The following is a 56,216-nucleotide window of genomic DNA, read 5'->3' as shown; positions in this document are numbered from 1 at the left end:
GGGGTAATGGATGCGGCGTTCAATGATGATGTGCTCAATCGTGACAACGTCGAGCAGGGATATAACAGTGAGGTAATCGAGCTCGACGATCAGCGGCGTATGGTGCTGAGAGTCAGTGATTATCGTCCTGCCACTACGTTGCCTCTAGAGCAAGTCCGCGATCAGGTTCGCCGTGCGCTGGAAACAGAGAAACTTCAGCAGGCGTTGACTGAGCGTGCAGATGACATTGTGGCCTCACTGCGTCAAGGTGAAGATGTAGCTCTTGAGTGGAAAAAGGCCCAGGCGGTTACGCGTAATGAACACCCTGATGTTGATCAGGGCATTATTGATGCGGCTTATCGTCTACCGCGTCCGGACAAGGGCAGCACATATGGCCATACCGGAGTAGAGGGGCGCGAGGTGGTGATCGCGCTTGATCGCGTTGGGCAAAAAGAGGATAGCGATGCTGCTTCTTTTATCGCATCCATGGCCGAGCGACTTCAGGCGCAGACGGCAGTTCGTGGGCTTTCTGAGTCTCTGCGCAAGAATGCAGATATTGATCGAAACTGATCGAAGGTAGTGTTTACTACTCAAGGCGCGACTACGGTCGCGCCTTTTTTTATTACATGTAAAAGCGTCAGCTGGCAGGAGCTTAAGCGACTGATGTTCTAACCTTTCGAAAGCCAGATGTCATTTGCATCGTGGCAGGTTTCACATGGTGCATTACATCCATACATCTATGGATTAACGGATACCGAGAGGAGATCATCCTGCATGACCAATTCACGTTTTTTTGTGATCAATGAACACCCTGAGGGCGTGCCGTCACCCTCGTTATTTAAATTACGTGAGCAGAGCTTATCCGAGCTCGGAGAAGGCGAGGTCCGTATCAAGAATAGCTGGTTGTCCGTCGATCCTTATATGCGGGGCCGCATGAGCGGCAAGCGCACCTACACGGAGCCTTATGAACTTAACGCACCGCTGACCGGCGCTGCTATCGGTGAAGTGGTTGAATCGAGCCATGAAAAGTTCAAGCCGGGCGATAAAGTACGCCATATGGGCGGCTGGCGTGATGTTGCTCAGTTGCCGGGTAATGAAGTGGAAATACTGCCGAATTTTGATGTGCCAGAGCAGGCTTATTTAGGTGTGCTGGGCATGCCGGGTATGACTGCCTGGACCGGACTCAACGTCATTGCTGGCCTTAAGTCGGGCGAGCGTGTATTGGTATCTGCTGCAAGTGGTGCGGTAGGTTCGTTAGCCGTACAGCTTGCTAGATTAAAGGATTGCCAGGTTATCGGCAGTGCTGGAAGTCAGCAGAAACGTGACTGGCTAGAACACCACGATGTCACAGGTATTGATCATCATCAGGATCTCGACGAGCTGAAGGCTAGCCTTCATGATGCTGCGCCGCAGGGTATTGATGTCTATTACGAAAACGTAGGCGGGGACATGTTCGAGGCAGCGCTTGATGTCATGAACCCATTCGGACGTATTGCCGTCTGCGGCTGGATTTCCGGCTACAACGCTAAGGATGCCGCGCCAGGGCCTGCCAACATTGCTCAGATTTTGATGAAACGTTTACGCATCCAGGGCTTTATTGTTGGCGAGCATTGGGAACACTACCGCCGATTCCTTAGCGAAGTGGGACCCCAAGTAGAAGCCGGAAACATCGATTATCAGGAAACGGTTGAAGAGGGATTGGAAAATACGCCTAAGGCATTTCTACGACTCTTCGAAGGTAGCAACCACGGCAAAATGCTGGTCAAGCTTTGACATGAGTAGGTGCGAACGTCAGTGGTATAGAGCGAGCTTTGACCATGTTACAGTGGGGGAAATGTAACATCATAACATTTCATTGGAGAGGCCATGGTCACCTTTCTCGCCGGTGTTCCCACACACATCGTCACTGGCTTTCTTGGCACAGGCAAGACGACATTTATCCGCCAGCTCATCGCTCAGAAACCTGCTCATGAGCGCTGGGCATTGCTCGTCAATGAATTCGGGCGTATCGGTATTGATCAGGCGCTGTTCGAGTCGCGTGATGATGTCGTCGTCAAGGGGCTACCAGGGGGATGCTTGTGTTGTCAGCTCGCTATACCGCTTCAGGCCGGCCTGGTAAATCTGCTGCATCGTGCCCGGCCTGATCGGCTGTTGATCGAGCCTTCAGGGCTTGGCCATCCGGCTGGACTGCTCGACGTACTAAGAGGCGAGGCCTTTCGTGATGTACTTGATATAAGGGACATCATCACGTTAGTTGACGCACGTGCGATCGATGATATTCGTAGCCGTGAACATGGAACCTTTCGTGATCAGCTTGCTATGGCAGATGCAGTGGTCATCAATAAGGCTGATTTGGCCAGTAAAGAGCAGCTGTTGCGTATGCATACACATCTCGATGCGCTGTGGCCGGTCAAACGCTGGATTGTAGAAACCCGGCAAGGTGAGTTGCCTCTAGAGCGATTGTTAAATGGGAAGCCCACCAGTAATCATGGTGTTACAACACGCTCTGAGTTACATGCTCGGCGGGTTGGTGAGCAGACCGCTATTCACGAACGGCGACCCACACCTGGGTGTCCTGTGCGAGAACAAACCCAGGCGCTTGGGCATGACACAGTTGGCTGGTGTTGGCATGTCACGACACGTTTTGATGCCGACCGGTTAACATACTGGTTAGAGAGCGTGCCTGAAGGGATACGCGTCAAAGGCGTGTTTCATACCACGGCGGGCTGGTACGCTTATAATCGCGTGACACGAAGCTGTGAATGGAAATCTACGAGTTGGCGCAAGGATTCCCGGCTTGAACTGATATACACGGAGCCGGCCAATCTCGACGTATTGGAGCATTCTTTGCGCGAGTGTCTGGTATGAAGGAAGAAAGTCAGGTAACCGATTCGAGCCAGACGAGGTTGGCTATTGCATCGTCACGCGTCTGACCGCAAATATCATGGTCGTAATCGAAACGCAGACAGACAGCAGGACGCTTCGGGTCGCCAAACAGTCGACACAAATTGTTTCCATCAAGCTGAATACAGCGCATACCCGCCGGCTTGCCTTCAGGCATGCCTGGAATAGGGGAACTGATGGATGGTGCGATGCAGCAGGCACCGCACCCTGCGCGACAGCCTACCTCAACGGTGATAATAGCGGACATCAGGTTGAGGCCTGTTCAGATGCCTGATTTGAGAGCGGATCTATGCCATGTTGTGTGCTGGCCACCTGTTCAGGCGAAGTGGGCATCTCCGTGGTCTCGGCGCGCAGACGGGGCAGCGCTTCAGGGTAGTGTTGGTTGATGAACATAATCATCTTTTCTCGAATTTCACAGCGCAAATCGAACGTTCGAGGTGCGCTACTGGCACTGGCCAGGATGCGAACCTGCATGGTGCGCTCGGTAAAATCGGTGAGCTGAACGACCCGAACCTGTCTATCCCAGAGTTCCGAGGCATCGGTAATACGTTCGAGTTCTTCTCTGAGCGGGTCCAAGGGCACATGATAATCCATATAAATATAGACCGTTCCCAGTAGTTCGGACTGATTGCGTGTCCAGTTCTGAAAGGGCTTTTCAACGAAATAGGTGATGGGCAGCACCAGACGACGCCAGTCCCATATTCTGACCACGACATAGGTCAGCGTGATTTCTTCGACCTGCCCCCATTCACCTTCGACGATCACGGCATCATCGATGCGAATGGGCTGCGTGATCGCAATCTGTATACCCGCGATCAGGTTGCCGAGTACTTTCTGGGCAGCGAAGCCGAGCGCTACGCCGATAATACCGGCCGATGCGAGAATACTCGCCCCGAGCTGGCGAACCTTATCGAACACCATCAACATTGACGCTAACGCCAGAACAGTGATGATAAATACGATTAGCTTACGTAGCACCGAGACCTGAGTTTTGACTTGTCGGGCACGTAGATTATTTTCTACATCGATACGAAAGCGGTCGGCAAGTAAGTGTTCACCGATATTTGTGCCATGGATTAATACACCGGCCACACCGGCAATCAGCAACAGACTGGCAAGGTTATGGATAGCACTTTCCAGACGTGCCGAGGTCAGCATGGGCAAAACAGCAAAGAGTAAAAACACCGGAATCAGCACCGCAATGCAGCGCGCCAGAAAGGGCACGAGATAACGATCCAGTTTGCTATTACGCGTAAGCGCCCAGCGATCCAGGTAGGCAATCAGCCGCTTGGCAACACGAATCGACATCCAGACGGCCAGTACAGCCCCAAGTATGTTCATGCCTAGCAGCAGCGAGCTACGTAGATTCCCAGCCGCGTCCGGTATGAGTAGATAAAGTGTTGTGCCTAGCCCATAGACCCATAGCAGTGCCAGTAAGGGCAAGTGTATGGCTAATGCCAGGATCCTAATCGGGCGGAGCAGGGTGGTGGATGATTTCATCACATGAATGTGAATAAGGCGTAGTAAGAAGGCCAGCACGATCATCGTGCCAAAGACCCCGATACTGATTATCCATGAAGGAACATCCCATTCCATGATTCTGTCGAGCCATTCCATGTGTTTCGCCGCTCTCCTTTACTGCTGCCACCTTCAGGGCTACTTGATTCGGACGTGATCGAGGCTCGCCTGTAACCACTACTCATCACAGGCAAGCACTTGTATTAAACCATAGAAGAGAGTCGCGAAACGGTTGGCACGATTACAAACGAGGGTTACATACCATAAGCCTCGGCAATGGCTCCTTTGTTGATCCCCTCAAAAGCTTGCACGCGAATGCGTCCACCATGCGCCAAGGCAATTTCCTTGGCTAGCCAGTCGGCTATGTGCTCGACGGTAGTGGCATAGGGCAGGATGGCGACTCGCTCGGAGGGTAACTTGATTCGAAAACGTCCCTGCGCCGATTCATAGGCAAAACGTTGATAGTCGTCATCAGCACCGATCTGGTCTGCCTTGTCGGCGAGATAGATGTCGGCAAGGCGTCCAGCCCATTGCTGTGCTATTGCTTCATCTAGCTGGCCATTACGCCATACATATAGCCTTGAGCGGTGACCATGCGCGATGCGCTGACAATTGCCGACGTGACGTTTAAGACCGTGTGTATAGGTATAGGAAGCACCTTCGATTGATTCATCAGCTAGGCGTAAGCGAATATTGCTTACACGTATCGGAGGCCGTTTCATCAATTGCTCCGAAAGCCAGTTACCCAGCCGTTCAAGCGTAATCGATTGCCAAGGCAAAAGCGTAAAGGCTTGGCGTGGCGCGCGTACTTCCAGCGGCCAGGGAAAGGTGGTCCTGACACAAAGCCCCTCGGGACACTCCGCGACACTAACGCCCGCAGCTTTTGTCGGCACGATAAGGGTATGGTCTGGGCCATCGTCGATCTGGTGCTTAACCCAAGGTTTGACCTCACCGAAATCGAAGAGCATACCGTCTTCGCCAAGCTCACCGTCGAGTTCCAGATCGACATGCCAGCTTGCACCGACCAGCCCACGCTCTGCGCACCAGTACGAGGCGTCCAGTGCACTCAAGGAGTTGACAAAAAGCGTCATCAATCGATCCCCGCAATTTTATGAGTCTGAAGAGAAAGGTGCCACTGCGGATGGTGCAGGCAGTAGGTCACGGTCTCTTTTATCGTATTGCCTGGCAGTCCGTGCGGGGCGAGATCCATCGGTTGAAGGAAGAAGTGCTCGAAGTTGAGCGCTGCAAAACGCTCGGGAAGAGCATCGTCTTGCGGATAGACGAGCTTTAACTCATTGCCACGGGTAAGCTTGAGCTCGCTTGTTCCTTTGGGGCTGACGCAGATCCAGTCGATCCCGGGCGGCGGTTCAAGCGTGCCGTTGGTTTCCACCGCAGTTTCAAATCCACGGGCATGCATGGCCTCGATGAGCGCCGTATCGAGCTGGAGTAACGGTTCTCCACCGGTAAAGACAACATAAGGCTTGCCCCCGGAGACTAGCGCGGGCCAGAGGGAAAGTACGTGATCAGCCAAGCTGTCGGCGTCGGTAAAACGACCGCCATTTTGTCCATCGGTTCCGATGAAATCGGTATCGCAGAATTGGCAGATACTCTTGGCACGATCCTTCTCCCGCCCCGACCAAAGATTGCAGCCGGTGAAGCGGCAAAATACCGAGGCGCGGCCCGCTCGGGCACCTTCGCCCTGTAACGAATAAAATGCTTCCTTGATGGCGTACATACTCAGACACCAGATTGAGAATGAGGTGTGCGATGTACATAGCTCAGCGGATCTTCAACGCCGTGTTCAGCAAACGCGTTGAGACGCTCACGGCAGCTACCGCATTCACCGCAGGCTTTTTCACCGCCTAGGTAGCAGGTCCAGGTCTGAGCGTAATCGAGCCCCATTGCCAATCCTTCAGCGAGGATATCGGCCTTGCTGGCATAGAGATACGGAGCTCGGATCTCGACGGGCGTGTAGTTGGCGATTGCGGCAACCGCATTCATGCGATCGACAAACTCAGGGCGACAATCGGGGTAGATAGCATGATCGCCGCCATGTGCACCGTAATAGCAGATACTGGATTCCATGTTGACGGCATGCCCGATGGCTAAAGACAGCAGAATCATGTTGCGGTTGGGGACAACAGTCGCTTTCATGTTGTCCTCCGCATAATCTGCGCGCGGCATCGCCTGAGTATCGTCGGTTAGCGCTGAGGCACCGATCAGCGAATGAATTGCACGGATATCAACGACTTGGTGAGCAATATTCAGCGTTTGACAGACGTGACGTGCGATGTCGAGCTCGCGTGCATGGCGCTGGCCGTAATGAAAGGACAGGGCATGAACGTCAAAACCTTCACGCAGCGCTTTGTGCAGGACAGTATAGGAATCCATCCCGCCGGAATAGATAACAACAGCTTTTTCAGACATAGCGGAGAATTTCTTTTTCCGATGATGGTTGATCGGAAATCCGGGATCCGGTCCGGACTTCATGGATAACGTGGGGACGCGATTGTAACGCGCTAGAGCAAAGACAACCAGTCTTCCCATAAAGAGTCACCGGGATGCTGCCTCTGGCACATTCATATCCCACCATTCTGTCGAGTTTACGATGAAATACAAGAACATGCGCATGGGATATTCCCTTCCTTCCAAATCTATTTGACTAATTCTTATTGTTGCCTTGGCATGACGTGTAATTGGTCTGTCGAGTCGGGCATTTAGTCTTATCGAGACCAAAGTCGTCTGCCTTCTGGCTCCAAAATGGGGATGCTACTAGCGAAGCGCTTAATTGAAGCGTGACGTGATGTCGCTCATCGTTTTGGAGGTCATGATGCACGAAGAAGCCTATCGGCAGATAGAACGTAACCCTCGTTTCCAGGAATTGGTGAGCAAACGCGGGAAGTTCGCTTGGACATTGGCGCTCCTCATGCTCGGTTTGTATATCGCTTTCATCTTGCTAATTGCCTTCGTACCTCATTGGCTGGGCACGCCTATTACCGCCTCGACGGTTATCACTTGGGGAATACCATTGGGTATTGGATTGATCGTAGCCGCCATCGCATTGACCGGTATTTATGTTCGGCGCGCCAATGGCGAGTTTGATCGCCTCACGAAAGCCATTCTTGATGAGGTGAAATTATGAAGCTTCGTATTCCAACGCTGCTTGCCCTGGCGGGCGTCACGCCGTGTATTTATGCGGCTGATGCGATTACTGGCGAGGTGGAGCAACAGGCGATCAATATTCCCGCTATCGTGATGTTTGTGTTGTTTGTCGGGGCAACCTTGTACATCACTTACTGGGCTTCCAAACGTACGTCTTCGACCTCTGACTATTATTCTGCTGGCGGAAAGATTACCGGCTTTCAGAATGGGCTGGCTATTGCTGGTGACTTCATGTCTGCAGCCTCTTTTTTGGGTATCTCTGCGCTGGTATTTACTTCCGGCTACGATGGTTTGATCTATTCCATCGGCTTTCTGGTGGGCTGGCCTATCATTCTCTTCTTGATGGCTGAGCGGCTGCGTAACCTGGGGCGATATACCTTTGCCGATGTGGCCTCCTACCGTTTGGGGAAGCGGCAGGTTAGAACGCTTTCTGCGTGTGGCTCGCTGACCGTGGTAGCGCTCTATCTGATTGCGCAGATGGTAGGCGCAGGCAAGCTGATTCAGCTGCTATTCGGGCTCAACTATTATGTTGCAGTGGTGCTGGTCGGTATCTTGATGGTGCTCTATGTGCTGTTCGGCGGTATGTTGGCCACAACTTGGGTGCAGATGACCAAGGCCGTGTTATTACTTTTCGGTGCGAGTTTCATGGCGTGCATGGTGTTGTGGCATGTCGGCTTCAATGTCGAGACACTATTCTCCGACGCAGTGAGCGTGCATGCAAAAGGGTTGGCTATCATGAGTCCGGGAGGCCTGGTTACTGATCCGATTTCTGCAATTTCGTTGGGATTGGCGTTGATGTTCGGAACTGCCGGTCTGCCGCATATCCTGATGCGCTTCTTTACCGTGGGCGATGCCAAGGAAGCACGCAAGAGCGTCTTCGTAGCGACGGGCTTCATCGGATACTTCTATATCCTAACCTTTATTATCGGCTTCGGCGCGATCTTGTTGGTAAGTACCAATCCAGCCTTTTATGACGCAAGCGGTGCGCTGGTTGGGGGGGCTAACATGGTTGCCATCCATCTCGCCAATGCCGTGGGCGGCAGCATATTCCTTGGCTTCATATCGGCGGTTGCTTTCGCCACGATCCTGGCGGTTGTCGCGGGGTTAACGCTGGCGGGGGCGTCAGCGGTATCTCATGATCTTTATGCGGGGGTTATCAAGAAAGATAACGCGAACGAGCGTGACGAGCTGCGTGTATCGAAGATTACGACGCTAGTGCTTGGCATCGTGGCGATCGGTCTTGGGATTTTGTTTGAGCGTCAGAACATTGCGTTTATGGTGGGCTTGGCATTCTCCATTGCGGCTAGCTGTAACTTCCCTATATTGTTTTTATCCATGTACTGGAAGAAGCTGACTACGCGCGGGGCAATGGTAGGGGGTTGGCTTGGTTTGCTGACAGCGATAGCGCTAATGATTCTGGGGCCAACGGTATGGGTTCAGGTGTTAGGGCATGACTCGCCTGTTTTCCCATATGAGTACCCGGCGTTATTTTCCATGCTTGTGGCATTCATCGGGATTTGGTTCTTCTCGATTACCGATAACTCGGTTGCAGCCAAACATGAGCGAGGCTTGTTCCTCTCGCAGTTCGTACGCTCACAAACAGGCCTGGGAGCCAGTGGCAGCGTTTCGCACTGACGTCATCGCAAATAGAAAAGGCGGCCTTAATGGCCGCCTTTTTATTATTATGGGTCTTTTTATACCGTTAAGTTGTAAGTGCTTATTAGCATACGGGACTGCGCTCACCTACCACAGACATCAGGAAACGCTGTCGTTGCCAATCACTATCCCTATCTTGAGCCAAGAGATGGACAAGCTTGGTAAATACAGCTTCAGGCGTCATATCGTCTCCTGGCAATACATTGATATCACGAAGTATTTGCCCAGTGGCATACGTTCCCATATCGATGCTGCCATGTGGGCATTGGCTGATAGCAACGATATGCTTGCCTGAATTAATTGCTTCAGCAAGTGTCCCCAGCAGGGCGTTATCACCTGGAATATTGCCACTTCCCCATGTTTCGAGAAGAACGGCACGGACACCCTCCGCTTGGATCAGACGCTCCACCGTGGAAGCATTGATACCTGGCCAGAGCGGTAGACGCACCACCGCGCCATCTCTGACGCTACTGTAACTGACCAGCTCAAAAGCCGGTGCACTTTGCGAAAGCCACAGGCGAGAAGGGTAAAGCACTGGGAAATCCTCAATCCACTGCCCGAGTACGCCCCAGTTAGGACTCGAGAAGCCCTGCTCAGAATGAGTATCCCATTTGCGCGTACGACACCCGCGCAAAAGGCAGCCTCCAAAGGCAACAGCAACTTCCTTAAGCATCGGTAGCGCTGCAAATCGAACTGCTTGTTCAAGATTGGCAAGGCCGTCACTGTCTGTCGCCTCAAGGGGACGCTGAGCACCGGTCACGACCACGGCTTTACCTAATCCAACAAGCTGGAATGCGAGACTTGAAGCCGTCCAGGCAAGGGTATCCGTTCCGTGCAGAACAACGAAGCCGTCATATTGGTCATATAATCGGACAATATCTTCAGCGATAGCTTGCCAATGATGAGGGCGGGCATTACTTGAATCGATAGGGACTTCATATTCGATGAAGTCAAGTTCAGGCAGTTGACGTCGCCGATGCACAGGTAACGTGTCGAGCGCTTGGTGCGCGCGATTAGCAAAATCGGTACCGGGGACTAAGCCCTGCGCGCTGGGCAGCATGCCGATAGTGCCGCCGGTGTAAAGCACGGCAATGCGGGTAAACGTCTTCATCGTATAATGTCTACTCAAAGTGTTGCTGCGGTACGGGCCGCTTGATCATATAGGCCTGAGAATGGCTGCCGAAGTCTTCCAACGTGCCATCCAGCAATTAAATGCATGGCTGGCCCCGGTAAAGCCAAATTCAAATTCTGAAAGCACTTCAACAAGATATGCCTGCACTCTGCTAGGACGCAGAAATAGGGGAAAAGAATAACATTGCTCAAAAGCAAAAAGAAAAGCAGCCATGAGTTGATAATGCCAAGGAGAAAAGGCTAACAATGAGGGCTTGCACTAGGAGTGAACGGCAAAAATGAGGCTATTAAGGGTCAATAGCAACCGGTGAATCACTTATTGTGAATGAGGGCATGCGGATAACTTCCGGTTCTGTTATCCGCATATTCATAGATCAAGAATTATTTTGTGCAAACGGGGCGCTCCCGTTATAAATCACCACCGAGTACGACTGAGCGAATGGCAGAAAAGCTGTGCGCTTCCGGCGGATGATCAAGATCAATTCCAAGTGCACGGCTCACATCCGCAGCTGAAATAACGCCTCGAATACGAGATTCTTCTCCTGGTTGCCCTTCGGTAATTAATATATGGCGATCACCGGAGCTGCGTAATGTCTGCACCAAATCGCCAAGCGTGGCGCGTTGCAGCCGATCGTAGGCAAGCGCATGCAGATCGTCGCGTTTGACTTGAATCATATTGACGGTGACATCATCACGATCGACGTTATAGTGCTGCATGGCCACTGTAATGGCACGGCCACCAAACAATAGCCTTGCACTGACGATACCGGTGAAATGACCTTGATCATTAATGACAAGCAGCATATGGACTTGGCTGTTTTTCATAACGGCAAGTGCTTGGCTGGCGGGTGCATTGTTGGGGATTGTTTGGGGACGGAGCTTGGTGAAATCAGCCAGCAGAGTTATAGCTGGGCTATCCATGTCAAGTGATGCAACAGCTGCTCTCAATTCTGGACGGCTAATGGCAGTAACACCTGTCAAATCTTGAAGAGGCAACGTGCTGTAGGCGGTAGAAGAGTAGTCCATGGCTTATTCCTGTAGTTTCCTGAACAGACAACGAATAGCCGTGCTGAGCAATACTACCGTTGCCTGAAAGGTGAGTGGCTGAAATCTGGCCATATTCAGCTATTAAAATGATTCTTGATACTCATTTGGTGACTCAGCAAGGCCGATACGATTTACCGACCCTTACTGTCTCTTTATTCTTGGATAGCAACAGGAACCAAAAGTTTCGAAAGCACGCACTTTATTTAGGTTAACTGAGTGCCTTTAAAGATAAGGCTTGAGGTCGCCGCGAACGCTGTCGAGGAAAGTGATGAAATGAGTTTCGCCTTGTTTGTCTTGGCGATCTGCTCGGCATCGCATCAACATGCCGCGCTGGGTAAGAATTTCATCATAAATTTCAAGAGTGATGGCTTCCGCCGGGCGTTTACCCAGGGTGACGAAGCCTTCTTCAAGATTAAACGTTTCTACCATTGTTGCGCGTATACGTGTTGTGCCGCCTTCGGCTAGTACTCGGCGAATGAATAGCCAGCCTTCACAAGCCAATGCGTGATTGTCTTCTAGCTGCCGTCTGAAAAGTGTTCGGTAGCATGCCCCTTCTGATGCGCCTCGCGAGGCCATGCTGCGGTAGGCTTCGGTCATGCGAGAAGCTATCGCACCAGATTCTGCCAGCTTGCGTAACGCAGCGTCATGCTCGCGATCAAGGCTATCTTGACGTTGAAAGCGTCGCCATTTTTGATAATCGTTCAGTAGAGATGAAACGCTCATTACATAATCCTAGTTTGGTTAATCCACTGACTATCTTCTCTTATCCTCCCCAACGAGAGCTAGTATTGATTGGTTATTCAGCGATCTGCGATCCAGCGCTATGAAAACAGTGTTACTTATCTTGTGCAGAGGCTATAAATTCATATAGATAAAGCGTTTGCTGAGGCCCATAGCTACAGTTAAGGTATTAAGCACTTTATAGGAGTACGCATAAATAGCTGTAATAAAAAGTAAAAATGCGGGTAAGATGATTTTCAAAAAGTCCTTGACCTTCTCGTTTAATTCGCTAGAGTCTTATACATAGGCTGTACATGATCTGAAGGAATCAGATCTTTATGCTGGGTAATATGAAAACGACATTATGCTAAGGAGAGCTAAATGTTAGATATGACATGTCATCGTTGTGGTAGTTATCGCCTTTCTGTTCCTGCAGAAGCCAAGGAGTGGGACGAGGTAACTTGTATGGATTGCGGGGAATTCATTGCTACATATGATGCTGCTTTGTTGGGTAATCAGCCTCTTCCTCTTGTAGATGCTTGCATAAAGACTCAACAAATGGCGCAATCAATGGGAATATCACTGCAATAATTAAAGGTTTTTATTCTAAAACAAGGCTGGCGAATTAAAATTCGTCAGCCTTGTTTTTTTGTGGTTAATACGTTCATAAGGGCTACTTTATAGAAGAAAAAGACTCGAGTTGATAAAAAAAGCCCGGCATATAGCCGGGCAAAGTACGCAGAGAATACAATAAAAATGGTGAAGACTCGGATTCAACCACATTAATGATGAGGCCAATGAATCAAAGCCTACCCCGATGCCAAACACCAGCTGCCAGTCCAACCTGACACGATGCATTGACAGCGCGATTATGCCTTTAACAGATTGAAATCGCTGTGCTGATGCCGCTAGCTTCATTTACATCAATCCGATGTGCCTGAAGCAGAATTTGTGTAATCAGGCTCTTCCCGCATAGGATTGGTCCGGGAAGTTGCGCGAGCATACTGAGGTGGCCAAGCGACGGGAGTATCAAGTGCTTTAGCAGCATGAAGAGGCCAATGAGGATCTCGTAATAATTCGCGAGCTAAAAGCACAAGATCAGCTTGCTCTGTGCGTAAAACATGTTCAGCCTGATGGGGGTCGGTTATTTGTCCTACGGTGCCTGTTGCCAGCCCGCTTTCAGCGCGTATACGAGCGGCAAGTCCAGTTTGGTAACCAGGCCCTACGGGAATTTTTGCATTGGGCACTAATCCACCGCTGGAAACATCTATCAAGTCAATGCCGAGTGTTTTTAAACGCTTGGCCAGCTCAATACTTTCATCAATATTCCAGCCATTTTCTGCCCAGTCTGTTGCTGAAATGCGAACAAAGATGGGGTATTGCTGTGGCCAGGCCTGTTGTACAGCCTTAATTGTTTCCATTAAGAAACGGGTTCTATTTTCGAAGCTGCCACCATATTCATCATCGCGCTGATTGCTCAAGGGCGATAGGAATTGATGGATCAAATAACCGTGAGCGGCGTGAAGCTCGATGATTTTGAAACCCGCCTCGCAGGCGCGACGCGCTCCTTCTGCAAATGCTTCTATCAGCTGAGTAATGTGCTCTTTGCTTAAGGCGTGAGGTGCTTGGCTGTGCTCATCAAAAGGGAGTGCGGAGGGGGCCACTGTTTCCCAGCCCCCTTGTGCTATAGCTACACTGCCATGCTTGTTGACCCAAGGACGCCATGTGCTCGCTTTGCGCCCAGCATGAGCCAACTGAATTCCTGCAACAGCACCTTGCTGTTCAATAAAGTGAGTAATGCGTTTTAACGGCGCAATCTGCTCATCCTTCCAGATGCCCAAGTCTTGGGGAGTAATACGTCCTTCAGGAGTAACCCCAGCCGCTTCGACGATGACGAGTCCGGCTCCACCGACGGCCCGAGCACCAAGATGAACCAGGTGCCAATCATTGGCCATACCATCGTGTGCCGAATATTGACACATGGGTGACACGGCAATGCGATTGGGAAGAGTGACTTGACGGAAATTGATAGGATCAAACAACAATGACATAGCTTATGCCCTAATGTGAAATGAGCGGACTCGTGGGTCAATTACTAACTTTATTCGCATGCTAACTTTTATTCAATGCGTTCTGATTCAGGTAGTGACTGTTAGAAAGTGAATAGTAAAGTTTTCAGATGGCGAGGCAGGCCAGGGAATACAAGGGGCAACCGCTAGCTGATATGATCATGAGGATAAGTTAATGCATTGATAGTGCGCTGCTTTATTGCTGCAACGCGTGCAGGATGTAGTGAATGTAGTAGTGTTAGTATCGTTAAAAAATATCTCCTTCTAGGAAAAACGATGAAAAGAATTATGCTAGGTGCTCTATCGCTTGGGCTGTTGGCAGGGTGCTCATCCCCACATTATGTTGTTGCGCCCGGACTGATGACCCAGCAAGAAGGTACGGTTGTGGTTCAGCGCGATAATGGAAATTACCTTTCAGGGGTTTCCTTCCGTCGCTTGCATACGCCTATAGATGAGACAGCATTACGCTCATGCTTGGTGACTCCGGCCCAGACGGGTACAGCTTCGGCGCGAAATAGCGTGCCGTTCACTTTTCATGACATCGTCATTTCTGAGGATCTCGATACTAATCAGGCTCAGGGAAGCGTTTCGACGGAGCTAGGAGTGTTAACCTATCGTCTGGAACTCCAATTGATCCAAGACACTAACTATTACTACTTCGACCAGTTACAGTTGGCGAGCAACGGACAAGAGCAAGCGGCAGTAGGTGCTTGGGAAGATGCCGATCCAAAGACCGTTCATGATGCTCTCGAGCAGGTTACAGATACGCTGCAAAACTGTTTTGCTCGTTTGGCTGCTCCTGCTCCTGCCCAGTAAATTGATGATATGGCGTCGCCAGCCATCGTTGGATGCCGACGCTTATTTATGGCTAAAGAAACATGCTTATGAACGAGACGGTAGTCAAATACGAGGCTAATTCAAAAGGCCGGGATTTTGTCGTAGGCGATTTGCATGGTCATTATGACCTCCTGCAACAAGCGTTGGATAAGGTCGGTTTTGACATCCATGCCGATCGATTATTCAGTGTTGGTGATCTTATCGATCGTGGGCCGGAGTCCCTCAAGTGCCTGACGCTGGTTCAGGAATCTTGGTTTTATGCCGTCCGGGGTAACCATGAAGTAATGCTGGAGGATGCTCTTTTTAACAATGAGAATCCCCAGCTCTGGTTAAAAAATGGCGGTGACTGGATATTGAATGAAGACCGTCAGGAAGTTGAAGAATTGGCAAGAAAGGTATTGCCTCGAATGCCGTATGCAATAGAAGTTATGACTCCCCATGCGCAGGTAGGTATCGTCCATGCTGAGCCACCGCAAGATTGGGCGCTTTTGCACAGAGATAGCAAACTCGATATAAGCCCTTTGCTTTGGGCTCGGCAGCGGATAGCAAGTAAGGACCGATCACTTATAAAAAATATCGATCGAGTATACGTTGGGCATACGCCCATCGAGTCACCACGAACCCTTGGGAATGTGCGCTACATAGATACTGGTGCATTTAACAGCACGATTCTAACCATGGAGCGTTTTGCTTGAAGTAGATGTTGCTGCTTTAATTCTAAAGCGCAGTTAATCCAAGGTTTAAGCTTAGCAAGGCGGGGTGCAGCTTCATTGACGATAACTCATGGTTCAATAAACGGCGAGGCAGCAGCTTATCCATGAGTGAATAAGCTGCATTTTAATGTGCAAGGGAAATGCCTCGCCAAATCTCGCCGTTATAAGCTTTACTGTCTAATTAGTAGTTAGATTAACTGACAGTTTAATAATTAAATTATCACTTACAAACTTCATAGCTCGGGGATTGGCTGTGGTGATCGCTGCCGCCACCAGTAAGTACAGCTACACCTCCGCCAATTAAAAGAAATACTAATGCAGCAATGCCTATCTGAGTCATAATTATGCCTGCGTATGTTGGTTGCTAGTAACGATGTGTAATAGTTATCGCAGGTTTTATATATAAAGGTTGTGCTGTTTTAACTTCTAATATTGCAAATAAGATAAAGTAATTATATTACCAGTTATCTAAGCTTAGTTATATTAATAAAATAATATTTAAAAGATCATTATAATATTAATGATAGATTCTAAGTTATGCACTATGAATGGTATTAGATATCCCATTACCGTTATTAACGGTAAGGCTTAGAAATGAAGCTATTTTAAATCGAGGACGCACAGTACGCGTATAGGAGAAAAACAGTAATAAATAATAGTATTGGGTGATAAATGTTTGATCATATGAGTGATAATAACATGAGGGTTATAACAATGTGCTGATGGGGTAAAGGTCATAAACAGCTAGCAGGCTAGTTTAAAGCTCTCTAAACATATAGGCATGCTTATCTAATGAAAATGTAGGATTCCTTACTACGTGAACTGTTTTTGTGTAGTAAGGAATCGTGTTATTCAGATCTGTGAATAAACTTCAGGTGGGCCGATAGTTAACTGCCGTGACACTTTTTAAACTTCTTTCCACTGCCGCACGGGCAAGGATCGTTACGTCCAACATCTTTTAAATTGTTACGTACCGGTGTTTGTGGACCGTGATTACAGTGCGGGCCATGTACATGACCATGTTGTGAGTGATCGTGCTGGCAGTCTGGACCATGGACATGAGGTATTTTAGTCATGATAAAAGCTCAAATAAAAGTAAAGTGAGATTATCGTATCAGTGCTCAGAGAAGGAAACGTTAATGCTATTGTCCAAGGAGATCGCTGTAGCAACCTGCTTCCGGAAATAACTGACGCACCTAGCGCGGTCTCAATCCCCACCCTAGTCGAGTGAGGCAGCTATCGACACGATAATCGCCGGGTTCGGAATACAACTGAGTGCTGATACCATAATTGGAAAAGACAAGCCCAACGCCGTAGCTATCATCTATCATGGTATTATTGGTATTGGCATCGACTTCTGCTCGACAGTCGGCCTGATCACCTGCCAGATCCTGTTGAGAGGCGTTTAGCTTGGACCATTGCATGGTCGTACAGCCGGATGACAGTAAGGCAAGAAGTACTATCCAGACTATTCCCTGCGGCACGTATCATCCCTCCGTTAGATTTATAGTGAGTCAATGCTATACGCCATGCCAGATACAGCGTAGTTATATATTAGTAGTGGCTACTATAAACCCAATGATGGCTGTAGAAGATTACTCAAGAATATATTTATCACTCGCGGTTCCATGGCAGCGGTGAAGATGATCCCATAAACCGCTCCCCATAGATGGGCACTATGGTTGATATTGTCGCGGCTCCTGCCGGACGAATATACGGTATAGGCCATGTACAGCACGGCGTACAGGATAGCAGGCACGGGGAGGAAGAAAACGTAGATGGTTGACCAGGGGCGGAAGAGTATGAAAGAGAAAAGTACGGCTGATACGGCTCCCGACGCACCGAGGCTTCGGTAATTAGCATCGTTACGATGCTGTAGATAGCTGGGCAGGATAGCGACGATGATCCCGAGCAGATAAAACAGGGCATAGCCCATCGGCCCCAGGTAAGCCGTATAGAACCCTTCGATGGCTCGGCCGAAGAAGAACAGGGTGATCATGTTAAACAGCAGATGTTGACCATCGGCATGAATAAAGCCATGGGTCACGAAACGGTGAAGTTGAAACTGTCGTGTGATCGCTGGCGGCCAGAAAATCAGCGCCTGCATCCAGCGAATGTTCTTGAAGCAGACCACGGAAACCACGCAGGTTATCGCGATGATGATCAATGTGATGGTCATGGTAGTTCCTATGCGAAGAGGATGAACGTTAGGGGTATCAGTGTTTCATCCCATTGGCTTGTAAACGTAGCATCCTCACTCTGTGTGTCACGCTACTGTGCTGGAGTTCAAATACTGGCTGGTCTGACCATGTCGCGGTATGGTGAATAGTACAACAATGCCAACACAACGCCTGCGGCTGAGGGCACCCCATGAGCGAATACTGTACGACAATCGGTTCCCGGCTTTACCGTTTTTCTTCCCTGCGTGAATTAATGGCCTGCGCGACGCCGCAGCGCTCTGGCGATGAACTCGCCGGCATCGCGGCGCGTAGCGCGGAGGAGCGCGTCGCGGCGCAGATGGCGCTGGCCGATACGCCTCTCAAGACCTTTCTGAACGAGGCCGTCGTGCCCTACGAGGCCGACGAAGTGACGCGGCTGATCATTGATCGCCACGATACTCAAGCCTTTACGCCGGTTGCTCATCTGACGGTCGGCGAGTTTCGCAATTGGCTGCTTTCCGACAGGGCTGATAATGCCGCCCTCGAAGCATTGGCACCCGGTCTGACGCCGGAGATGGTGGCCGCCGTTTCGAAGATCATGCGTCTGCAGGATCTGGTTCTGGTCGGGCAGAAATGCCGAGTCGTGACCCGTTTTCGCAATACCATCGGTTTGTCCGGCCATCTTGCTACACGTTTGCAGCCCAATCATCCCACTGATAATCCCACTGGCATCGCAGCAAGCATTCTCGATGGGCTGCTCTATGGCAACGGTGACGCCGTGATCGGCATCAATCCCGCTACCGACAACACCGCTAGTGTCGTGACGCTACTTACGATGCTCGACGAGATCATCGACCGCTACGAGATTCCTACCCAGAGCTGCGTACTGACGCATGTCACCACCGCGATCGAGGCGATCAATCGCGGCGCGCCCACCGATCTGGTCTTTCAGTCGATTTCCGGTACTCAGGCCGCCAATCAGGGCTTCGGCATCGACCTTGCGCTGCTGCGCGAGGGGAATGACGCTGCCCAGTCGCTCAGACGTGGCACGGTAGGGCAGAATGTGATGTATTTCGAGACAGGGCAGGGCAGTGCGCTTTCGGCCGATGCTCACCACGGCGTCGATCAGCAGACCCTTGAAGCACGGGCCTACGGCGTGGCTCGCGAGTTCTCGCCACTGCTGGTCAATACGGTGGTCGGCTTCATCGGTCCTGAGTATCTTTTCAACGGCAAGCAGATCATTCGCGCAGGCCTCGAGGACCACTTCTGCGGCAAGCTGCTGGGCGTACCGATGGGCTGCGATATTTGTTACACCAACCACGCCGAGGCTGATCAGGACGATATGGATGTGTTACTCACGTTACTCGGTGCGGCGGGCTGCAACTACATCATGGGTATCCCGGGCTCAGATGACATTATGCTTAATTATCAGACCACCTCGTTTCACGATGCGCTTTACGCCCGCCAAGTGTTGAAGTTGCGTCCGGCGCCGGAGTTCGAGGCCTGGCTGGCGCGGATGGGCATCTGCGACGAGACCGGGCGCATCAGCGTCGACCATGAACTGCCGGCCTCGTTCCGGCATGCGCTGGCCCACGTTTGAAGCATCCATGCGAGGAGTATGATCATGGTCGATGAAGTCTTTCCCGTCGATGCCAGCGTCATCGACAATCCCTGGCGCAAGCTGCGCGCGTATACCGACGCACGGATCGGGCTCGGCCGCGCCGGCGGCAGTCTGCCCACCGCACCCCATCTCGCTTTTCAGCTCGCCCATGCTCAGGCGCGCGACGCCGTTCATCTGCCGCTCGATACTGAACGCATGGTCAAGCAACTCGCGATGCGTTTTAAACGTGTCGTGCGCCTGCACAGCGCTGCCGCCGAGCGTAGCGAGTATCTGCGCCGCCCCGATCTGGGGCGACGCCTTGATGACGTGTCGCTCAAGCAGCTCGAATCGTTTGCGCAGCAGGGCTGCGATGTCTCCATCGTTGTCGCCGACGGCTTGTCGGCGCGTGCCATTCATGAAAACGCCGCGCCGTTTCTCGATCATCTGCTGCCTATGATCGAGCGGGAAAACTGGTCGCTGGGGCCCTGCGCACTGGTTGAGCAAGCCCGCGTTGCGATCGGCGATCCGATCGGCGAGGCACTAGGCGCACGGCTTGGCATTGTACTGATCGGCGAGCGGCCGGGTTTGAGCTCACCGGACAGCCTCGGTGTTTACTTTACCTATGCGCCACGTATCGGGCATCGCGACAGCGAGCGCAACTGCATCTCTAATGTGCGCCCGGCCGGGCAGTCGTTTGAGAGCGCCGCGAGGCTACTGATCTATCTACTGCGTGAGGCGGATGTACGCGGCGTATCGGGTGTCCAACTGAAAGACGATACAGTCGCCACATCCGAACTGGGTGATGGCCGACAGGGGAATTTTCTGCTGCCCGATAACTGAGCAGACTCGATTACTACATCAAGGCTTCTTGACCATGTAGATCCTTGTTTCAAGCGGATTGGCGAAGCTCAGCATGTGGCAGCTTACGCCGTCGTATGCTGAATCTAGTTCTATCCTTCACTTTAAGTTTGAAACAAGCAAGAACTTGGATCACTATATACGCCTAATAGCTGCCTAGGCAGATTGTGACCCGGCAGGTAATACGATGCGAGTACATGAAGATGAGGGAAAAGGCCACCGTCAGCTCGGCTATTTGCTCGGGCGCACGGCGCTATTGAAAGATCGACTGCTCGATACCCACCTGGCCGAGCTAGGTATTACCGCTGCTCAGCTCAAGGTGCTGGCCAATATCGCCCTTGGACACATGCAGCGCCCCAGCGACCTGTGTCAGCTGTTCAATATCGACAGCGGGGCGATGACGCGCATGCTTGATCGGCTGGAAAAAAAGCAATTGATCCTCCGTCAGCGTGATGCCCAGGACCGCCGCATGATCAAAATCGACATGACCGCCAAGGGCAATGATGTGGTCTCGCGCGGCATTCTGCTCGCCGAACAAGCGTTGAATGAACTGACCCATGCGCTCAGCGCCGAGGAGTTTGGCCAGCTCACCGCTTGTCTGCAAAAGATCCTGATCTCTGCAGGCGTAGCGCCCTTTTTCGCGGACTTTACCCGCCCCCACGGAGTGCCGGGAGGGAAGACACCATGAAGCGGCCTATTCATTCTTGCTTGAACACTGCCTGCCACAGCACGCCGTAAACCGCTGATTACATAACGTTTGACAATAAGGTCGTGTCGACCGCATCACTATTGTTCGAGACTTATCATGACTACTTCACCGACCGCTTCCGCTGACCAGCAACAAACCTCTCAAAAGACACAGGAACAGGACGCGCAGGACGATAAGCGGCGTAAGGGCAAACGCAGACTGTGGCTAACGCTGTTGCTGCTCGTCGTCGTGCTCGCCGCGATTGCTGTCGGTGCTTGGTATTATCTTTATGGACGCTGGTCCGAAGCCACCGACGATGCCTATGTGGGCGGCAATCAGGTGCAGATCACTCCTGAAACCGGCGGGACGGTGACGAGTATCACCGCCGATGACGGCGACTATGTCGCAAAAGGCCAAGTGTTGGTGAGCTTGGATCGCAGCGATGCACAGATTGCGCTGGAGAGTGCCGAGGCCAATCTGGCCCAGACCGTCCGTCAGGTGCGCGGGCTCTACAGCAACGTCGATCAGTACAAGGCCGAGGTGGAAACACGCAAGGTCGATGTGCAGCGCGCCCAGGCCGATTACGACCGCCGTCGCAAGCTGGCAGATAAGGGGGCGATCTCGCAGGAAGAACTCATCCATGCGCGGGAGACGCTGCTGTCAGCCAAGAGCGCCTTGATCGGCGCCGAGCAGCAGCTCAATACCAGTCTGGCACTGACTGATAATACCGAAGTGGCTTCACATCCCCAAGTCATGGCCGCCGCGGCGCAGGTGCGCCAGGCCTACCTGGATCAGGTCAGGTCGACGATTGTTGCGCCGGTCTCAGGCTACGTTGCACAGCGCAGCGTTCAGGTCGGCCAGCGCGTAGCCTCGGGCACGACGCTGATGGCAGTAGTACCGCTCGATCAGGTCTGGGTCGATGCCAACTTCAAGGAGACGCAGCTGGGCAGCATGCGCATTGGTCAGCCGGTGACACTGGTCTCCGATCTCTATGGCGACGACGTGACCTATCACGGCACGATTGAAAACCTTGGCGTTGGTACGGGCAGCGCCTTCTCCGCGCTGCCGGCACAGAACGCCACCGGTAACTGGATCAAGATTGTTCAGCGTCTGCCGGTGCGGATACAGCTTGATCCGCAGGAGCTAGAGGCGTATCCGCTGCGTATTGGCCTGTCGATGACCGTTGATGTTGATCTTCATCACAAGGATGGCGTCCTGTTGCCGGACCGGTCGCGTGAGCAGCCGCGCTACGAAACCGACGTTTATGCCCAGCAACTGGCCGGCGCCAATGCCCTGATTGAAAAGCTGATCGAGGACAACGGCAGGCAGCTGGCTCAGTCCGCTTCCGGTGCCAAGGACTAAACACGATGGCGCAGCAGGCTACTTACAATCCGCCCAGTCGAGTGCTGTGTACCCTGGCGCTGGCGCTTGGTGTCTTCATGCAGGTGCTCGATACCACCATTGCCAACGTTTCGCTGCCGACTATTGCCGGTAACCTCGGCGTCAGCTCGAACCAGGGCACTTGGGTCATTACCTCGTTCACGGTTTGCAACGCCATCGGTCTGCCGATCACCGCCTGGCTGAGTCGCCGAGTCGGCGAGGTGAGGCTCTATCTGGGCGCGCTGCTGCTGTTCTCGCTGACCTCGTTTCTGTGCGGCATTTCGGATTCAATGGCAATGCTGGTTGGTTTCCGCACCCTGCAGGGGCTGTCGGCGGCACCGCTCTATCCAATGGGACAGACGCTTTTGCTGTCGATCTTTCCGGCGGCAAAGCGTGGCTCGGCACTGGCGCTGCTCGGCATGGTCGCGGTGGTCGGTCCGATCGTCGGTCCGATCCTCGGCGGTTGGCTGACCTACGACTATAGCTGGCCGTGGATATTCTTCATCAACGTGCCGATCGGCATCTTCGCTGCCGTGGTGATCTTTGCGCAGATGAAGAACCGGCCGCTACAGGTAGTGCGCGCACCGCTCGACTACGTCGGCCTGATCGCGCTGATACTCGGCGTCGGCGTACTTCAACTGATACTCGACAAGGGCAACGAGCTCGACTGGTTCAGCAACCGCTGGATCCTGGCCGGTGCCGTCTTTTCGGTTATCGCAATCGCCTTCCTGATCATCTGGGAACTGACCGAGAAGCATCCGATCATCAACCTGACGCTGTTTCGCAACCGCAACTTTGCCTTTGGTACCCTGGCGCTGGTGATGGGGTATTCAGGCTTCTTTGGCATCAACCTGATCCTGCCGCAGTGGCTGCAGAGTCAGCTCGGCTACACCTCGACCTGGGCCGGGCTGGCGGCGGCGCCGCTCGGCGTGCTGCCGCTGCTGTTGTCACCGATCATTGGCCGTTTCGCTCCTCAGCTCGACATGCGCAAGCTGGCGGCGATGGCGTTCATGTTCATGAGCGCGAGCTGCTACATGCGTATGCACTTCAACCTTGAGGTTGATTTCAAGACGGTGGCGCTGGTGCAGCTGTTCATGGGGGCGGGCATCGCGCTGTTTTTCATGCCGACCACGACGATCCTGCTTTCGGATCTCTCCGGGGAGCAGATTGCCGACGCCTCGGCGCTGTCGACCTTCCTGCGTACCCTGGGCGGCAGCTTCGCCTCATCATTAACCACCTGGCTGTGGGATAGGCGCGCAATCTTCCATCACGCCCAGCTCACCGAGCATGTCACCTCGACCAACTACGCGGCGCAGAACTATCTCAACGCGCTGAGCGGCGACGAGACGAGCCGATTGATGCAGCTCAACGAGGTGATCACCCAGCAGGGCTTCATGATGTCGACCGTCGACTACTTCTACCTGATGATGTGGGTATTCGCGGCGATGATTGCCATCGTCTTTCTCACCAAGCGTGCTCGCCCTGTCGAAGTGAAAGGCAGCAGTGGCGCGGGAGCCGGCGCGCATTAAAAGTGGCGCCGGCGCCGGTGCGCATTGATCAGGCAGGCCGGGGATATTAGTTAACGTGCCCTTGGCCGGTCAGCGCCCGCAGCAACTGCATTGATTCGCCCAATGCTTGAGCAGTGGCGTCTGCCAGCCGCTCGATCTCTTCTTCGCGCTTCCTGCCATAATCAAACGCCTGCGGCTCAGTCACACCGGCCCACTTGAGCAGCGCTTCAAGCGTCTGTGGCTGGTCGAACACGCCGTGGATGTAGGTGCCGAGGATCTGTTCATCTTCCGATAGCGCTCCATCGTAGCGGCCATCATCGAGTGCGAATACGCCGCGCTTGAGCGCCGCACCTACGCTCTCACCAACGTGGATCTCGTAGCCGCTGACCGGTGTTGTCGAATCGCCCAGCCGGCATTGTCCCGCGACATGCCTGAGCTGCTTGTCGCGTTTGAGCTCGGTGGTCAACGGCAGCAGCCCTAGCCCTGCACTTTCGCCCGCTGGGCCTTCGACACCGGCAGGGTCGCGGATTGCTTCGCCGAGCATCTGATAGCCGCCGCAGATACCTATTATCTTGCCGCCATAACGCAGATGACGCTGAATTGCCGGCGCCCAGCCATGCGCCAGCAGCCAGGCGAGGTCGTCACGCACATTCTTGCTGCCCGGAAGCACGATCAGGTCGGCCTTGAGGGCCTCGTCAGGTGCCTTGGCATAGCGCAGGCTGACGTTGGGATGCAGGCGCAGTGCGTCGAAGTCGGTATGGTTACTGATGCGTGGCAGCAGCGGCACGACGACGTTGAGTCGGCTGTCGCTGGGTGTGGAGCGTTCGCTGCGCGACAGGCCGTCCTCGGCCTCGAGGTGAAAGTCGTGCAGGTAGGGCACCACCGCCAGCACCGGCTTGCCGGTGCGCGCCTCGAGCCAGTCGATGCCGGGCTGCAACAGGCTGATATCGCCACGAAAGCGATTGATCACGAAGCCGACGATGCGCGCCTGCTCGCTCGCTGAAAGCACGTCGAGGGTGCCGACCAAATGGGCGAATACGCCGCCGCGATCAATATCGGCGATCAGGATCACCGGGCAATCAACCGTCTCTGCGAAGCCCATGTTAGCTAAGTCGTGTTCACGCAGGTTGACCTCGGCGGCGCTGCCGGCACCCTCGACCAGCACTAGGTCGTAGTTACGCGCCAGACGATCGTGGGCGGCGACTACCTGCTCGAGCAGCTGCGGCTTGAAGTGGTGATAATCGCGGGCATTCATGTTGCCGATCGCGCGGCCGTTGACGATCACCTGCGCTCCCTTGTCGGAATTGGGCTTGAGCAGAATCGGATTGAAGTCGGTGGTTGCCTCGACGCCGGCGGCCAGTGCCTGCACTGCCTGGGCGCGGCCGATCTCGCCACCGTCGACCGTCACTGCACTATTGAGTGCCATGTTCTGCGGCTTGAACGGCGCGACGCGCAGCCCTTGGTGGGCGAATATGCGGCACAGCGCGGTAACGAAGGCGCTCTTGCCAGCATCAGAGGTAGTGCCCTGAATCATCAACGTGGTGCGGACCCTGAAGGTATCTCTCGTTGTCATCTCATGCTTATCCTTCATCTTGCGAGGCCATCTCCTGCGTCTCGTCCAGCTCAAGCAACAGCGACTCGATGCGCTCGCGGTAGTCGCCGGGTTCCTGCCACAGGCCGCGCTGCATCGCCTCCAGCAGCCGCTCGCTCATCTCGCGCAGTGCGCTGGGGTTGTGTTCGAGCATGAAGTGCTGATTGGCGGTGTCCAGCGCCAGCGCTTCGCTGACATTGGCGTACTGGTAGTCGTCGACCAGGCCGGTGGTGGCATCGTAGGCGAACAGATAATCGACGCTGGCGGCCATTTCGAACGCGCCCTTGTAGCCGTGGCGTTGCATCGCTGCGATCCATTTCGGGTTGGTAACGCGTGAACGCACGACGCGGTTGAGTTCTTCTTTTAGGGTGCGCACCCGCGGCGCGGCGGGATTACTGTGATCGACGTGATAGACGCTCGGCATTTCGCCGTTGATCACGCGCACCGCATTGGTCATGCCGCCCTGAAATTGGTAGTAGTCGTCGGAATCGAGGATGTCGTGCTCGCGGTTGTCCTGATTCTGCATCACCGCTTCGAGCTGGCCGAGCTGGTGACTGAACGCGTCGAAAGCCTGCTCGCCGAAGCTGTCCTGGCCGTAGGCCCAGCCGCCCCAGTTGACAAACGCTTCAGCGAGGTCCTGTTCGTTATCCCAGTTGCGTTCGTCGATCAGCCCTTGCAGCCCTGCACCGTAGGCGCCGGGCTTCGAGCCGAACACGCGAAAGCCGGCCTGGCGGCGCGCCTGCTCGACGGGCACGCCGCCCGCTTCGAGCGCTGCCTGTCGTGCGCTGATCTTGGTTTTGATCGTGTTGCCGTCGCCAGGTTCGTCGAGTTCGGCGAGCTTTTGCACGGCGGCGTCAAATAGCCGGATCAGATTTGGAAAGGCGTCGCGGAAGAAGCCCGACACACGCAGGGTGACATCGACCCGCGGCCGGCCGAGGAAGAAGCCGGGAATCACCTCGAAGTCGACCACGCGCTGTGAGCCCGGTGCCCATACCGGTTTGATCCCCATCAGCGCAAAAGCCTGGGCGATGTCGTCGCCGCCGGTGCGCATCGTTGCCGTGCCCCACACCGAAAGCCCTATAGTGCGCGGATAGTCGCCGTGCTCCTGCAGGTGGCGCATCACCACCTGCTCGGCCGATATCTGTCCCAGTGCCCAGGCCGCCTTGGAAGGGATGGCGCGGCTGTCGACGGCGTAGAAGTTGCGTCCGGTGGGCAGCGTGTCGAGCCGGCCGCGCGTCGGCGCGCCACTCGGACCGGGAGGCACGAAACGACCCGATAGAGCGGCGAGGGCGTTGCCCAGTTCATCGTGAGCACTCTGGTGCAGCGCTGGCAGCAGCGTGTTGTGGATAACGCTCAGCAGCGTGCGCGTGCGGGTAAAGCTAGCCGGTAGCGCTTCAAGCGGTTCGCACTCGAGTATGAAGCGCTGGATCAGCGCACGTGCGAAGAGTTCGAGTCGCTCGCGGGTATGCTGCTCGGTGCGCCAGGCCTGTTCACTGAGCGCTTCCAGTTCTGCCGGTCGCGGGCCATCCCAGAGCGCTGCACCGGGCTGGAGTGGATCGAAGCCGCCTTCTTCACCGCATATGTCAACGCCAAAATCGGCGCCCAGCGCATGCAGGATGCCGGCGTCGCGTTCGCCTTCGCCGCGTGGCAGACGCAACAGCGCCACCAGCGTGTCAACAAGCTGAGCGTCATCCGGCAGCTGGCCGAGGCGGTGCAAGCCATCGCGGATCTGCGCCTCTTTGATATCGCACAAGTAGGTATCGAGGCGGTTGAGCAGCGCATCGTCGTTATCGGCGTCTGTGTTCGCCGGCGGCATCCCTAGTTCGTCGAGAACGTGGCTGGTACGCAGTTGATTGATGATCTGCTCTTTCAAATAGCGCTCACGGCGCGCATCGAGGCCGAGCGCCTGATAGTACTCGTCGATGAGCTGCTCGAGCTCGGCGAGTTCGCCGTAAACCTCGGCACGGGTCATCGGCGGCATCAGGTGGTCGATGATCACCGCCTGGGCGCGACGCTTAGCCTGGGCACCTTCGCCAGGGTCATTGACGATGAAAGGATAGAGGTGCGGCATCGGGCCGAGTGCGATATCGGGCCAGCACTGCGCCGACAGCGCGGTGCCCTTGCCGGGCAGCCATTCGAGATTGCCATGCTTGCCGACGTGGACGATGGCGTCGACGGCGTAGACGTGGCGCAGCCAGAAATAGAACGCCAGGTAGCTGTGCGGCGGTACCAGATCGGGGTCGTGGTAGTTGGCGGCCAGATCGACATTGAAGCCGCGTGCCGGCTGGATGCCGACAAATGTCTCACCAAGGCGCATGCCGGCCAGCATCAGACGACCGTCACGGTATTTTGGGTCACGCTCGGGTTCGCCCCAGCGCGTGAGCACCGCCTGCTGGCTGGGCGCGGGCAGGGTGCGAAAATAATGCCAGTAGCTGTCGAGGTCGAGGCTCTGCCAGCACGGCAGTTGTTCAAGGGTATCGAGGTTGTTGGTGATCGACTGCTGCAACTGAGTAATCAGCTCGCTCGGTGCAGTGGGAATGCCCTCGACCGGGTAACCATGCTCACGCATCGCTGTCAGCAAGTTGAGCGTCGAGGCTGGCGTGTCGAGGCCGACGCCGTTGCCGATGCGGCCGTCGTTGGTCGGGTAGTTGGCCAAAATCAACGCGACGCGTTTCTCGGCGTTGGGCCTGGTCGCGAGCATCGCCCAGCGCCGCGCCAGTTCGGCAACGAAGCCGGCGCGTTCACGGTGGAGCGCGAAGCGTACCACGTCGAGCTGGCAGCGCTGGCTGTAGTAGTCGCTGTGCTTGAAGCCGACCGCGCGGGTGATGATACGCCCGTCAAGCTCCGGCAGGGCGATGTGCATGGCGATGTCGCGGGCACGCAGGCCGCCGCTCTGCGCCTGCCAGTCCGCCTCGCTGTTGCTAGCCAGGATCAGCTGCAGGATCGGCAGCGGCTTGGAGAAGGGATGCTGATAGTCGCTCGGCGTCGAGGAGAGCGAGGCGTTGACGGTGGAGGAGAGCGCGAAGCCGGTGGTATTGAGCATCACCGCGGCATTGGCCTGTACGCTGAGCGCCTCGACCGTTTCCAGACAGACGTCTTCCTTGAGCGAGGCCACCGCCAGCGGCAGTACATTCAATCCGTGTTCGCCGAGCACTTCGATCAGCTCGTCGAACAGTTGGGTGTTGGCGTCCTGCAGGTGGCTGCGATAGAACAGCAGCAGCGCCACGGGCCGTTCGGGGTGCCACTGCCGCTGCCAGTCGGCGAGGCTGGCATCATGGACGTGGGGATGATAGATCAGCGCGCGGGGCAGGGCGCGCGGCTCGAGCCATTCGATCGTCTCGTGGTCCGCGGTGAAGCACTGTGCCTGCAGAAAGGCGAACAGTTGGCGGGCGTTGCGGGCGCCGCCTTCGCGCAGGTAACGCCATACCCGCCACGCTGTGTCGTGTGGCACGCTGCTGGCATTCAGCAGAGCGTCGTCCTCGCTGTCGTCTCCGGGCACCACGATCAACGTACGTCCGCTACTACGGGCCCACTCCCTGAGCTGCTCGAGACCATATTCCCAGTAGGCCGCACCGCCGAGCAGTGACAGCACCACCACGCGGGCATGATCGAGTACCTTATCGCGATAGAGATCGAAGGCAGCCGGCTTCTTGAGGTTGAGCCAATTGGCCAGGCGCAGCGAGGGATAGTCCGCAGGCAGCACCTCGGCCGTGTCTGCGAGCAGGCCGAGCACGCTGTCCGCCGCGGCCAGGATCACCAGCTCCGCCGGCGACTGACGCAGGTCGATGATTCCTTCGTCGTCGCTGAATCCACCCGGTTGTGCAGCGAACAGATGCATGGCTCAGGCGTCCTGCGTTTCGCTGCGCGCCAGCGCGGTGTGGAGCAGGCTTTCGTCAAGGTGTTGGCCGATCACTACCAGCCGGGTGCGGCGCACATCATTGTCCTGCCACAGGCGATCGAAGTGGCTGGTGATACGATCGCCGACGGCGTGGACGACTTGGCGCATCGGCTTGCCGGTATCGACGAAGCCCTTGACGCGATAGATGACATGCTCGGCGATCAGCTCTTTAAGCGTCGCGGTCAGCGCATCGGAATCGACGCTGCCGAATTCAAGCACGCAGGAGTCGAAATCGTCATGAGCGTGGTGGTGATCATGGCCATGATCATGGTGATGATCGTGATGGGTGTGGATCGCTTCGATGCGCTCCTCGCTGGCAGCGTTGAGCCCCATCAGCACGGCAGCATCGACTCTTCCGTCCTCGACGAGCAGCGTCTTGACGCTGGGCGGCAGCCGGTCGCGCACGCGTTGCTCGACCGAGGCCTTGACCACGTCGTCGAGCAGGTCAGCCTTGGTGATCACGACCAGATCGGCAGCGGCAAGCTGATCGTCGAGCAGTTCCTGCAACGTTGGGTTGTGGTCGAGACTGCCGTCGGCGAGGCGCTGGCTTTCAACCTGGTCATGATCGTGAGCAACGCGGCCGGCGGCCAGCGCCGGGCCGTCGACCACGGTGATCACCGCGTCGACGGTGCAGAATTGCTTGATGTCGGGCCAGTTGAAGGCCTGCACCAGCGGCTTGGGCAGCGCCAGGCCCGAGGTCTCGATGACGATATGATCGATCTCGTCGCGGCGCGCGACCAGCTTCTGCATCACCGGCAGGAACTCCTCTTCGACGGTGCAGCAGATGCAGCCGTTGGCGAGTTCGTAGATGCCGCTGTCGTCACCGCGTGGCGCGTTCTCCTCGCAGCCCTCGAAGGCGCAGCTACGCAGCAGTTCTGAGTCGACATCCATCTCGCCGAACTCGTTGACGATCACGGCGATGCGCTTGCCGCCTGCCTGCTTGAGCAGGTTGGTCAAAAGTGTGGTCTTGCCGCTACCGAGAAAGCCGGTGACTACGGTGGCGGGAATCTTGTCGAGTTGCATCAGGCATCTCCCTGGCGGGTGGTAGACGATGGTGTTGCCGGTGCGGCGCGCTTGACCTTGCGCGGCGCGTCGGTCTTGAACTTGGGCCGATAGACATGGGCCTGCTCGGCGTCATAGAGATAGGAGTCGCGGAAATCGGCGCTGCCGAGAACGTGGCCGACCAGAATCAGTGCGGTGCGGGTGATCTTGGCGGCGCGCACCTGAGCGACAATGTCGGACAGCGTGCCGGTAATGTGCTGCTCGTCGGGCCAACCGACGCGGTAGCACACCGCCACCGGGCAGTCAGCGCCATAGAACGGTACAAGATCGTCGACGATCTTATGCAAGCGGGTGACGCCGAGATGGATCGCCAGCGTTGCGCCGTGCTGGGCGAGCGAAACCAGATTCTCGCGTTCGGGCATCGGCGTCTTGCCGGCGTAGCGGGTCATGATTACCGTCTGCGAAATGCCCGATAGGGTTAGCTCACGGCCTAAAGCGGCGGCGCTGGCGCTGGTCGAGGTCACGCCGGGCACAACCTGATAGTCGATGCCGAGCGCTTCGAGGCGGCGGATCTGCTCGCCGATCGCGCCATAGATAGAGGGATCACCGGAATGGACCCGGGCGACGTCCTGGCCGTTGGCGTGGGCACGCTCGATATGCGCAATGATCTCATCAAGGTTCAGCGAGGCGGTGTCGAGCACTTCGGCATCATCACGCGCCTCGGCGAGTATCTCCTCGGGCACCAGCGAACCGGCGTAGAGGATCAGCGGGCAGCGTTGGATCAGCTTCAATCCCTTGAGCGTTAGCAGTTCCGGGTCGCCAGGACCGGCACCGATGAAATAAACCGTCATGTGTCGTCTCCCAGCGTCAGTTTGCGGGCGTAGCCGCGCGGCGTGTAGACCCAGTCGCGCTTGCCATCGTTGAAGGCGCGGGTCGCGCTGCTGCCGACCTGGACCAGAGTCAGCATGTCGACATCCTCGACGCGTAGTTCACCCAGCGTGGTCAGGCGAACGGTCTCGTCGTCACGGCCCAGGTTGCGACCGAGAATGACCGGCGTTTGCGCCGGGCGGCGTTCGAGCAGGATTTCGCGGGCGCGGGCCAGTTGCCAGTCGCGCTTTTTCGACACCGGGTTGTAGAAGGAGACGACGAAGTCACCCAGTGCGGCGGCGCGAATGCGCGTCTCGATCGTCTCCCACGGGGTGAGCAAATCGGAAAGCGAGATGGCGCAGAAGTCGTGGCCCAGCGCTGCGCCCATGCGCGCTGCGGCGAGCTGCATGGCGCTGATGCCGGGCATTACTTCGATCTCGACCTCATCCCAGCCGTGGCCTTCTTCATCGCCATGCTGCTTGCGTTCGAGCAGCTCGAACACCAGTGTCGCCATCGCGAAGATACCGATATCGCCGCTTGAAATGAGCGCCGTGGTATTGCCCTTGGCGGCTAGTTCGAGCGCCAAACGGGCGCGCTCGATTTCCTCGCCGAGTGGGCGGTCGTGGCGGGTTTTGCCGTCGAGGCGCGTGCCGAGTAGGTCAAGATAGAGCCCGTAGGCGACCAGATCACTGCTCGCCGCGATGGCGTGCTCGACCTCGGGGGTAATCATGGTTTCAGTGCCGGGGCCGGTGCCGACAACATAAAGTTTTTTCATCTAAATCCATTTTTCATTGGGACCGTAGCCATTGCTCGATTCATGGCTATACGTCCACCTCGGACGTGACATGTCGAGTGCCATTAAAATCTGGACGGTACGGTTGATGCGTAAAGCGTCTCACGTGTCTGGGTGAGAAACAGCGCACCGGTCGTATTGACGAAACTGCGAAGATGGCGCAATCCTATCCATGTTCACAACCTTTCAAACAGGCCAATCAATGTATTAGAAAGCTTAAACGCAGACGATAATTCCCTTAACCATCGCCTGTTGTAGGGTCTTTCTTTCGCTATGTGCTGCCTTGTGCTTGCTCGCTGCTGAGTATGAGCGGGATTAGCATCCGTGGCGCTCTATTTGAGGTTATACGTGCATCATTCTTCTCGTAATTCCTCCGCTTCTGCACACGGCAAGGCTGGGTCCGTCACCGAGTCGACGCAGATGGCTGCCCACGAAGTCGAGGAAGAGGCCGAGATACTCGAGGCCGCTTACATCGAAAAGGGCAGCGCTGGCTATCTCGCTACCATGTTGGCGCTCTTTTCATCTGGGTTTGCTACCTTCGCGTTGCTCTACTGCGTGCAGCCGATGATGCCTATCCTGTCGGATGCCTTCGCTATCGACGCCGCCAGCAGCAGTCTGGTGCTGTCGATTTCGACGGCGATGCTGGCGGTTGGCATGTTGATCACCGGGCCGATCTCCGACGCGGTCGGGCGAAAGTCGGTCATGTCGCTGGCCTTGCTTGGCGCTTCGGGGTTTACCCTGCTGGGTGCCATCATGCCGACGTGGGAAGGTGTACTGATCACCCGCGCGCTGGTCGGGTTGTCGCTGGCCGGACTCTGCGCGGTGGCGATGACCTACCTCAACGAGGAGATCCACCCACGCTCCATTGGCGTGTCGATGGGCCTCTACATCGGCGGCAACGCAATCGGCGGCATGAGCGGGCGTCTGATCAGCGGCGTTATGGTCGACTTCGTCTCCTGGCGCGTGACGCTCGGAACACTGGGGCTGATCGGGCTGATTGCCGCCCTGATCTTCATCCGCATCCTGCCGCCGTCGCGTCACTTCCAGCCGCGCTCGCTCAAGCCGCGCAGCCTGGCAGCCGGCTTTGTCGGCCATTTCAAGGATCGCGGCCTGCCGTGGCTGTTTTTCGAGTCGTTTCTGTTGATGGGCAGCTTCGTCACCTTGTTCAACTACATCGGTTACCGTCTGCTCGGCGCGCCGTATCATTACAGCCAGGCGGTGATAGGGCTGCTGTCGATCGTCTATCTGTCCGGCATCTACAGCTCGGCCTGGGCCGGCGGGCTGGCCGACCGGTTGGGCCGCAACCGCGTGTTCTGGGCCTTCATCGCGCTGATGCTGGGCGGGCTCGGCCTGACCCTGTTCGAACCGGTAGTATTGATCCTGATCGGCATGTTGCTGTTCACCTTCGGCTTCTTCGCCGCCCACTCGACGGCGAGCAGTTGGATCGGCAAACGTGCCACCCAAGCCAAGGCGCAGGCGTCGTCGCTCTACCTGTTCAGCTACTACGTTGGCTCGAGCCTCGCCGGCACGCTGGGCGGCGTATTCTGGCACTACGGCGGCTGGAATGGCGTAGGCGCGTTCATTGCCGTGCTGCTCGCCATCGCACTTGCCGTCGGTCTGCACCTCAGGCGACTGCCGGTCAAGCAGGCCGCGGCCTGAGCCGCCAGTCACAGCTCTCGTTTCATCCTGCATGGAAACTCCGGGCGATCGCACAGGTCGCCCGGCGGTTCTTGTGCTTGGGCAGGAGCAGCTCGGCCGGTTCTCCGGTCAGCCTTGATGCCGCCACCAGCGCCGCCGCCTCGGCGACACCGTAGACGCCGACTTCACGAAAGACAATCTCAGAACGCTGGCTGAGCTGGTCCTCTACCTCACGCAGCCGCGCTGCTGGCCAAGTGGTATAGGGCCAACCTTGTTGCACACCAAGTTCGATCAATCCCGTCTCGTCCGCTTTGATGTCGATGCTCGCCAAACCGGCAATCTGCCTCGGCTGTAGCCCGGCGATCGAGAGGCATTCGGCGGCGAGCTGCGCCAATACCTCTACCGGGCAGTGACGTTCACAGCCCATGCCCAGCGTGTAGACCGGGTGGACGTAGGGTTTGGCCGTGGTCAATACCGGCTGCGCCTTGAGGCGCGTGGCCAGCGCCACTGCCCAGGCGTTGGCGCCGCCTTCGTGGCCCGACAGCAGCGCAATCACGAAGCGGCCCTGGTCATCGAGTACCAATACCGGCGGGTCGATGTGCTTGTCCTGAATCACCGGTGCCAACGTGCGTACGACGATGCCGGTGGCACAAATGAACACCAGCCGCTGGCCGGCCTGGAACAGCGTGCGTACCGTCTCGCCAAATGGCTGCGGCCGGTAGACGATTTCGGCGTCAGGTTCTCCCGCTTGGATACGCTCGGCCAGGGCAAGGCCAGCGGTGGTCACGGAGATAATCGAGGTCGTCTTCACTGGGGGCGCTGGCCGTGGCGACGGCTGACCATGAACAGCGAGAAGTAGGGGCCGGGTTCGTCCGGTAGCTCGCGCAAGTCGAACACCCGCCGCTCATGGGGATGGCTGAGATACTCAAGATAAAGCCCGTCACGTAGCCGGCCGCTTTGCTCGATTAATACCTTGACCCGAGCGCGCTGACGCCCGCCCTTGAGAATGATGAGGTTGTCAAAGCGTGCCAGCGCCTCGAGCAGCTCATTCTCCGTGCAGCGTGCGCTGATCACCGCCAGGTTCTCGGTTAGAAGCGCTGTCGGCAGCAGCGCCGCTGCCGAGGCGGCCTGCAGCGAGCTGATACCGGGAATGACCTGGCAGGGATAGCGTGCGGCAAGGCGGTCGAGCAGGTAGGCGAAGGAGCCGTAGAACAGCGGATCGCCCTCGCACAGAAAGGCGACGTCGCGACCGGCTTCCAGCAGTTCGGCGATCTGCTCGGCGGTGGTGTCATAGACGCGGTTGATCTGGGTGCGCTCGCTGCACATCTCGATGCGGATCTTGAGATGCTTCTGACGCTGCGAGGCGGGCAGGCTTTCGCGCGCGATATCGGCGGCCAACGAATAGCCCTCGGCGTTGACGATATAGGCCACCGCGTCGACGCGCTGCAGGGTGCGATGCGCCTTGAGCGTGATCAGCTCGGGGTCGCCGGGACCGATGCCGATGCCGTAAAACGTTGCGCTCGCCATTAACGCCTCTCCTCCTGTTTGACGAATTTCACCAGCGTGACCGGCAGCTGGGGGCGGAACAGTCGCTGCCCGGCGAGACGTTCACCGCGGCTGACGGCGAGCTGAGTCCATTCGCCCTCGACTCGGCTGCGCGTCTCGAAGTTGAACAAGGCGCTGCGGGTCGGCTCGGTGACGGCGCTGGCTACCAACCGACCACCGACCGGCAGCCTTTCCCAGCACTGATCTAGAATCGCGGCAAGCCGGCCGTCACTGCCGCCAACGAACACGACGCTGGGCACGGGCAGGGCATCAAGACACTCGGGAGCGCGTGCTTCATGGACGGTCAGGTTGTTGATGACCCCAAACTTGGCGCGATTTTTCAGCAGGGCCTCGACGCGCTGAGGGTGATGCTCGATAGCGTGCACTTGGCCGCGCGAATTCCAGCGTGCCCACTCTACCGCTACACCGCCGCAGCCGGCACCGATGTCCCAGCCGATATCACCGGCACGCGGCGCGATCAACGACAGGATCATCAGTCGTACCTCGCGCTTGGTCAGCATGCCGCGCCCCGGCGACTCGTTGCGGTCAGTATGGAAATGGGCATCAAGAATGCCCGGGAACTCCGGCAATACGCCGCCGTCGCCACGCGTCTCGACTACTACGACATTGAGCGGATCGACATCGAGGCTGTCATCGGCAATATCGTGAGCTGTGAACTGGCGCAGGCGCTGGTCAGGATAGCCAAGGCGCTCGCCGACCCACAGCGTCGAGTCAACGAAGCCGGCCTCGACCAACAGGCGGGCGATGGCGCCGGGATGGCTGCGTTCGTCGGTCAGCAGTGCATAGCGCCGATTATGGCGCAGGTAAGCGTTTAGGGTTTCCAGTGGGCGGCCATGGAGGCTAACTGTCTGTAGATCCGTCAGATCTAGGCCAAGGGCATGCACCATCGCTTGCACACTCGACACGTTGGGGTGAAAGCGCAGTGCCTCGGCTTGATAGTAGCGCTTAAGCATGGTGCCGATACCGAAGAACAAGCCGTCACCTGAAGCGAGTATGACGATTGCACCCTCAAGTGCACCGCACAGCGCGGGTAGCTGGCTGAGTGGCGAGGGCAGCGCGTGACGCTGGGCGCAGAGTGCGAGGTGATCGAGGGTGGCATGCTGGCGCGGCGAGGCGACGATATGCCGGGCCGCACGCAGCGCATGCAGCGCCGCATCACCAAGCACGGCGTGCTCGCCGATGCCGAGGCTGACGACATCGATCGTCATGGCCGGGCTTTTTACCACCACATCTTTCACCGTCGCATCTTTCATAGCCGCATCCCCGCATGCAGACGCAGCAGCGCGTTGAAGGTCGCGGCGGTCAGTGCACTGCCGCCTTGGCGGCCGAGCAGCGTCATGCACTCGATACCGAGTGCGCGGTGGTGCTGCCATAGCGCGTCCTTCGATTCGGCGGCGCCGACAAAGCCGACCGGCATACCAATTACCAACGCTGGGCGTGGTGCGCCGGCGTCGATCATCTCGAGTAGTCGAAACAGCGCAGTCGGGGCATTGCCGATCAGCACGACGGCGTGGTCGAGGTGGGGGCGCCACAGTTCCAGCGCAGCCATTGAACGCGTCTCGCCGCGCTCACGCGCCAGCACCGGCGTGCGCTCGTCGTTGAGAAAGCAGTGGCTCTGGCTCGTCAATGGCGCAAGCAGCCGTCTTGTCAGGCCGTGACGTACCATTTCGACGTCGCAGAGAATCGCACCGCCCTGCGTAAGCGCATCGAGACCGCGCGCGACGGCCGCATCGCTGAGCCGCAGCCCGTCGACGATCGCCGGATCGCCGCAAGTATGCACCAGCCGCATCGCGATCTGCTGCTCGTCTTCCGACCAGCGTGATAGGTCGGTAAGCGTGCGGATCTGACGAAAGCTTTCGCGCTCGATCGTGAGCGGATCGCGCTCATAGTCGAAGCGCAGCTTGGCGCACTGTTCCTCGTTGCTGCTCATGCCGTCTGCCAAGGTCTATTGCTCGTTGTGAAGCGGCACATGATGCACCGTGCTTACGTGCTCTTCAGGGGCGTGGCTATGCTCGTGGCCATGCCCATGGTCGTGGACATGACCATGATGATGGTGGCTGTGATCGTGGTGATGATGATCAGCATCGGTACCCGCGCCGCGTACGTGATGGTGATGGCCTTCCTGGGGGGCACCTACCTTATGTTCGTTGCCGACAATCTGCACCCGGTATTGGCACATCTGACAGTTCATGTTGGGACTGCCGTGCTCGATATCATTGAGGCGCTCGGCAAAGGTGTCGATCACTAGCGGATGGTCATTGAGGTAGGGCGCCTTGACGACCTGCACGTCCGGATGTGCGGCCTGATAGTCGTCAGCCCAGGCGTAGATCTTCTTGATCAACCGGCCGGTAAACAGGAAGTAGGGGAAGACAATCACGCGCTTGAAACCCATCGGATGGATCTTCTCCAGTGCCTGCGGCACCAGCGGTGTGGTTACGCCGCTATAGCAGGTGATTGCCCAGCCGAAGCCCATGCCTTCTTCCAGCACGCGGGTGATCTTGGAAATATTGGAGTTGGCGTCCGGGTCGGAGGCGCCACGGCCGACCACGACCAAAAGCGTCTCCTCGCGTCGGTAGCCGTCGCCAAATTCGCTTTCCGATTGCTCGATACGATCGCGCGCGGCGCGGATCATATTGGGATTGACGCCTAACTCCGCGCCGTAGTTGATCTTGATTCCCTTAAACTGCTGCTGCAGTGCATTGAGCTCGCTGGGTATATCGTTCTTGGCGTGGCCGGCGGCCATCAGCATGCCGGGGATGGCGGAGATTTCGGTCGCGCCCTGGGCGACCAGCTCTTCGACACCGTCGACGATGACCGGACGGGCGAATTCGAGAAAACCATAGGAACACAGGCGATCCGGATAGCGCTCACGGAAATGCTTGGTTAACTGGGTGAACTCCTCAACGGCCTCGACGTCACGCGAGCCGTGGCCGACAAACAGAATGGCCGGTTTATCGTTGCTAGGCATGGAATGAATCCTTGTAGTCATTTGAGCGATCAGCGGGCAGGTGCGCAGTGCAGTAGGCAACAAAAGCGTCGTGGTCGCTGAAGGCGGCTGTCGCCGGTGGCAGCGTCGGCCTCGCCAGCATCACCACCGGCAGGCCAAGCTCGCGAGCGGCGATCAGTTTGGCCTCGGTGGCCGCGCCGCCGCTATGTTTGGTGATAATCACGTCGATGGCCTGGTCGCGCAGTAACTGGCGCTCCTCTGCCAGTGCGAAGGGACCGGTAGCCTGGATGAAATCGTAACCCTGCGCCGGCGCATCGGCGGGCAGTGGCTGGGCTGAGCGGATCAGCCAGTGCTGATGCGAGCCGCGCCGTGACAGCAGATGCAGGGCACTCTGGCCGAGCGTGAAGAAAGGGCGCTGAAACGGCGCAATGGTGGTGAGCAGCTCATCATGATTGTCGACCACGCGCCAGTCGTCACCGGGCTGCGCCTGCCAGACCGGTCGCTCGAAGCGCCAGCAGGGGATCGTGCAGAGCGCGGCGGCAGCCACAGCGGTGGCCGAAATCGTCGCCGCGAAGGGGTGTGTCAGATCGGCGATAGCTTCGATGCGCCGCGCCGCAATGAAACGGCACAGTCCGGCAAGGCTGGTATCCGTGTCGTGACCGGCTAGGGCTAGACGGGAAAAACCACCCGATACTATCTCGAACGCTGCGTTTGGTGTACCCATCAGGCCAGCGATGCTGTAGATCAGCTCGACGTTTGCGTCATGCAACGCCTCGGCAAACCGCCTGGCGTCTCGAGTGCCGCCCAGCACCAGTAGCGTCATGACGTCTGCTCGCTGTCTAAAAAAGCACCAATACGCTCACCCTTGCGGTCGATGGCGACCACATCGAGGTGCACGCTCTCGGGCACGATGCGTCGCGCGACGTGCCAGGCCTGGGCGCAGAGCGCGTCGCCTAACGGCAGAGCGGCGGCAAGCTTAAGCGCCTCGATGCTGGTATTGGCACTCTGAATGGCACGCTTGAGCGCGGCATCGGCGCCCAGTGTCTCGGCAGTCGATGCGATGGCGTCGAGGTCAATCGATGACTTACTACTGTGTAGATCGAGATGGCCCTGGGCGAGCTTGCTGATCTTGCCGAAGCCGCCGATCAACGTCATGTGCGCTACCGGTGCTCGTCTGAGATACTTGAGCACCGCACCGGCAAAATCGCCCATCTCGATCAACGCCATGTCATCGAGGCCGAACTGATCGCGAGCGTAGCGCTCGCTCAGGTTGCCGGTGCAGGCGGCGAGATGATCGAGGCCATTGGCGCGGGCGACGTCTATACCCTGATGGATCGAGGCGATATAGGCGGCGCATGAAAAGGGCCGCACGATACCGGTGGTGCCGAGAATCGATAATCCACCGATGATACCGAGGCGTGGATTCATCGTCTTCTGCGCCAGTGCCACGCCATTTTCAACACCGATGGCGACTTCGAATCCGCCACCGTAGCCCTGTTCGACGGCCAATGCTTCGAGGTGTTCAGCGATCATGCGGCGCGGCACAGGATTGATCGCCGGCTCGCCGCGCGTCAGCGCCAGCCCGTCGCGTGTGACAGTGCCGACGCCTTCGGCGGCGCGAAAATGGATACCGCTTGATGCGATCAGGCGCGTGCGGGTAAAGACGGTGGCGCCGTGGGTGACATCGGGATCGTCGCCGGCGTCCTTGACGGTCGAAGCGTAGGCCTGCCCATCGTCAAGGCGGTGGCAGGCGGTGATCGGCAGCGTGACCCGGCGGGCATTGCCTTGCCCGCCGCGCTTTTGCGGCAGCTCGATCTCGCAGGCATCGCAGTCTTTACCGGTCAATAACAGTCGCGCCGAGGCCAGCGCGCACGCCGTCGCGCAGCTGCCGGTGGTCAATCCGGTGCGCAGCGGCTGATGCGAGGCGTGCTCAATGCTTTCCGGCCACATGGTTTGTCCTACCTCGCCAGCTCGGCCGCAGCTGTGACGGGCAGAGCACCAGCAGTAGCGGCGGGGGCAAACAGTTTGGCGACGGCCTCAGGGTTGGAGGGAAAGAATAGATGCAAATAGGTTGCTGTTACGCTGCTTTGACGATAGATCGCCTCGCCGGGCGCCGGATGCTTGGCGCGGATACCGTAAGCAAACGGGGCGAGTGTGTCGTGACTGCGTGAATGGTGGTGAGCATGTCCGCGCAGCGTACCCTCCGGCAGCGGCGCGCTTTGCATACCCTGACAGCCGCGCTTGGTGCGCATCTCGCCGTGGCCGGGCAGCAATCCTGCCATTTTATAGCTGACGCCGCCCTGGTCGGTCAGCGTCTGCTGCAGGTAGAGCATACCGCCGCATTCGGCGAGGATCGGCTTGCCTGTAGCGTGAAAATCATGCAGCGCCTGGTGCATTGCATCGTTTGCGGCCAGACCCGCAGCGTGCAGCTCAGGGTAGCCGCCCGGTAGCCACAGTGCATCGGCGTCGGGTAGGGCGCTATCTGCCAGCGGCGAGAAGAATGCTGTCTGTGCTCCCATTGTCTCGAGCAGGCGCAGGTTAGCAGCATAAATAAAGCTGAAAGCGGCGTCTCGGGCAATGGCGATGCGTATGCCCTCGAGCGCTCGCGGCGGAGATGCCAGCGCCTGAGCATGGAATTCGACCGCCGCCGGCAGTTCGGCCAACGGTGTACCTTCAAGCAGCGCGGCGCCAGCATCGAGCCGGCTATCAAGGTCGAGCTGTTCTTCGGGTTGGACCAGCCCCAGGTGGCGCGACGGCAACATGATCTCGTCGCGGCGTGGCAAGGTCGCCAGGAGCGGGATGTCGGCCGGCAGGCTCTGCTCGATCAGCTCGCGGTGGCGTTCGCTGCCGACCGCGTTAGCGACGATACCCTTCATCTCATAGTCGTTGCGGTAGTGCTTGAGGCCCATAGCGACGGCAGCCACGGTCTGCGCCATGCCCTTGGCGTTGATCACAGCGACGATGGGAATGCCAAAGGCAGCAGCGAGATCGGCGCTGCTCGGGTCACCGTCGAGCAGGCCCATGGCACCTTCGATCAATATCAGGTCGGCATTTTGCGCGGCGCGATAGAGCTGGTCTCGGCAGAAGGCCTCGCCCGCCATCCATAAGTCGAGCGGCTCGACCGGTTGACCGGAAGCGTGGGCCAGGACCTGTGGATCAAGGTAGTCGGGGCCGGTCTTGAAGACGACGACACGACGGCCTTGAAGGCGGTGATAGCGTGCCAGCGCCGCGGTCAGTGTGGTCTTTCCCTGCCCGGAAGCCATTGCCGCAATGAACAGGGCAGGACAATGTGCGGAAGTATCGAGTGGCATGGCGTTGTCTTTCATCAGTATTCGATACCTGCTTGAGCCTTGATGCCGAGACGGAAGGCGTGGCGCTCGTCCTGGACCACGCTGATGGTATCAGCGATCTCCTGCAGTTCGGTGGCCATGGTGCGGCCGGTAATCATCACGTTCTGGTTTCGCAGGCGAGTGCTGAGTGCGGCGGCGATGCGTGTGGCATCGAGATAACCGTACTTGATCATATAGGAGAGTTCATCGAAGAGCAGGAAATCGTAGTGCTCGTCTTGCAGCAGCCGTTCGGCCAGCGCCCAGGCCTGCTGCGCCGCAGCGATGTCCTGGTCGCGGTCCTGGGTTTCCCAAGTGAAGCCGTGGCCCATGACATGGAAGTCGACGCGGGGATGGTCCTTGAAGAACAGGTATTCGCCGGTGGCCTTGCGACCCTTGATGAACTGGATCACCGCGGCGCGCTGGCCATGACCAAGAGCACGCGCCATGGTGCCAAACGCCGAGCTACTCTTGCCCTTGCCGTTGCCCTTGAGCAGGATCAGCACGCCACGCTCCTCCTGAGCGCGGGCGATGCGCTCATCGACGATCTTCTTCTTCGCCGCCATGCGCTGGCGGTGTTTTTCCTGGGCAAGGGCGTCGCTATCGTCGAATTGATCGCTCATGTTGTCATCCTGTCGGCGGCAGCTGGATCGAGCTGCAAATCATCGAGGGGGAGATAGTGGCCGTTGAGCCGGCGGGCAAGCTCGCGACCGCGACCGAGCCTGACCTTGCCCTGTTCGGTATCGATCACCCACAGCGGCGTTGACCAGGCGAGATCATCGATCTCATCTCGGCAGCGTCCGTCGGTAAGCAAAAAGGTTCTACTTACCCCATCAGGCGCTTGCTTGACACGTCGCTCAAGCAACCGACGGGTGCTCAGCAGTGCCTGGCGCAGCGGCGTGCCGCCGCCGGCCTCAAGCGAGTCCAGCAGGGAAGCACATTGTTTCGGGGCGCGGCGCGGCGTCATCAGCCACTGTACGCGTTGGCGGCCGAAGGTAAGTATCGCCAGCTGCTGACGGGCGAGATAAGCCTGACGGGCAATGCCGAGTACGACTCCCTTGGCGGCGCCGAAAGCGTGGCGACCGAGCGTCGAGGCGGAAGTATCGAGTAGTACTAGGTTGAGCGTGTTTCTCCCCTGGCGCGGCGGCTTGCGATAGAGGCGTACTAGCTGTTCACGGTTGGCCCGGGCGCTCAGGGTGCGAAACCAGTCGACCGACGCGGCAGGAGGAGAGCCTTGACGCCTGTCGCGCGCGCCCTGTCCTGGCTGTGGACCGCGCTCTGCCGAGGGCGTTACAACGTTAGGCAGCGACTGGTCTGTCGGCCGAGTGGCTGTGACATTCAGCTCGGGATGACGAATACTGCCAGTTGCTTGACGGCGCGGCTGTAGCGAACCCCAATCGCCGCTACCGGCGCTTCGAGAGTTCGTCGCCTGCCCCGATTCGGGGGTGCGATGTTGATCTGGCCCGCTTTGACCGCCCCCGGGCGGCGTAGAAGGAGAGGGGGGAGGTAGCACTGACGGTGGCTGGCCGGATGAACGACGGTGATCGAGCACCAGCGCCTCGACCGCGTCGATATCTTCACGACTGACGGCATCACGTTGCTGCCAGGCGGCGTGAGCGATAGCTGCACGGCGCCAGCTCAGGTCGGCGCGCACGCCCTCGACGTTGGCATCAAAACAGCGCTCGGCGATCAACAATTGCAGCGCATCTGGAAAGCTGATCTGCGTCAGGCGCCGCCGTGCAACGTCAAGACACGCCCTGAGTGCCTGCTGGGCGTCGTGGTGTTCGAGGATAAAGGCGTCGGGATCGCTGTCGAAGGCGAAGCGCTGACTAACGATTGCGACGCGCTGCTCAGTGTCATAACGCTCGCTGAGCTCGACGCCGAGGCCGAAGCGATCCTGCAGTTGCGGGCGAAGCTCGCCCTCGTCGGGATTCATTGTGCCGACCAGCAGGAACTCCGCCGCGTGGCTGTGGCTGATGCCATCGCGCTCGATGACGTTGACGCCGCTGGCGGCGACGTCGAGCAGTGCATCGACCAGCGGATCGGACAGCAGATTGACCTCGTCGATATAGAGTACGCCGTGATGGGCGCGGGCGAGCAGGCCGGGGTTGAAGGCGACCTTGCGTTCGCCCAGCGCCTGCTCAAGGTCGAGACTGCCGATCAACTGTTCCTCACTGGCGCCGAGCGGCAGCGTGACGAAGCGGCTCTGCGCTTGCTCTAACGACTCGGGCAGCAGTTGGGCGAGACCGCGAGCGAGGGTCGACTTGGCTGTGCCGCGCGGGCCGCTGATCAGCACGCCGCCGAGTTTCGGATCGAGGGCGGCCAGGATCAGCGCCGTCTTGAGACGCTGCTGACCGATTACGGCGGTAAAGGGAAATTCAGGCCGCACTGAGGGCGCCATGGGGTTTGCTCCAGCTCTGAATCGCGATGGCGCAGCCGAGGCCCAGCAGCAGCCAGAAGCCAGCGTTGGTCAGCGTCGTCGCGATGATGAACGAATGATGCAGCTGTTCGAGCTGAGCTATGGCCTGCGGGTCGGGGTTGGCAATCGCCGGGCCGTTGAGTTGCGGCGCCCCCCAGACATGGGGAATGAGCAGCAGCGGCAGTGCGCCGAGTTTCTGCCAGGAACGGGCAAAGAACAGCAGCGCGAAGGCGACCAGCGTCAGTGAAACGGTCAGCACCCACCACAGCTGGCGCGCCTCAAGTGGCGCGGCCTTGAAACCCGGTAGCTCAGGCGGCAAGCCCAGGCCGGGGGCGACGAAAAAGGCAATGAAGCCAACCAGGCCCCACAGCAGACCGCGGGCCGGCGTGATGCGGCGCTGGCCATAGCCAGCGGCGACCGTCATCGCTACCAGCATCAGTGCGGCAAAGCCGGTCGCGGCGCAAATATCCGATACTAGGGTGTAGAAGGTGCGCTCGGTGCCGTCGGCGGGCATCCAGGTATGGTCGTGCTCGCCGTGATCATGACCATGACTATGATGATCATGTCCCTCACCGTGGTCATGGTCGGCTACTTCGTATACTTCAGCCGCATGGATCAGTTGGGAGGCGCGCAGCTGCTGGCCAAGGCTCAACAGCGCTCCGGTAACAACGCCGATCAACAGCGAGGCGAGAATAAGACGTCGCAATAACATGATCCGTTTCCTCTTGGAATCTATGCACGGTCGCGGCTTGAAATAAGGCGTCGACAATAACAGCAAGCCCTGCTCGGCAAATGCCGGCAGGTCTATTGGGACAACGCATCGTCTTACGCGCTGGCGTTAATGGCAGGGGAATACCAGCGTATGACGCGTGTCGTGCGCTGCGTTGTGTGCGACATCCATCTTGGCAAAGCCGATCATGAACAGAATCGAGACGCCGAACAGGGTGGCGAGAGAGAGTTGCATAATGGAAGGCTTGGCCAAGGCCGTATCGTTGACAGCGGCAGGTGAGGAAACGGAACTGATTGGCATACTATTCTCCGCGCATCGACCCGTGCGCAAGTTAAGATGGAAATGAACCAAGGCCGGTCTCCGGGCTTACGAGGCGATACCGCAGGCAAGGACTGCGATATCGTGGCGTCTACGCCTTCCCGCGCTTGTGACGCAGTGGCTTGTGCAGACAACGCTCGATTACCGTTGCGGGGACAGCAGTGAACTTGCATCACGTTTCCCGATTATCTTCACCGCTGATTCACGGTGAAGCACCCTGGCAATTCGAGCCATCGTATTTTCGTTTGCAAAGTGAGTCAATCGCGCACGCATCGGATATTGTCTTGCTGAGACGTGCTTGCTATTTTCTGCGCGTTTGCATTTCTGCTCGCCGTGCCGCGTTGCGCGCTCGGCTTTCCTTTCGTAACGAGGCTCTCTGTGTTTTCGATTCCCCCGCTTTCCCATGACCTCGACGCCTCGATTCAACAACGTATCGATCAGAAGACCAAGCCGAGGGGTGCGCTGGGCGAGCTCGAGGCGCTGGCACTCCATCTGGTGCGCTTGTTAGGCGGCGAAAGGCCGGTCATCTGCTCACCGACCATGCTGGTGTTCGCTGGCGATCACGGGGTGGCTGCGGAGGGTGTCTCGATTGCCTCAAGCGACGTGACGCAACAAATGGTGCGCAACTTTCTTACTGGCGGTGCTTCGATCAATGTTTTCTGCCGTCAGGCCGAAATGGCCCTGCGCGTAATCGATAACGGCATCATCGAGGCGCCCGAGGCGCACCCGCTGCTGGTCAGTCATCGACTGGGTGCCGGGACGCAGGCGATCCATCGCGACCAAGCAATGACGCCAGAAACAGTCGAGGTCGGGTTCGCCAACAGTCGTGAGCTCATCAATACTCTGGCAAATGGTGGCTGTAATCTGGTTGGCATTGGCGAGATGGGGATCGGCAATACCACGCCAGCCAGCGCGCTAATGGCTGCGTTGACCGGGTTGCCGCTTTCGGTCTGCATTGGTCGCGGTACCGGTGTCAGCGATGCGCAGCTGCTGCGCAAGAAAGAGATTGTGCGTCAGGCGCTGCAATTACACGCCCATCGACTTCGCGATCCGGCTCAGGCACTGGCGGCGCTGGGTGGCTTCGAAATTGTCGGCATGACCGGTGCAGTTCTGGCCGCCGCCGAACGCGGTATGGCGGTGGTGATTGACGGCTTCATCTCGACCGTCGCGGCGCTGGTCGCCTGTGCGCTCGAGCCCCATGCGCGCGACTATCTGATCTTCAGTCACAGTTCCAATGAACGCGGCCACGTCGCATTGCTCGACTGGCTCGAAGCCACGCCAATCTTGCAGCTCAATCTACGCATGGGCGAGGGTGCCGGTGCAGCGCTGGCGTTACCGCTGCTGCGTTCGGCGGTGGCGTTCTACAACGAGATGGCTACATTCGAGCAGGCGGGTGTAGTGGTATGAGCCCGCACGCAATGCAGCGTCAGTGGCAGCTGCTGTGGCTGGCGATCGGATTTCTCACCCGTTGGCCGATTCCGGCTGTAACGCCGAGCGATAATGAAAGCCTCAGGGCATGCAGCCGCTACTTCGGGCTGGTCGGGCTCGGTATCGGCAGCGTCGCGGCCTGTATCTACTTGGTTGCTGCTCTGATTTGGCCGCCAATGGTGGCGGTGGTTCTGGCAATGCTGATCCCGGTCATCATGAGCGGTGCGCTTCATGAGGATGGGCTGGCCGATACAATTGACGGTTTCGGCGGCGGCTGGAAAGTCGAGGATAAGCTGCGCATCATGAAGGACAGTCGGCTTGGCAGCTACGGAGCACTGGGGCTGATGTTCGCACTGTTGCTCAAGTTCACGTTGCTGGATGCGCTGATTATCGATCCCGGCTGGGTGGTAACGGCACTGCTGGCTGGGCACTGTCTGAGCCGCGTGGTGGCGGCGACACTGATGCATGGGCTCGCCTATGTGCGCAAGACCGACAGCAAAATAGAGGCCCTTACCGGACAACAAAGTCGCCATGATTTCCTGATTCTGTTAGCAAGTGCCGTTATCGTCGCGCTGCTGGTGTTGGGCCTCGAGGCGGGCATGCTTGCGCTGGTGATGATGGTGCTGACGTGGCTGGCGCTCAGGCTGTGGCTGCAGCGACAGCTCGGTGGCTTTACCGGCGACACGTTGGGGGCGGCACAGCAGCTTTCCGAGCTTGTGATTTATGCATTGCTGGTGGCTTACCATGCTTGAACTTGTGTTGGGCGGGGCACGTTCGGGCAAGAGTGGCCACGCCGAGCAGCTGGCGGACGGGAGCGGTATGGACGTGGTCTATATCGCCACCAGTGAGGCGTGGGACGATGAGATGAGCCGTCGTATAGAGCTCCATCGTCAAGCACGTCCGGCCCACTGGGGGCTAGTGGAAAGCCCACTGGCGCTGGCTGAGGCGATACGAACGCACATGGCGCCGCAGCGCTGCTTGTTGGTCGATTGCCTGACGCTGTGGCTAACCAATGCGTTGATGTGTTCCCAAGAGCAATGGCAGCAGGAAAAGCGCGCTCTGCTCGATTTATTACCTGCCGTCGAAGGGCGTGTTGTGTTGGTCAGCAACGAGGTCGGCCAAGGCGTGGTACCGATGGGAGAATTGAGTCGACGCTTTGTCGATGAGGCGGGGTGGTTGCATCAGGCTGTGGCTACCGAGGCGGATCGAGTCTGGTGGGTAGTGGCCGGCCTGCCGCAATGTCTGAAAGGGACACCTGAATGGATATGACTTGCCGCTGCGCCAACGTCGGCGCAGCGGTTTTAACAGATCAATTCAGGCTGGATGGTTCCTGATTGTCCTGACGCCAGGCCTTTTCATTGCTCAGCGTTGCCATCGGGATGAACATCTCGAAATTGAAGCGGGTCATATCTTCATCGTTACGAACGCGTAGCGGCCAGTCGTGGTTGGCCAGTGCGGCCTTGCCGATCGCCACCATATCCATTTCGCCTTTTTCCAGCAGACGGTTGGCCTGCTCGCCGGTGGCGATACTGCCGTTGCCGATGACGGGAATGTCGACGCACTCACGTGCGATCGCGCTCAGGCTGGGGCCGCCTTCCTCGAAGGCCGGCGCGCTGGCGTCGCCTTCGGTGACGTGCAGGAAGTCGAGCCCGGCCCTGGCCAGTGTGATGAAGCGCGTACGCGCACCTTCGACGCCACCGTCCCATTTGAGGGTAGCATCGGTCACCATGCCTTGGGACAGGCGCATGCCGACGATGAAGTCATTGCCGACTTCCCGACGCACGGCCTCGATCACGGCTAGCGGCAGACTGAGCCGGCCCTCGATATCGCCGCCCCAGCGATCGCTGCGCTGATTGAATTCGGCGCTGATGAACTCATGCAGCAAGTACCCGTTGGCGCCGTGAAGTTCGACGCCGTCGAAGCCGGCATCCTTGGCGTGGCGGGCGGCGTGAGCGAAGCCGGCGATGACCTGCTGGATCTCGTCCTCGGTCATTTCATCCGGCACAGGGTATTCGCCTTCACCACCGTAGAAAGACAGCTGCTTACCCGCAGGCTGTACCGTCGATGGCCCGACGGTGCGCTGCTGGAAGCGGTTACCTTGGGTCTGTGCTCCGCCGTGCATCAGCTGGGCGAACATTCTGCTGCCCTCGGCATGTACGGCCTCGACGATTGGCTTCCAGCTGTCACGCTGCGCCTCGTTAGCCAGGCCTGGCTGATTGAGATAGCCTTGGCTGAAGGCTTCGTCGGTATAGGTGCCTTCCGTAATCAACAGGCCGAACTCGCCTTGGGCGAAGGAAGTGTAATAGTCACGCATAAGCTCATTGGCGAGACCATCCGATTCGGCGCTGACGCGGGTCATCGGTGCCAATACGGCGCGATTGGGCAGTTGGAGCCCGCCGATTTGTATGCTGTCGAACAATGTGGTCATGAAAAAAATCCCTTTAAATGGCTGAAACAACAGTAGAATAATGCGAAGTGATTAGCCAATGACACAGTACATGAATGTCAAAACCCATGAATAATCCCTATAGATGCATACGCTGATTCTCGACTGCTTGCGCCACGGCGAGTGTGAAGGCCCGGCCTGTCTGCGCGGCCATACCAATGTTGCCCTAAGCGAGGCTGGCTGGCGCAACATGGAGGCGAGCGCCCGCTGTTTGCCGAAACCCGATTTATTGATCAGCTCGCCCTTGTCTCGCTGCGTACTAATGGCTCAGGCCATGGGGACGGAGTGGGGGATCACATACGAAACCGACGCTGATCTGTGCGAGATGAATTTCGGCGACTGGGACGGTATCCCGCTTGGGCAGGTGAGTCGCGATGCGCCCCAAGCACTTGCTGCCTTCTGGGAAAATCCAGCTGTTGCGCCGCCACCCAACGCCGAGACGCTGGTGGCGTTCGAAACGCGGCTACAACGGGCATGGGATAAGCTGCTCAAGCGTGATGCCCGCCATATCGTGATGATGGGCCATGCCGGCGTCATCAAGACGTTTCTGGCCTGGGTGACTGGCATGGATACCGATCGGGCTCGACATTTGCATCGGGTCAATCTGCCTTATGCCGGGCTGACGCGCTTTCGTATCGAGGTTGCTAAAGGGGGACAGTGTTGGAGCCAGTTACTGTTTCACGGCCTTCCCGCTGCGCCATTGGCGCTGCCGAATGACTATTGATTATACCGTTATCTTAAATGTTACTTATTTCTCTCATTGTTGGCTTATGTCTGGATCGGGCGCTAGGAGAACCGCGTCGTTACCATCCTCTGGTAGGACTGGGTAACTATATTGCAGCGATCGAGAAACGCTTGCATGACAACGACTCCAGTCTTCAACGACTGCGTGGAGTGATCGCCGTATGTCTGGTCTTGCTACCGGGGCTGCTTGTGGCATATGGGCTGGATCATGGCCTGAGTGACATCGCATGGCTGCATGCCGTGACGGGCGGCATCATTGTTTATATCGCGATTGGCTGGCGCAGTCTGCTTGAACATGCCCACCGCATTGCCGAGCCGTTGAGGTCCAGCGAGCTTGCCCAGGCGCGGTATCATTTATCGATGATCGTCAGTCGTGATACTGCCGAACTGACGCCTGTCCAAATGGCGGCGGCCACGACCGAGTCGGTGCTGGAAAACGGCAACGATGCCATCTTCGCGGCAATCTTCTGGTTTATCGTCGGCGGCATTCCCGGTGTGGTGCTGTATCGCATTGCCAATACGCTGGATGCGATGTGGGGCTACAAGAATGTACGGTATCGACGTTTCGGCTGGGCGGCAGCGCGTCTGGACGATGTGCTGAACTGGATTCCAGCACGCCTGACGGCGTTCAGTTATGCCTGTGTCAGTGCGCCGCTGGGGAACTTCGTCCAGGCACTGCGCTGCTGGCGGGAGCAGGGGCGGTCATGGAAGAGTCCCAATGCCGGGCCGGTGATGGCCGCCGGTGCCGGTGCGCTGAATGTCATGCTCGGTGGCGCGATGCATTATCACGGTGAACTGCAGTTTCGTCCGGCCTTGGGGGCCGGGGTGTCGCCGGATACCGCCAGTATTGAGGCGGCCTGCCTGCTGATCAATCGAACGGTGATACTGTGGCTGGCTGTCATCGCTATTCTGGAGTGGATAACTTGATTTATGAATAACAGTGCGCCCATCCACGGGGGCAATCTCGAGCTTTATGCCAAACGTTACGGCATTGCCCGAGAGCGCTGGTTGGATCTTTCCACGGGTATCAATCCGTGCGCCTATCCCTTGCCTTCAATTCCCACCGCAATTCTTCATGGACTGCCTTATCCCGATCCGGCATTTGAGCAGGCCGCGGCGGGCTATTATGGCTATGAGTACTTTCTGGCCGTGCCGGGGAGTCAGTGGGCGATCGAGCAATTGCCGGGCTGCTTTCCACCAGGCAGCGTGGCGCTGCCTGACGTTGGCTATCGTGAACATCTTCATCAATGGCAGCGCTGCGGGCATGAAGCACGGCTGTATGACGCATCGAATCTGCAGGCGTCGCTGCCGGGTCTGCTAAGCGATGATTTGCGCGCCGTGGTGGTAATTAATCCCAACAATCCGTCAACCGATTGCTTTGATGTCGACACGCTGTACGAGATAGCTGCCTGGCTCAAGACGCGTGATATCGTACTTGTCGTCGATGAGGCTTTCATTGATGCGCAACCGGCGTGCAGCCTGCTGGTGGGTAAGTTGCCCGATAACGTGATCGTGCTGCGTTCGTTCGGTAAGTTCTTCGGTCTACCAGGTGTAAGATTGGGCTTCGTGATGGGGCAATGCGCTATCGTGGATGCTCTGCGTGAACGGCTGGGGCTGTGGTCGGTCAACGCCGTCGCGCAATACGCCGCCCGTGTCGCTTTTGCTGATCGAGCGTGGCAGCAGTCGATGCAACGACAGCTGGCAAACTGGTGCGTCGAATACCATTGCCGTCTCGCCGAGTTGCTGGGTGTGGAAAGTATTGTCTCCAGCGGCTGCACAGCGTTGTTCGCCAGCTTCCTGATGGAGCGTACGACAGCGCAGCGCTGGTTCGAAGCCTGTGCACGCTGCGGCATTCTGGTCAGGCTGTGGGAAGTCAACAGTTGCTATGCCTACCTGCGTTTCGGTCTGGTTCGTCCCGATGATCACGAGGCGTATGGGCGTCTCGCGAAGGTGCTGGTGGAAGTGAGGCGGCCATGACAAAACATCGCTTCAGCGCTACTGAGCGCGAGGGCGTCTACCGGGCTATCGCCGAGCGGCGTGACATGCGCCATTTCCTGCCTGATCCGGTCGCGCCGGAGATTATGTCGCGCCTGCTGGAGGCGGCCCATATGGCACCTAGCGTGGGCTACATGCAACCGTGGCGCTTCATTCGCATTAGTGATGCGAAACTACGTGTGGCAATGGTGGCTTTGGTTGAAGAGGAGCGGCGAGAAACCGCTGCGGCGCTAGATGAGCGCGGCGAAGAGTTCATGCGCCTCAAGGTAGAAGGTATCAGGGAATGTCCGGAACTCTGGGTCGTTGTGTTGACTGACCGACGTGAACGCTATGTCTTTGGCCGACGGACGATGCCCAGCATGGACATGGCCTCAGCGAGCTGTGCAATCCAGAATTTGTGGCTGGCGGCGCGGGCCGAAGGTATCGGTATGGGCTGGGTCTCTCTGTTCGACCCCGCTAAGCTCAAGGCGATGCTAAAAGCTCCTGCAGATAGTGATCCCATTGCCATTTTGTGTCTTGGCCACGTGGAGGAGTTTTATCGCCAACCTATGCTCGAGCAGAAAGGATGGGATAAACGAAAGGAGCTAACCACGGTGATTTGGGAGAACTATTGGTCAGCTAATGAAATCTCATGATTTAACTCGGATCGCATATCATTATTTATTGACTATAGTAAAAAGCACATAAGGATCATGTTAGGAAAAAAAGGAGAGTGAAGTATGACCAAATTGCCAAGTCGGATATGTACTTTAGCTATGGTCGGTACGCTGACGGCATTGACGGGTTGTGCTAGCAGTGGTGGGCAATCCACTACTCAGGAAGAAGCTAATATTGGCATGGCACAATCTGTCGGCTTCCGTAATGTCTCTGAGGGTTATACATTCCTTTATCCTGAAAGCTGGAAGTCTCAGGTAACAGAAGAAGATACAGCTATCTGGAACGGCGAAATGTTGCCTGCTGAGAATGTTGCCGTGTTTAACTTTGTTGAAGACCAGTCTCGCAACAAGACGCCCTTGCTAGCGCTGGCCGTTTATACGCAAGATCAATGGCAACAGTTAAAGAGCAAGAGCGAACCTTTGCCCACAGTAGTAGCCACCAAAGGTGACCGTGTCCTCGCTGCCTACACTGCCAAGCAGAACCCTTATCGTCCAGATTCTCTGCAGGGGCAGCAATTCGCCAAGCGCGTTTTGGCCCCAGGACAGCTGCAGAGTGCAATCACTTGGTAGGCGAATGAGCATACCAACATGTTGAAAAAGCCCCGCCTTGGCGGGGCTTTTTATATTTTGGCCGAGATAAAGCGCGCGGGATCCTAAATGAATATCGAGATATGTAAAACACAAGGCTTCAACGAACCTACTTGAATGGAGCTTCGCGGCACGTCTCTGCTCAAATCTCAAAAATGCCAAATTCTATGCTGACATCTGCTACCTCGAGTCCCAAGCTGTCGGCTATATCTTGACGTAAATCGTCATAGCCTGCTTGGTCATCCTTGTAGCTGTAATCAAGCTCTACATCGCTTAGCTGCTCAGTGATGTCATTGCCATCTTCGTCCTCGACGGAACTCACCAAGAACGTATCGGCGTTATCACCGAGATTGGCTTCATCTTCGGCATCGCTGGCAGCTTCATACTCAGGGTAGATCGTAAATATGGGCATGGTCTACAGCTCTCCTTAGCAAGATCATTGTCAGCATAGACAGATAAATAAAGTTTTCACGTCAAGCAGGTGAAAAATATGATTGCAAATAAGCTTGTCATCGCCATGTGATCAGCGGCGTATGGCGGCTTGATCAATGACAAAGCTGTCCCATGCATGAGTGGCAAGTCCCATACCTGCTTCTTGCATGGTGAGATAAGTATGGGTGGCGCCTGCTTCACGAATGGCATCGGCTTCATCTGTATAGAGTGCATGCGCAACAATGGATCCCTTGAAGCCATGTTTACGTAGTTGTTGTGTAGCGAATATCTTGGATTCAGCATCGCTGAGTGTCAGGACTGCCGTGCGTATATTGGAAAGGTCCAGTCCATGCCAGAAGCTGGGATCTTCCGCATCTGCGTAGGCTACATTGCGATTCTCGCTGATATGATTGTCGATACGGCTAGGGTCAGCATCAATGCCAATAACAAGAGAGGTATGTTGTCTAAGCTGCTCATATGCGGCAGTACCCGTACGGCCCATACCCATTATTAGGAATGTTGCATCGCCAAGTGAAGCTGTCTGTTCATCGGGATGCTTGGTTGATGTTTCAAAGCGCAGTAATTTAGGCTCAAAACGTTCAAATAGACGATGCGCAATGCGGCTGGTAGGCGCTGTAATAAGAAAGGAAAGGGAGACAGCCATGGCCATCGGAACCAGCCATTCGGGGATCAGGGCAGCGGCTAGAATAAGCCCGAACTCACTATAACTTGTCAAACTTAACGCAGTAAGAAACGCATTGCGTGCCCTTAGACGGAAAGCCAACAGTAAAAAGAAAAAAAGGATGCCCTTGAGAGGAAGTAGTAGAGCAAAAATCAATGCAAACTCTATTGCCTGCCAGTTGGGCAAACCCGACATGCCGATTTGTAAGAAAAAACCGACTAAGAATAATTCCTTGAGGCCCCAAAGTGCTCGGGAAAGCTCTTGTGCTCGTGGATGGCTTGCAAGTAATGCTCCCATCACCAACGCCCCAATTTCTCCTGAAAGCCCGAGCATTGCAAAGCCTGTCCCTCCGAGGACGAGGGCTACCAGCATCCCCATGATAACCATTAACTCATCGTGTCCACTCCAATCGAGCAAGCGGTGTAACAGGGGCCTAGTGAAGGGGAGTGCCAGTAATCCAATAGCCCACCAGGAGGGCGTCTCTCCTGTTGAAACCCCAAGTACCACAAGAGCGATCAAGTCTTGAATAATCAAGATGCCAATGGCAACGCGTCCATGAAATGCCCGTAATTCTTTACGTGCTTCAAGTCCCTTTGCAGATAGGACGGTACTGGAAAATCCTAGTGCTGTGGCTATCAGCCAAGCCACTGTCCAATCAATGTTGGCTAAATAATGTAGCCCCGGCGCGAATATGCTGATGGTAACGACGAAATGTAGGAGGCCACTGCCAAAGACTTCCGGCTGAGCAAGGCTCTTGATTTTCAGCTTCAGCCCAATGGTAAAGAGCATTAGTAGCACGCCCAAATGCGCGACATGATCCAGTACAGCACCAGTGGAGGGTGGCAGCGCAAGAAAATCATCGAAAGCACGGATTAAAAAGCCGGCTATTAGAAAACCGACTAGAGGAGGCAACCCGACCTGACGAGCACTAAGGCCCAATACAAAAGCAAATGAGAGGAAAACGGCTTCCAGCATGGATCGAGTCATCCTTATTATGTGTTATGTAATTCTTACAACGTGATATAGGGATGTGCGAGTAAGGCAGCTCATATTGAAGCTTTGCTCTGCAACTTTTTAATTTGTCGAACAAGTTAGCTAGTTAAATATAATGTCATGACAAATCATAGTATTAATAATAGTGGAGCATTGGGTATAATGGATAATTTGAACCCGGAGGCAATTTCGTTTAAATCTCGGCTAAGGTTTTTTCTGGCGTGGGCGATAACTAGGGGCTGTTAGCCTATTATCCATACATATTAATTTTATTAAAAAATATGTATTCTCGGCATGAGATAGGGATAGTTGCTGTAAAAATATTTATTGACATCATTAGCATTAGCTCGTAAGAGAGCTAATAATTATAAAGGTATGACTATGTATCGGGTTCGTTGCCTCTTTCAGCCTAACAGCTTTTCTGAACCTGCATTTGTTCAAATGAAACTGATCCCCAGGATTGGTCATTATGTCCATTTAAAGGGAGAAGAACTGGAGATCGTTAAAATAGTTCATACACCAGAAGAGACTGATGTTGACGTCACTCTACATTTGAAAATTAATTTGCGTTCTCATGGCCTGGCAAGAAATTAACTAGGCAAAGGGATGATGAAGGTTAATAGAAATAAATAAGGAAACCTCCAGCATCAACATTCAGCAAAGCTGAAGGTTCCAGAGCAACATTAAACAAGAGCTGAAAGGATACTATCGCTATTGTGCATACTGCTCAAATTCTTCGGCAGCCTTTATGGCTTCGGCTTGCGTTTCATGTTCTGAGACAACGGTCTCATTTTCTGGTTGGCTAATATCAATAACCGTCCATCCGATTACTTTTTGATTAAGAGCATCTGCTTCATACACTGGGTCGATGCGTGCTTGCTTGGGTGCCGATTCGGCCATTTGTAGAGTCTCCTCAGTTATCTATAAAAACGACACATTTATCTATAGCTCAAAATCACGTTTCATGATTGATGGTTTTGAAATTTTTGGTTAAAAATTCATAGTGATAAAAAGTGCTTGCACTCCATCACCCTGGCGCGTAAAGTACGCATCCGCTGCCGGGGACGAGTCCTTCGGGTCGGTGGCGGAGGAAGCGCAACGCATTGATTCTGTTTGGAAAATTCTTCGGAATGGCTTGACAGGATCGGTAAAGAGAGTAGAATGCAGCGCACCTTAAGCAGCAACGCAACATCGGGCTGCAAGCGGATTTCGATACGGGGTTTAACGT

Annotated in this window: 56 protein-coding genes and 1 riboswitch (1 of these 57 running past the window's edge); of the genes, 22 read left to right on the top strand and 34 right to left on the bottom strand. The window is 56.6% G+C overall.

The genetic code is table 11. The features are described 5' to 3' along the window. The 3 genes from C3Z11_RS05815 to C3Z11_RS05805 form a co-directional block, all read left to right on the top strand. On the top strand, positions 1–549 hold the end of the coding sequence (locus tag C3Z11_RS05815) for a SurA N-terminal domain-containing protein (RefSeq protein ID WP_106477020.1). 1,278 nt of this gene lie to the left of the window's left edge; 549 of the gene's 1,827 nt are visible here — the last part of the coding sequence; its start codon lies beyond the left edge, outside the window; the stop codon is at positions 547–549. Positions 550–753: 204 nt separating this feature from the next. Then, the gene (locus C3Z11_RS05810; protein WP_106477019.1) at positions 754–1,752 is read left to right on the top strand and encodes an NADP-dependent oxidoreductase; all 999 of its coding nucleotides are present in this window, start codon (positions 754–756) and stop codon (positions 1,750–1,752) included. 93 nt (positions 1,753–1,845) lie between these two features. Continuing rightward, a complete protein-coding gene (locus C3Z11_RS05805; protein ID WP_106477018.1) occupies positions 1,846–2,847 on the top strand; it encodes a CobW family GTP-binding protein in 1,002 nt (333 codons plus the stop codon). Positions 2,848–2,857: 10 nt separating this feature from the next. On the opposite strand, the gene C3Z11_RS05800 is transcribed toward C3Z11_RS05805, so the two are convergent. The 5 genes from C3Z11_RS05800 to queC all read right to left on the bottom strand — a co-directional run bounded on the left by C3Z11_RS05800 (position 2,858) and on the right by queC (position 6,828). Further along, positions 2,858–3,130 (bottom strand): YkgJ family cysteine cluster protein, encoded by a 273-nt coding sequence (locus C3Z11_RS05800; protein WP_106477017.1) that lies wholly within the window; start codon positions 3,128–3,130, stop codon positions 2,858–2,860. Continuing rightward, a complete protein-coding gene (locus tag C3Z11_RS05795) occupies positions 3,130–4,500 on the bottom strand; it encodes a mechanosensitive ion channel family protein (protein ID WP_106477016.1) in 1,371 nt (456 codons plus the stop codon). The genes C3Z11_RS05800 and C3Z11_RS05795 overlap by 1 nt, the downstream gene beginning before the upstream one ends. Before the next feature lie 155 nt (positions 4,501–4,655). Then, positions 4,656–5,492, bottom strand: a complete 837-nt coding sequence (locus C3Z11_RS05790) for a 6-carboxytetrahydropterin synthase (RefSeq protein WP_106477015.1) — start codon at positions 5,490–5,492, stop codon at positions 4,656–4,658. After that, positions 5,492–6,136, bottom strand: a complete 645-nt coding sequence (gene queE / locus C3Z11_RS05785) for a 7-carboxy-7-deazaguanine synthase (RefSeq protein ID WP_106477014.1) — start codon at positions 6,134–6,136, stop codon at positions 5,492–5,494. The genes C3Z11_RS05790 and queE overlap by 1 nt, the downstream gene beginning before the upstream one ends. A 2-nt stretch (positions 6,137–6,138) precedes the next feature. Continuing rightward, on the bottom strand, positions 6,139–6,828 hold the full coding sequence (queC, locus tag C3Z11_RS05780; protein ID WP_106477013.1) for a 7-cyano-7-deazaguanine synthase QueC: 690 nt from the start codon (positions 6,826–6,828) through the stop codon (positions 6,139–6,141). Positions 6,829–7,204: 376 nt separating this feature from the next. Between queC and C3Z11_RS05775 the strand changes: the two genes are divergently transcribed. Both C3Z11_RS05775 and C3Z11_RS05770 read left to right on the top strand, forming a co-directional pair. Beyond that, positions 7,205–7,543, top strand: coding sequence for a DUF485 domain-containing protein (locus C3Z11_RS05775; protein ID WP_449577898.1), 339 nt, complete (start codon positions 7,205–7,207; stop codon positions 7,541–7,543). Further along, positions 7,540–9,198, top strand: a complete 1,659-nt coding sequence (locus C3Z11_RS05770; protein WP_106477012.1) for a cation acetate symporter — start codon at positions 7,540–7,542, stop codon at positions 9,196–9,198. The genes C3Z11_RS05775 and C3Z11_RS05770 overlap by 4 nt, the downstream gene beginning before the upstream one ends. 85 nt (positions 9,199–9,283) lie before the next feature. Here C3Z11_RS05770 and C3Z11_RS05765 read toward each other — a convergent pair whose 3' ends face one another. From C3Z11_RS05765 to C3Z11_RS05755, 3 genes are all read right to left on the bottom strand, one after another. Continuing rightward, the gene (locus C3Z11_RS05765) at positions 9,284–10,330 is read right to left on the bottom strand and encodes an asparaginase (protein ID WP_106477011.1); all 1,047 of its coding nucleotides are present in this window, start codon (positions 10,328–10,330) and stop codon (positions 9,284–9,286) included. Positions 10,331–10,758: 428 nt separating this feature from the next. After that, positions 10,759–11,376, bottom strand: a complete 618-nt coding sequence (locus tag C3Z11_RS05760; protein ID WP_106477010.1) for a CBS domain-containing protein — start codon at positions 11,374–11,376, stop codon at positions 10,759–10,761. A 243-nt stretch (positions 11,377–11,619) separates the two neighbouring features. Further along, complete coding sequence (locus C3Z11_RS05755) at positions 11,620–12,120, bottom strand: hypothetical protein (RefSeq protein WP_106477009.1); 501 nt, start codon at positions 12,118–12,120, stop codon at positions 11,620–11,622. Positions 12,121–12,498: 378 nt separating this feature from the next. On the opposite strand from C3Z11_RS05755, the gene C3Z11_RS05750 reads away from it, so the two are divergent. Further along, a complete protein-coding gene (locus C3Z11_RS05750) occupies positions 12,499–12,708 on the top strand; it encodes a hypothetical protein (protein ID WP_106477008.1) in 210 nt (69 codons plus the stop codon). A gap of 332 nt (positions 12,709–13,040) precedes the next feature. Here the strand turns inward: C3Z11_RS05750 and C3Z11_RS05745 are convergent, their stop codons facing one another. Beyond that, a complete protein-coding gene (locus C3Z11_RS05745) occupies positions 13,041–14,168 on the bottom strand; it encodes an NADH:flavin oxidoreductase/NADH oxidase (RefSeq protein ID WP_106477007.1) in 1,128 nt (375 codons plus the stop codon). A gap of 294 nt (positions 14,169–14,462) precedes the next feature. On the opposite strand from C3Z11_RS05745, the gene C3Z11_RS05740 reads away from it, so the two are divergent. Continuing rightward, positions 14,463–15,002, top strand: coding sequence for a hypothetical protein (locus C3Z11_RS05740; protein ID WP_106477006.1), 540 nt, complete (start codon positions 14,463–14,465; stop codon positions 15,000–15,002). Positions 15,003–15,070: 68 nt separating this feature from the next. After that, positions 15,071–15,718, top strand: a complete 648-nt coding sequence (locus C3Z11_RS05735) for a metallophosphoesterase (protein ID WP_106477005.1) — start codon at positions 15,071–15,073, stop codon at positions 15,716–15,718. Positions 15,719–16,623: 905 nt separating this feature from the next. On the opposite strand, the gene C3Z11_RS05730 is transcribed toward C3Z11_RS05735, so the two are convergent. The 3 genes from C3Z11_RS05730 to C3Z11_RS05720 form a co-directional block, all read right to left on the bottom strand. After that, entirely contained in the window at positions 16,624–16,812 is a 189-nt protein-coding gene (locus tag C3Z11_RS05730) for an SEC-C metal-binding domain-containing protein (protein ID WP_106477004.1), read from the bottom strand. A 120-nt stretch (positions 16,813–16,932) separates the two neighbouring features. Next, entirely contained in the window at positions 16,933–17,220 is a 288-nt protein-coding gene (locus C3Z11_RS05725; RefSeq protein ID WP_158700932.1) for a hypothetical protein, read from the bottom strand. Between the two features lie 83 nt (positions 17,221–17,303). Further along, positions 17,304–17,915, bottom strand: coding sequence for a rhomboid family intramembrane serine protease (locus tag C3Z11_RS05720; protein ID WP_106477002.1), 612 nt, complete (start codon positions 17,913–17,915; stop codon positions 17,304–17,306). Between the two features lie 191 nt (positions 17,916–18,106). On the opposite strand from C3Z11_RS05720, the gene C3Z11_RS05715 reads away from it, so the two are divergent. The 5 genes from C3Z11_RS05715 (at position 18,107) to C3Z11_RS05695 (ending at position 23,950) form a co-directional block, all read left to right on the top strand. Then, the gene (locus C3Z11_RS05715) at positions 18,107–19,495 is read left to right on the top strand and encodes an ethanolamine ammonia-lyase subunit EutB (protein ID WP_106477001.1); all 1,389 of its coding nucleotides are present in this window, start codon (positions 18,107–18,109) and stop codon (positions 19,493–19,495) included. Between the two features lie 24 nt (positions 19,496–19,519). Continuing rightward, positions 19,520–20,335 carry an ethanolamine ammonia-lyase subunit EutC gene (gene eutC / locus C3Z11_RS05710; RefSeq protein ID WP_106477000.1) on the top strand — a complete coding sequence of 272 codons (816 nt, stop codon included), beginning with the start codon at positions 19,520–19,522 and terminating at the stop codon, positions 20,333–20,335. Positions 20,336–20,540: 205 nt separating this feature from the next. Continuing rightward, entirely contained in the window at positions 20,541–21,041 is a 501-nt protein-coding gene (locus C3Z11_RS05705; RefSeq protein WP_106476999.1) for a MarR family winged helix-turn-helix transcriptional regulator, read from the top strand. 117 nt (positions 21,042–21,158) lie between these two features. Further along, entirely contained in the window at positions 21,159–22,403 is a 1,245-nt protein-coding gene (locus C3Z11_RS05700) for an efflux RND transporter periplasmic adaptor subunit (protein WP_106476998.1), read from the top strand. 5 nt (positions 22,404–22,408) lie between these two features. Continuing rightward, positions 22,409–23,950, top strand: a complete 1,542-nt coding sequence (locus C3Z11_RS05695; RefSeq protein ID WP_106476997.1) for a DHA2 family efflux MFS transporter permease subunit — start codon at positions 22,409–22,411, stop codon at positions 23,948–23,950. A 46-nt stretch (positions 23,951–23,996) separates the two neighbouring features. Here the strand turns inward: C3Z11_RS05695 and C3Z11_RS05690 are convergent, their stop codons facing one another. From C3Z11_RS05690 to cobJ, 5 genes are read right to left on the bottom strand one after another with little or no spacing between them, the layout of a single operon-like run. Continuing rightward, a complete protein-coding gene (locus tag C3Z11_RS05690) occupies positions 23,997–25,502 on the bottom strand; it encodes a cobyric acid synthase (protein WP_106477725.1) in 1,506 nt (501 codons plus the stop codon). Positions 25,503–25,509: 7 nt separating this feature from the next. Continuing rightward, positions 25,510–29,358: a cobaltochelatase subunit CobN gene (cobN, locus tag C3Z11_RS05685; RefSeq protein WP_106476996.1), complete on the bottom strand. Its 3,849-nt coding sequence runs from the start codon at positions 29,356–29,358 to the stop codon at positions 25,510–25,512. Positions 29,359–29,361: 3 nt separating this feature from the next. Continuing rightward, positions 29,362–30,441, bottom strand: coding sequence for a cobalamin biosynthesis protein CobW (cobW, locus tag C3Z11_RS05680; RefSeq protein ID WP_106476995.1), 1,080 nt, complete (start codon positions 30,439–30,441; stop codon positions 29,362–29,364). Continuing rightward, on the bottom strand, positions 30,441–31,271 hold the full coding sequence (gene cobM, locus C3Z11_RS05675) for a precorrin-4 C(11)-methyltransferase (protein ID WP_106476994.1): 831 nt from the start codon (positions 31,269–31,271) through the stop codon (positions 30,441–30,443). The genes cobW and cobM overlap by 1 nt, the downstream gene beginning before the upstream one ends. Continuing rightward, positions 31,268–32,062, bottom strand: coding sequence for a precorrin-3B C(17)-methyltransferase (gene cobJ / locus C3Z11_RS05670; protein ID WP_106476993.1), 795 nt, complete (start codon positions 32,060–32,062; stop codon positions 31,268–31,270). The genes cobM and cobJ overlap by 4 nt, the downstream gene beginning before the upstream one ends. Before the next feature lie 438 nt (positions 32,063–32,500). Here cobJ and C3Z11_RS05665 point away from each other — a divergent pair, with 438 nt between their 5' ends. Then, positions 32,501–33,739 carry an MFS transporter gene (locus tag C3Z11_RS05665; protein WP_106476992.1) on the top strand — a complete coding sequence of 413 codons (1,239 nt, stop codon included), beginning with the start codon at positions 32,501–32,503 and terminating at the stop codon, positions 33,737–33,739. 22 nt (positions 33,740–33,761) lie between these two features. On the opposite strand, the gene C3Z11_RS05660 is transcribed toward C3Z11_RS05665, so the two are convergent. The 12 genes from C3Z11_RS05660 to C3Z11_RS05605 form a co-directional block, all read right to left on the bottom strand. After that, complete coding sequence (locus C3Z11_RS05660; protein ID WP_262927266.1) at positions 33,762–34,505, bottom strand: cobalamin biosynthesis protein; 744 nt, start codon at positions 34,503–34,505, stop codon at positions 33,762–33,764. A 20-nt stretch (positions 34,506–34,525) separates the two neighbouring features. Next, positions 34,526–35,245 carry a precorrin-2 C(20)-methyltransferase gene (gene cobI, locus C3Z11_RS05655; protein WP_106476990.1) on the bottom strand — a complete coding sequence of 240 codons (720 nt, stop codon included), beginning with the start codon at positions 35,243–35,245 and terminating at the stop codon, positions 34,526–34,528. Next, positions 35,245–36,537, bottom strand: a complete 1,293-nt coding sequence (cbiE, locus tag C3Z11_RS05650) for a precorrin-6y C5,15-methyltransferase (decarboxylating) subunit CbiE (RefSeq protein WP_106476989.1) — start codon at positions 36,535–36,537, stop codon at positions 35,245–35,247. The genes cobI and cbiE overlap by 1 nt, the downstream gene beginning before the upstream one ends. After that, positions 36,534–37,214 carry a precorrin-8X methylmutase gene (locus C3Z11_RS05645; protein WP_262927265.1) on the bottom strand — a complete coding sequence of 227 codons (681 nt, stop codon included), beginning with the start codon at positions 37,212–37,214 and terminating at the stop codon, positions 36,534–36,536. Before C3Z11_RS05645 ends, cbiE begins: the two co-directional genes overlap by 4 nt. A gap of 15 nt (positions 37,215–37,229) precedes the next feature. Then, positions 37,230–38,252 carry a sirohydrochlorin chelatase gene (locus C3Z11_RS05640; RefSeq protein ID WP_106476988.1) on the bottom strand — a complete coding sequence of 341 codons (1,023 nt, stop codon included), beginning with the start codon at positions 38,250–38,252 and terminating at the stop codon, positions 37,230–37,232. Further along, a complete protein-coding gene (locus C3Z11_RS05635) occupies positions 38,245–39,054 on the bottom strand; it encodes a precorrin-6A/cobalt-precorrin-6A reductase (protein ID WP_106476987.1) in 810 nt (269 codons plus the stop codon). Before C3Z11_RS05635 ends, C3Z11_RS05640 begins: the two co-directional genes overlap by 8 nt. Continuing rightward, complete coding sequence (locus C3Z11_RS05630; RefSeq protein ID WP_106476986.1) at positions 39,051–40,181, bottom strand: cobalt-precorrin-5B (C(1))-methyltransferase; 1,131 nt, start codon at positions 40,179–40,181, stop codon at positions 39,051–39,053. The genes C3Z11_RS05635 and C3Z11_RS05630 overlap by 4 nt, the downstream gene beginning before the upstream one ends. A gap of 8 nt (positions 40,182–40,189) precedes the next feature. Next, positions 40,190–41,557 (bottom strand): cobyrinate a,c-diamide synthase, encoded by a 1,368-nt coding sequence (locus tag C3Z11_RS05625; protein WP_106476985.1) that lies wholly within the window; start codon positions 41,555–41,557, stop codon positions 40,190–40,192. After that, positions 41,557–42,180, bottom strand: a complete 624-nt coding sequence (cobO, locus tag C3Z11_RS05620) for a cob(I)yrinic acid a,c-diamide adenosyltransferase (protein WP_106476984.1) — start codon at positions 42,178–42,180, stop codon at positions 41,557–41,559. Before cobO ends, C3Z11_RS05625 begins: the two co-directional genes overlap by 1 nt. Next, a complete protein-coding gene (locus C3Z11_RS05615; protein ID WP_106476983.1) occupies positions 42,177–43,958 on the bottom strand; it encodes an ATP-binding protein in 1,782 nt (593 codons plus the stop codon). The genes cobO and C3Z11_RS05615 overlap by 4 nt, the downstream gene beginning before the upstream one ends. Then, the gene (locus tag C3Z11_RS05610; protein ID WP_106476982.1) at positions 43,936–44,688 is read right to left on the bottom strand and encodes a CbtA family protein; all 753 of its coding nucleotides are present in this window, start codon (positions 44,686–44,688) and stop codon (positions 43,936–43,938) included. The genes C3Z11_RS05615 and C3Z11_RS05610 overlap by 23 nt, the downstream gene beginning before the upstream one ends. A gap of 126 nt (positions 44,689–44,814) precedes the next feature. Beyond that, positions 44,815–45,006, bottom strand: coding sequence for a CbtB domain-containing protein (locus C3Z11_RS05605; RefSeq protein WP_106476981.1), 192 nt, complete (start codon positions 45,004–45,006; stop codon positions 44,815–44,817). Between the two features lie 34 nt (positions 45,007–45,040). Continuing rightward, positions 45,041–45,259: riboswitch (cobalamin riboswitch) on the bottom strand. Positions 45,260–45,402: 143 nt separating this feature from the next. Between C3Z11_RS05605 and cobT the strand changes: the two genes are divergently transcribed. The 3 genes from cobT to cobU are packed head-to-tail and all read left to right on the top strand — an operon-like array spanning position 45,403 to position 47,721. Beyond that, positions 45,403–46,431, top strand: coding sequence for a nicotinate-nucleotide--dimethylbenzimidazole phosphoribosyltransferase (gene cobT, locus C3Z11_RS05600; protein WP_106476980.1), 1,029 nt, complete (start codon positions 45,403–45,405; stop codon positions 46,429–46,431). Next, positions 46,428–47,204, top strand: coding sequence for an adenosylcobinamide-GDP ribazoletransferase (locus C3Z11_RS05595; RefSeq protein ID WP_106476979.1), 777 nt, complete (start codon positions 46,428–46,430; stop codon positions 47,202–47,204). The genes cobT and C3Z11_RS05595 overlap by 4 nt, the downstream gene beginning before the upstream one ends. Beyond that, positions 47,197–47,721: a bifunctional adenosylcobinamide kinase/adenosylcobinamide-phosphate guanylyltransferase gene (cobU, locus tag C3Z11_RS05590; RefSeq protein WP_106476978.1), complete on the top strand. Its 525-nt coding sequence runs from the start codon at positions 47,197–47,199 to the stop codon at positions 47,719–47,721. Before C3Z11_RS05595 ends, cobU begins: the two co-directional genes overlap by 8 nt. Before the next feature lie 40 nt (positions 47,722–47,761). Here cobU and C3Z11_RS05585 read toward each other — a convergent pair whose 3' ends face one another. After that, positions 47,762–48,880, bottom strand: coding sequence for an oxidoreductase (locus C3Z11_RS05585; RefSeq protein WP_106476977.1), 1,119 nt, complete (start codon positions 48,878–48,880; stop codon positions 47,762–47,764). Positions 48,881–48,983: 103 nt separating this feature from the next. Between C3Z11_RS05585 and C3Z11_RS05580 the strand changes: the two genes are divergently transcribed. The 5 genes from C3Z11_RS05580 to C3Z11_RS05560 all read left to right on the top strand — a co-directional run bounded on the left by C3Z11_RS05580 (position 48,984) and on the right by C3Z11_RS05560 (position 52,863). Then, positions 48,984–49,622, top strand: coding sequence for a histidine phosphatase family protein (locus C3Z11_RS05580; RefSeq protein ID WP_106476976.1), 639 nt, complete (start codon positions 48,984–48,986; stop codon positions 49,620–49,622). Positions 49,623–49,639: 17 nt separating this feature from the next. Beyond that, positions 49,640–50,569, top strand: coding sequence for an adenosylcobinamide-phosphate synthase CbiB (cbiB, locus tag C3Z11_RS05575; protein ID WP_106476975.1), 930 nt, complete (start codon positions 49,640–49,642; stop codon positions 50,567–50,569). A gap of 3 nt (positions 50,570–50,572) precedes the next feature. After that, complete coding sequence (locus C3Z11_RS05570) at positions 50,573–51,619, top strand: threonine-phosphate decarboxylase (RefSeq protein WP_106476974.1); 1,047 nt, start codon at positions 50,573–50,575, stop codon at positions 51,617–51,619. Further along, positions 51,616–52,272: a 5,6-dimethylbenzimidazole synthase gene (gene bluB, locus C3Z11_RS05565; protein WP_106476973.1), complete on the top strand. Its 657-nt coding sequence runs from the start codon at positions 51,616–51,618 to the stop codon at positions 52,270–52,272. The genes C3Z11_RS05570 and bluB overlap by 4 nt, the downstream gene beginning before the upstream one ends. 84 nt (positions 52,273–52,356) lie before the next feature. Continuing rightward, on the top strand, positions 52,357–52,863 hold the full coding sequence (locus tag C3Z11_RS05560) for a hypothetical protein (protein ID WP_106476972.1): 507 nt from the start codon (positions 52,357–52,359) through the stop codon (positions 52,861–52,863). Positions 52,864–53,023: 160 nt separating this feature from the next. Here the strand turns inward: C3Z11_RS05560 and C3Z11_RS05555 are convergent, their stop codons facing one another. The 4 genes from C3Z11_RS05555 to C3Z11_RS17005 all read right to left on the bottom strand — a co-directional run. After that, on the bottom strand, positions 53,024–53,293 hold the full coding sequence (locus C3Z11_RS05555) for a hypothetical protein (protein ID WP_106476971.1): 270 nt from the start codon (positions 53,291–53,293) through the stop codon (positions 53,024–53,026). Positions 53,294–53,404: 111 nt separating this feature from the next. Continuing rightward, the gene (locus C3Z11_RS05550) at positions 53,405–54,970 is read right to left on the bottom strand and encodes a cation:proton antiporter family protein (RefSeq protein ID WP_106476970.1); all 1,566 of its coding nucleotides are present in this window, start codon (positions 54,968–54,970) and stop codon (positions 53,405–53,407) included. Between the two features lie 729 nt (positions 54,971–55,699). Continuing rightward, positions 55,700–55,888 (bottom strand): hypothetical protein, encoded by a 189-nt coding sequence (locus tag C3Z11_RS05545; RefSeq protein WP_106476969.1) that lies wholly within the window; start codon positions 55,886–55,888, stop codon positions 55,700–55,702. A gap of 98 nt (positions 55,889–55,986) precedes the next feature. Beyond that, positions 55,987–56,216, bottom strand: a 230-nt coding sequence (locus tag C3Z11_RS17005; RefSeq protein WP_262927264.1) for a hypothetical protein, incomplete at its 5' end; no start/stop codon positions are given.

It is taken from the genome of Phytohalomonas tamaricis (assembly GCF_003012345.1).
Lineage (GTDB): Bacteria > Pseudomonadota > Gammaproteobacteria > Pseudomonadales > Halomonadaceae > Phytohalomonas > Phytohalomonas tamaricis.
Note: the sequence above shows the minus strand (reverse complement) of the source record. Positions and strands in the feature narration are given on the sequence as shown.

Bases quoted from the DNA above. Each gene is read 5' to 3' on its own strand.
- C3Z11_RS05810 (WP_106477019.1), top strand. From the start codon at position 754: ATGACCAATTCACGTTTTTTTGTGATCAATGAACACCCTGAGGGCGTG.
- C3Z11_RS05805 (WP_106477018.1), top strand. From the start codon at position 1,846: ATGGTCACCTTTCTCGCCGGTGTTCCCACACACATCGTCACTGGCTTT.
- C3Z11_RS05800 (WP_106477017.1), bottom strand. From the start codon at position 3,130: ATGTCCGCTATTATCACCGTTGAGGTAGGCTGTCGCGCAGGGTGCGGT.
- C3Z11_RS05795 (WP_106477016.1), bottom strand. From the start codon at position 4,500: ATGGAATGGCTCGACAGAATCATGGAATGGGATGTTCCTTCATGGATA.
- C3Z11_RS05790 (WP_106477015.1), bottom strand. From the start codon at position 5,492: ATGACGCTTTTTGTCAACTCCTTGAGTGCACTGGACGCCTCGTACTGG.
- queE (WP_106477014.1), bottom strand. From the start codon at position 6,136: ATGTACGCCATCAAGGAAGCATTTTATTCGTTACAGGGCGAAGGTGCC.
- queC (WP_106477013.1), bottom strand. From the start codon at position 6,828: ATGTCTGAAAAAGCTGTTGTTATCTATTCCGGCGGGATGGATTCCTAT.
- C3Z11_RS05775 (WP_449577898.1), top strand. From the start codon at position 7,205: ATGTCGCTCATCGTTTTGGAGGTCATGATGCACGAAGAAGCCTATCGG.
- C3Z11_RS05770 (WP_106477012.1), top strand. From the start codon at position 7,540: ATGAAGCTTCGTATTCCAACGCTGCTTGCCCTGGCGGGCGTCACGCCG.
- C3Z11_RS05765 (WP_106477011.1), bottom strand. From the start codon at position 10,330: ATGAAGACGTTTACCCGCATTGCCGTGCTTTACACCGGCGGCACTATC.
- C3Z11_RS05760 (WP_106477010.1), bottom strand. From the start codon at position 11,376: ATGGACTACTCTTCTACCGCCTACAGCACGTTGCCTCTTCAAGATTTG.
- C3Z11_RS05755 (WP_106477009.1), bottom strand. From the start codon at position 12,120: ATGAGCGTTTCATCTCTACTGAACGATTATCAAAAATGGCGACGCTTT.
- C3Z11_RS05750 (WP_106477008.1), top strand. From the start codon at position 12,499: ATGTTAGATATGACATGTCATCGTTGTGGTAGTTATCGCCTTTCTGTT.
- C3Z11_RS05745 (WP_106477007.1), bottom strand. From the start codon at position 14,168: ATGTCATTGTTGTTTGATCCTATCAATTTCCGTCAAGTCACTCTTCCC.
- C3Z11_RS05740 (WP_106477006.1), top strand. From the start codon at position 14,463: ATGAAAAGAATTATGCTAGGTGCTCTATCGCTTGGGCTGTTGGCAGGG.
- C3Z11_RS05735 (WP_106477005.1), top strand. From the start codon at position 15,071: ATGAACGAGACGGTAGTCAAATACGAGGCTAATTCAAAAGGCCGGGAT.
- C3Z11_RS05730 (WP_106477004.1), bottom strand. From the start codon at position 16,812: ATGACTAAAATACCTCATGTCCATGGTCCAGACTGCCAGCACGATCAC.
- C3Z11_RS05720 (WP_106477002.1), bottom strand. From the start codon at position 17,915: ATGACCATCACATTGATCATCATCGCGATAACCTGCGTGGTTTCCGTG.
- C3Z11_RS05715 (WP_106477001.1), top strand. From the start codon at position 18,107: ATGAGCGAATACTGTACGACAATCGGTTCCCGGCTTTACCGTTTTTCT.
- eutC (WP_106477000.1), top strand. From the start codon at position 19,520: ATGGTCGATGAAGTCTTTCCCGTCGATGCCAGCGTCATCGACAATCCC.
- C3Z11_RS05705 (WP_106476999.1), top strand. From the start codon at position 20,541: ATGCGAGTACATGAAGATGAGGGAAAAGGCCACCGTCAGCTCGGCTAT.
- C3Z11_RS05700 (WP_106476998.1), top strand. From the start codon at position 21,159: ATGACTACTTCACCGACCGCTTCCGCTGACCAGCAACAAACCTCTCAA.
- C3Z11_RS05695 (WP_106476997.1), top strand. From the start codon at position 22,409: ATGGCGCAGCAGGCTACTTACAATCCGCCCAGTCGAGTGCTGTGTACC.
- C3Z11_RS05690 (WP_106477725.1), bottom strand. From the start codon at position 25,502: ATGACAACGAGAGATACCTTCAGGGTCCGCACCACGTTGATGATTCAG.
- cobN (WP_106476996.1), bottom strand. From the start codon at position 29,358: ATGCATCTGTTCGCTGCACAACCGGGTGGATTCAGCGACGACGAAGGA.
- cobW (WP_106476995.1), bottom strand. From the start codon at position 30,441: ATGCAACTCGACAAGATTCCCGCCACCGTAGTCACCGGCTTTCTCGGT.
- cobM (WP_106476994.1), bottom strand. From the start codon at position 31,271: ATGACGGTTTATTTCATCGGTGCCGGTCCTGGCGACCCGGAACTGCTA.
- cobJ (WP_106476993.1), bottom strand. From the start codon at position 32,062: ATGAAAAAACTTTATGTTGTCGGCACCGGCCCCGGCACTGAAACCATG.
- C3Z11_RS05665 (WP_106476992.1), top strand. From the start codon at position 32,501: ATGGCTGCCCACGAAGTCGAGGAAGAGGCCGAGATACTCGAGGCCGCT.
- cobI (WP_106476990.1), bottom strand. From the start codon at position 35,245: ATGGCGAGCGCAACGTTTTACGGCATCGGCATCGGTCCCGGCGACCCC.
- cbiE (WP_106476989.1), bottom strand. From the start codon at position 36,537: ATGAAAGATGCGACGGTGAAAGATGTGGTGGTAAAAAGCCCGGCCATG.
- C3Z11_RS05645 (WP_262927265.1), bottom strand. From the start codon at position 37,214: ATGAGCAGCAACGAGGAACAGTGCGCCAAGCTGCGCTTCGACTATGAG.
- C3Z11_RS05640 (WP_106476988.1), bottom strand. From the start codon at position 38,252: ATGCCTAGCAACGATAAACCGGCCATTCTGTTTGTCGGCCACGGCTCG.
- C3Z11_RS05635 (WP_106476987.1), bottom strand. From the start codon at position 39,054: ATGACGCTACTGGTGCTGGGCGGCACTCGAGACGCCAGGCGGTTTGCC.
- C3Z11_RS05630 (WP_106476986.1), bottom strand. From the start codon at position 40,181: ATGTGGCCGGAAAGCATTGAGCACGCCTCGCATCAGCCGCTGCGCACC.
- C3Z11_RS05625 (WP_106476985.1), bottom strand. From the start codon at position 41,557: ATGAAAGACAACGCCATGCCACTCGATACTTCCGCACATTGTCCTGCC.
- cobO (WP_106476984.1), bottom strand. From the start codon at position 42,180: ATGAGCGATCAATTCGACGATAGCGACGCCCTTGCCCAGGAAAAACAC.
- C3Z11_RS05615 (WP_106476983.1), bottom strand. From the start codon at position 43,958: ATGGCGCCCTCAGTGCGGCCTGAATTTCCCTTTACCGCCGTAATCGGT.
- C3Z11_RS05610 (WP_106476982.1), bottom strand. From the start codon at position 44,688: ATGTTATTGCGACGTCTTATTCTCGCCTCGCTGTTGATCGGCGTTGTT.
- C3Z11_RS05605 (WP_106476981.1), bottom strand. From the start codon at position 45,006: ATGCCAATCAGTTCCGTTTCCTCACCTGCCGCTGTCAACGATACGGCC.
- C3Z11_RS05595 (WP_106476979.1), top strand. From the start codon at position 46,428: ATGAGCCCGCACGCAATGCAGCGTCAGTGGCAGCTGCTGTGGCTGGCG.
- cobU (WP_106476978.1), top strand. From the start codon at position 47,197: ATGCTTGAACTTGTGTTGGGCGGGGCACGTTCGGGCAAGAGTGGCCAC.
- C3Z11_RS05585 (WP_106476977.1), bottom strand. From the start codon at position 48,880: ATGACCACATTGTTCGACAGCATACAAATCGGCGGGCTCCAACTGCCC.
- C3Z11_RS05580 (WP_106476976.1), top strand. From the start codon at position 48,984: ATGCATACGCTGATTCTCGACTGCTTGCGCCACGGCGAGTGTGAAGGC.
- cbiB (WP_106476975.1), top strand. From the start codon at position 49,640: ATGTTACTTATTTCTCTCATTGTTGGCTTATGTCTGGATCGGGCGCTA.
- C3Z11_RS05570 (WP_106476974.1), top strand. From the start codon at position 50,573: ATGAATAACAGTGCGCCCATCCACGGGGGCAATCTCGAGCTTTATGCC.
- bluB (WP_106476973.1), top strand. From the start codon at position 51,616: ATGACAAAACATCGCTTCAGCGCTACTGAGCGCGAGGGCGTCTACCGG.
- C3Z11_RS05560 (WP_106476972.1), top strand. From the start codon at position 52,357: ATGACCAAATTGCCAAGTCGGATATGTACTTTAGCTATGGTCGGTACG.
- C3Z11_RS05555 (WP_106476971.1), bottom strand. From the start codon at position 53,293: ATGCCCATATTTACGATCTACCCTGAGTATGAAGCTGCCAGCGATGCC.
- C3Z11_RS05550 (WP_106476970.1), bottom strand. From the start codon at position 54,970: ATGCTGGAAGCCGTTTTCCTCTCATTTGCTTTTGTATTGGGCCTTAGT.
- C3Z11_RS05545 (WP_106476969.1), bottom strand. From the start codon at position 55,888: ATGGCCGAATCGGCACCCAAGCAAGCACGCATCGACCCAGTGTATGAA.